Source organism: Rathayibacter sp. Leaf296 (assembly GCF_001423045.1).
GTDB lineage: Bacteria > Actinomycetota > Actinomycetes > Actinomycetales > Microbacteriaceae > Rathayibacter > Rathayibacter caricis.
Genome location: NZ_LMNR01000001.1, coordinates 3,390 through 44,777, shown reverse-complemented (window position 1 = coordinate 44,777; position 41,388 = coordinate 3,390). Strand labels below are relative to the sequence as shown.

Sequence of the window (41,388 nt, the reverse complement as noted above, 5' to 3'; positions counted from 1 at the left end):
CCCCCCCCCTCGTGCGGGCCGGCCCGTTTCGGGTCGGCCCGCGCACGCGCTCAGAGTGCGAGCGTGTGAAGGATCAGGGTCGTGGAGCCGATGGGCTTTCCGAAGTCGGTGTAGTCGAGGGTCGCGCGGCGGTTGCTGATGAGGTCGAGGGCGATCAATTCCTCCTCGGACTCATCCGTCATGTCGCCGGGCTCTTCGTCCCATTCGCGGAGGACCTGGCGGTCGGCGTCGAGGACTTTCCACAGTCCCCAGACGTGGGCGATGGGGCCGGTCGTCTCGTATGTGAAGACGAGGGCGGTCGCGGTGGGCCAGCCGTAGGCGGCCGCGGCGACGATCAGCGCTCGCGCTGCGGCGGCGGTCGCGTCGGCGTCCCCGGTCGCGGCCGCGGCGTCGACGGCGACCTCGGCGGCGCGCAGCGTCGGGTCCTCCTGGTACGGGTCGAAGCGGTGGGCGGGGCGGGGTGCGGTGGTCGTGGTGGTCATGGTCGGGCCTTCCTGTGCAGCAGTGGGAGAAGAGGAGGGGGCGGGGACCGGCGCGAGCCGGTCCCCGCTGGGTGGGGCTAGCTGAGCCCTGCGGCGTCGGCGGGGGTGCTGTCGCCGGTGACGACCTGCTCGACCGGGGAGAGCGCGTATCCCCAGGCCGCGAGCTGACGGAAGTGCTCGGCCGTGCGCTCGTCGCCGCGGCGCCAGGACTCCTTGCTCGTGTGCGCCTCCTGGCCTCCGAGCACGACGGTTAGCGCGACCAGGCGGGCCTTCGCGGGGTTCGCCTCGACCAGCGCCGCGAGAGCGTCCGCGCGGTAGCCGGAGGGGCGCTCGATGCGCAGCAGCGCGTGCGCAAGGTCGCTGCCGCCCGTCATCCCGGAGGACACCGCGAACCGGTGAGCGGTGAGACCGAGAGCGATGACGCGATCCGCGTCCTTCGGGAGGGTCTTGCGGGCGAGGAACGTCGCGATCCACTCGCGGCGCACCTTCTCGGCCGCGTTCCACGCCTTGTTATTGGCGATGAGCACCTTCCGCTCCGCGGACTTCTCGGCCCGCTCCTCCTCAGCCTCCTCCTCGGTCTGCGGCTGCTCGGGGGCTCCGTAGGCGTAGGTGAATCCGGCGGCGGTCGGGTCCTGAACCAGGAGCGTGACCTCGACCTCGCCGCGCCAGCTGGTGTCGATGAGCACTCCGCGGCCGGGAGCGGCGGCGACCTGCTCGGGGGTGACGCTCTTCCCGTCCTCGCCGCGCAGCTGCCGCACCGGCGTCCACGTCGCCTGGTCGCCGTAGGCGTCGGAGCGGGTGAGGGTCTGGAAGCCGTTGCCGGTGTACTCGGCGGCGGTCGCCGCGAGGAGCGCCTGGTGCGCGGCCTCGTCGCGGAAGGTCTGCGCGGTGTGCTCGAACTGGGCAGGGTCGTGAGTGGCGACCTCGATCAAGGTCGCGCGGGCGTCGGCGTCGTCCTCGAACTCCAACAGCACCGCCGCCTGGTCCAGGGTCAGCTCGTGCTCGTGCAGAACGGACGTGACGGTCGCGGACCCCGCGACCGCGAGCCCCTTCTTCACCGCGTCGGTCTTCGTGCCGGTGCGCTTGGCGATCGCTGCGGCGGAGACGCCCTCGAACGCGAGCTGCGCCCACGCGGCGGTGCGGTCCGCGACGCTCAGCTCGGCGCGCTGGTCGTTCTCGATGATCTGCTGAACGATCCGATCCGCGGTCGTCTCGTCGCCCTCCACGACGTAGACCGGGATCGTGGGCACTCCGGCCTCGCGGGCGGCGAGGGTGCGGCGCTGTCCGGCGCGGACGATGACGTTCCCGTGCTCGTCGCGGCGGGCGAGGACCGGGGTGATAACCCCGTTCTCGCGGATCGACGCGATGAAGTCCTTGGTGATCGGGGCGCTGGTGCGGACGTTCGCCTCGATCGCGAGGGTGGTCGGGTCGATGTGCTGAACGGTCCCGGTTCCGGTGGTGATAGTCACGATGGTTTCTCCTTGATCGGTGTGCGACCATGAAGGTGACGAGTCCCGTGGTTCTAGACCAACTACGGGGCTTTTGTCGTCTTCCTGATCGTTTTTCTTTGCCTCTCCGGCGAGTGAAAACCAATTGAGTGGAGTCGGCGGAGTGACGGCTCTCTCGGACGAAATAAGGGAGCGTGCGACCGCGTCCGAGAGAGACGGCACGTAGCCGACGGAGCGAGATAGGTTGAAACCGCGGAGAGGTGAAGAAAACCTGGAAACGCGCCGCGTAGCGGCTCCCGCCGGCGGTGCTCCGTCACCGCTGCGCGTGCGGAGCTCGCGCCCCACCGGAGAAACGACGCCGGTAGGCTTCAGCTAGGTGACGCTTGATCACCCCGGACGGGAGAACGACATGAACGCCGTGACCTACCGCATTCGATCCATCGCCGCGTCGCTCCGCGCGAAGTTCACCACGCCGCCAGCGGCGCTGCCGAAGGATCCGTTCGGGGAGCCGCCCCGCGAGGCTCACGACCCGCACTCGTATCAGGAAGAGTCCTGGAAGGCACCTGCGCCCTCCACGATCAACTTCCACTGAAGCCATGCTCCCCGGGGGAGTGTGAGGGGGTCGCCCCTCACGGGCCGGCCCAGAAGGCCGGCCCCTCCCCCGCACTACTCGGCGGGCGTCAGGAACGCGATCAACGCGGCGGCCTCGGCGCTGCCGTCGTCGTAGACAGGCATCCCGCCGGGTCCGCACTCCCCCGGCAGTCCGAGCGTGTTGCGGGTGTGCGCGAGGATCTCCGCGTCGGTCGCGGTGGCGTTCTCCGGGTCCTCGTCGCGGCTGATCGCGAGGATGAGCGCGAGCTGTTCGGCCGTGGCGCGGCCTGTGTCGGTGCGGGTCATGGTGTGGTCCTCTCAGCGGTTCAGGAACGGGGCGACGCGGCGGATCGCTGCGCGGCGGGCGTGGGCGACGCAGTGGCGGAATGAGCCGCTGGTGATGCCGTGCAGCTGGTCGGAGTGCCACGCCTCCCAGACCCCGGACTTGCGGCGGGTGACGTGTACCGAGGGCGTCGTCGTGGGGTCGGTGCCCACGACGCGAACGTCGACCGCGCGGGTGCCTCCGAGCGTGAGGTAGGTCTTCGTGGTGGTCTGCAAGTCGGTGGTGGTCTGCATGGTGTGGGTGCTCCCTCTGGCTGATCGTTTTTCTTTGCCTCTCCGGCGGGGAAAACCGTTTGAGTGGAGGCGGCGCAGTGACACCGGTAGCGGGCGAAATAAGCCCGCAGGGCGCGTCCGGGAGCGGTGGCACGGAGCCGGTGGAGCGAAATAGGTTGAAATCGCGGAGAGGTGAAGAAAACTGGTGGAACGGGCCACATCGCGGCCTCCCATTGGCGGTGCTCCGTCGCCGCTGCGCGAGTGCAGCTCGCGCCCCGGAACGGGACACCGGGGAGCGTGAGGGGGTCGCCCCTCACGGGCCGGCGCCGCCGGCCCCCACGCTCGAGCGGGTCGTGTCAGCGTCGGATGCGACGATGGAGGCATGTGGGAACTGGCACACCGGACGCGCGCGGAATCGGCGTCAATGGTGGTGCGCAGCAGCGCGGCGACGAGCGCCGCGGAGATCGCGGAAGTGCGAGCAGCGATCCCGGAGGATCACGTCATCCTCTACGTGCTCCGGATCGCGGACGGCTCGGAGTAGAGCACCCAGGCGGTTCCAAGCCACTAGCGTTGACATCCAGTCCTGAAGGTGATGGTTCCGTGATGGCAACAGCGTTGAAGCTCGTCGGGAAGTCGATAGCGCTCGTCGTCCGCGTCGTGGGCGCGGCACTGTCCGCCGGACTGGCCTCCCTCGGTGTGGGCAGTTTTCAGCAGCCGAATCCGGGGCCGCCGCCCTCGACCACGGACAATCGCGAGTATCGCCCGTAGAAGAAGATCACCGCGGTGGCGTCGGCCTCGGCGTTCGCGGAAGTAGGCGCGGCGCACCCGGAGGATCACGTCATCTTCTACGTGCTCCGGATCGCGGACGGCTCGGAGTAGGGGCTCAGGCCGTCCCGGCGAGGAGTGCGACTGCCGCTGCGGAGAAGAGAACAACTGCCGCCACGAGAGCGCCGCGGGCCCGGGTGCGCTTGTCGACCGCGACCTCGGACACCTGCGCGGCGTGGGGCTCGGAGTCGCGGTACAGCGGCACGACACCGGCGACGACGAGCGCAGCAGCCGTCACGGCCAGCAGCAGAGCGATCCCGTCCCACATGCCGACCAACTTACTCAACCGCGAGGGCGGCGCTGCGGCGGGGTGCGCGTTGGGTGGTTGTGGTGACGACGGCGGTCGCGCGGGTGAGGTTGGGGCCGATGGCGTCGGCTTCGAGGACGCGGCCGGTGCGGCGGTTCTCGCCTTCGCCCCAGGCGACGGTGCGCTCGTAGCCGACGACGATCACGGCGTCTCCCTTGTGGAGGGAGGCGAGCACGTGCTCGCCGAGTTCGAACTTCGCTTCGACGTAGTGCGTGGTCGGGGCGTCGTGCGGGGTCCACTCCCCCGCGCGGTATTCGCCGGTGTTCTCGATGACGCGCAGCTTCACGATCTGCACGCGGCCCGCCTGCACGGCCTCGGGGTCGGCGGCGAGGTTGCCGGTGATGGTCCTGGTGCTCATCTGTCGTCTCCTGCTCGTGCGGTTGGTGGGTCCCGTCGACGTCGACGGGTTCGCGGCCGCGGCCGCCGGGGTGTCGGTGGCGGGTGTCTCGATGCCCCAGGACGCCAGAGCGTCGCGGCGGGTGACTTCGACGGGCGGCTCGGACAGCGCTCTGCGCTGTTCGAGCTCGGCGCGCGTGACGGTGAGGTCCGGGACGCGGCGCTCGTCGCCGTAGGCGAGGCGGTAGAGCCGGTCGGCCTCGTTCTCCAGCCAGTCGACTTCGCCTTGCCGGTCGGCCTGTCCGGCGAGGTACCCGGCCCGGTAGTCGTCGCCGGTGACGTTCGGGCCGGTCATGCGGCGTGCTTCTCGATGAGGTCGGGGCGAAAGCCCGACCAGTGGTCCTGGTCGCTTGCGACGACCACGGGGGCGGCGGAGTAGCCCAGCTCCTCCGTGACGTACGCGAGCGCTGCGGGGTTGGTGGTGATGTCGACGGTGGTGTACTCGATGCCCTTCTTCTCGAGCACCCGGTAGGTCATGGTGCACTGCACGCACGACGGCTTCGAGTAGACGGTGAGCATCAGTCGTCCCACCGGTCGCCGCGATGCGGGTCGTGCTCGTCGTTGACCGGGGACCAGGCGTGCAGCTCGGCCCACTTCTCGGCTGCGTCGGTGTATCCGGCCTGGGTGAGGAGGTCGATGATGCCCGTCGCGCGCCAGCACGGCAGCGTCGGGGCGATCGCTTCCGTGACTGCCGGGTCGGAGAGCGTGGCCGCGAAGGCCGCGACGGCCGCCTGGTAGGTCGCCGCCGGGTCGGGCGTGGTCTGCTGCTGCTCGCTCATCGGTGGGTTCCTTCCGGGGTGTGGGCGTCGCCCTCGTCGTCGTCGCTCGCGTGCTCCGCGATCCACAGGTCCGCGGCCTCATCTCGTCCGAATGCTCGCAGGAGTCCGGCCAGTGCGTCGACCTCGGCGCAGCTGAGTCGCACGGCCAGCTCGTCGGCGGTGTCTCCGTGGGAGAACACGGACGCGAACTCGGCCACCGCGTCAAGGAGGGTCGGCTCCTCGGCCGCGGGGCTGGTGGTGATGGTGTCGGACATGGCGTTTGCTCCTCGGTGGTGGTGCGGGTCAGGATTCGGTGCGGGTGGGGTGTCCACGAACATGACGCCCTCGGGGCCGGGGATCGTGGCGGTGTGTGCCAGCGCCCACCCGTTGCGTGCCATGCCCGAGAGGTCGACGTCGCGCTCGGCGATCCGGCGCAACTGGCTCTGCATCCCCTCCTCGGTGGCGGCCGGGACGAAGGTGCTGACGGTCGTGATCTGCTGCATTTCTCTTCCTCTTCCTCATCGTTTTTTTGCCGTGATTCTCAATCAGGTTTGTCAAGCCAGCGGGGGTGGTCTGGCTCGCCTGTTCTTCCTTCTCTCCCAGCGTTTTTTTGCCTGGAAGGCACGTAGTGCCGAGCAGAGGCGGAGGCGGGAGCGCAACCCGGAGGGCGGCGGAGGAGAGGTTGTCGGCGCGATGTGAGGGAGCGCAGCGACCGCGTGGCGGGAACCTCGGAGGAGCCGGCCGCGCAGCGGCTTGCGTGGACGCCGCAGGCCCGTACGCTGCCGAAGGCTTCCAGGCAAAAATGCGCGCAGCGCACACCACAGCGCCGACCGAGGTCGGCGTCCGCTTGCTCGCGGAGACTTCCGCCGAGGGGGTTCGATCGGCCAGAGGACGAGCCTCTACTGGGAGGCTGTCTGCTCTTGAGCAGGAGCGCGCCGAGTGGCGTCCGCCTCGTGGCGATACAGCGAAGCCCGATCCCACCTGACGAGGTGGCCCGGATCCTCAGCAGTACGGCCGCGGGTACCGTTCCCTGGCGGTCTGCGTGCTCGTTCGCCTCGGTCTGCGCGGGGATGGAGAGCAGAGCGCTGCCTCGGGCCTTCACGCGAAGGAGCGCGCAACGGATCATCGCTCTCGCTGAAGCCGCCCGCCGCGCGGATGCTCTCCCAGCGATCTTCTCGCCTCGTTGAACGTCCGCGACTGCTGTGTCGTGTCCTCGGTGGGACCACCTCGGCCCCCGCACTACAGGAGGCATCATGCTCAAGCGAATCGCGACCACTGTGACGACTGCGGCGTTCGCCGCCGTCCTTCTCGCCGGATGCTCGACGGCCGCCGGCTCGGCCGCCTCGTCGGAAGCGCCGGCCGACAGCCCCTCCGCCACCGCGACGGCCTCCTCCACCGCGACCGCCTCCGCTGAGACGGCGGCTCTCACGACGGCGTCCTCGCCGCTGGGCGAGGTCATCACGGACGAGGCCGGCTACACCGTCTACACGTTCACGAAGGACACGCAGAACTCGGGCAGCAGCAGCTGCTACGACGAGTGCGCCACGACCTGGCCTGCCGTGTCGGCGTCCAGCACGACCGCAGCGGATGGGATCACCGGAGAGGTCGGCTCGATCACGCGCACCGACGGGACGACCCAGCTGACCGTCGACGGATGGCCGGTCTACCGGTTCGCGAAGGACACCGCGCCGGGCCAGGTCAACGGGCAGGGTGTGAAGGACGCCTGGTACGTCCTCCTCCCTGACGGCACGATGAACAAGGAAGCTGCGGCCATGAGCACCGCCACCCCGGCGTCCTGATGCGACGGCGACCCGTCCCCGCGGGCAGCGAAGCGCATCGCCCGGGCGGGTCGCCGGTTCTCGACAGGCAAGGACGGAAAGGGATGACCCGCAGTGATCGGAGCAACCGAGATGAGGGAGTGCGCTGTGGCGCTTCGAGGCGGTGAGCACTGTGCCCCGCCCCGTCGATGAGCTCCTGGCGGCGCTGTACGAGAGTCACGGCCCGGCGTTGCGGCGCTTCGTGCAGAACCTCACTCGGAACGCGGCGCTGACGGAGGACGTCGTGCAGGAGACGATGGTCCGGGCCTGGCAGCGCCCGCAGGTCCTCGAACGTGACGCCGACGCCGCTCGCGCGTGGCTGTTCACCGTCGCCCGCAACCTCGTCATCGACGACGCCCGATCCGCTCGGAGCCGACGCGAGGTGCCGGCGAAGGACGAGGACGGCGGCGGCGCCGTCCCCGATCGCACCGACGCGGTCCTGGACAGCATCCTCGTCGCCGACGCTCTCGCATCGCTGTCGGTGGAGCATCGTCAGATCGTGGTGGACGCGTATTTCCTCGGACACACCGTCCCCGAGATCGCCCGCCGGCACTCCATCCCCGAGGGAACAGCGAAATCTCGATTGCACTACGGACTGCGCGGTCTGCGACTGGCTCTGCAGGAAAGGGGCGTCACCCGATGAACGACCACCACGGAAGCTCTGCGATGGAGGACGAGTACCGCGACTGGGACGCGTCCTACGTCCTCGGCGCTCTCCCCGCGGATCAGCGACTCGAGTACGAGCAGCACCTCAGCGGCTGCGCGGCCTGCCGCGCGGCCGTGGCAGAGCTGGCAGGACTGCCCGGCATCGTCGGTCGGCTCTCCGTCGAGGATGCTCTCGCCATCAGCGCATCGGACGACGGCGAGGACGCGCCGCCCTCCCCGGTGACGCTGCCCGCCATCGCTCACCGTGTCCGGACGCGCCGACGTCGGCGCCGGCTGGTGACGTCCCTCGCCGTCGCGGCCGCCGTCACCGCCTCCGTCTTCGGAGGCGTCGCTCTCGGCACGGGCATCGCGGGTGCTCCCGTGGCGAGCGAGGCGACCCTCGAACCGATGGACCCGATCGCGGACGATCCCGCTCTCGCTGCGGACATCCAGGTCGAGGGGAAGCCGTGGGGCACCCGGCTGGAGTGGAGCTGCACCTACAGTGGTGATGCGCCCGCCGACGCGGAGTACGAACTCGTGATCACCCGCACAGACGGCAGCACGATCACCGTCGCCACCTGGACGGCGGCCGGGCAGCGCGCCGTCGACCTGGCGGCGTCCACGGGCATCGCCCGGTCGGAGATCACCGGCGTCGACATCAGGGTCCGCGGCACGAACTCCCCCCTCGTCCGCACCGACACCTGAGACACCGCCCACCCGCAGGAGACACCGGCACTGCCCGCGGTGCCGCGGACACAGGACAGGAGCAGACCATGAGCACCGAGACCACACCGCTGCACATCACCCGCGAGGGCCCGAGAAGCTTCATCGGCCGCAACGCGCGAGGAGCCGAGGTCCGCATCGGCGGGTCGGACGCCGACGGCGTGTTCTCGCCCGGCGAGCTGCTGCACCTCGCCCTCGCCGCCTGCGGCATGCTCTCCTCGGACCACCTCCTCGCCAGCCGACTCGGAGCCGACTTCGAAGCGACCACCGACATCACCGCGACCAAGCCCGAGGGTGAGGACCGCTACGACTCCATCACCGCCGTGATCCGCGCCGACCTGTCGGCGCTCGATCCCGAGCGGATCGCCTCACTGTCCGAACGCACCCACCGGGCCGTGGATCGCCAGTGCACCGTCGGCCACACGCTCGAGCACGGCGCGGCGTACACCGTCGACGTCGTGGACGACCCGGCCGCTCCCGTCAGCGGTCCGAGGACGGGGACCGTCTGAGATCAGCGCCTCATCGGTCACGACGACCGGTGCCGACCGAGCCGCGGACGTCTCCCTTCAGTGCCGTCAGTCTGCGATTCGCCGACCGGATCCGAGACGATTCGCGAGGCGGAGCGCGTTCACGGAGCGGAGGTGCTGGTCGGCGCGGTGACGTCCGTTGGCCGGTGAGGGGTGCGGTGCCGCGAGTACGGGGACGACACGGGGATCATCGTGCAGGGTCAGATAGCGCATGACCCCGTCGAGCGCCACGGTCCCGTAGGTGACGACGGCGCCGAGCGCGGGCAGCAGCTCCAGCAGCTCACCGAGCGCGAGCCGACCCTCCTCGATGTCCGCGGGGCGGACGCGGCCAGGGATCTCCCACGGGATGAGGTTCCATCGGAGGTAGTGGTCGCGGGAGAGTCCGGACTCGATTCGGGCCGCCCGGAACGCGGCGGCGGTGGGCCCGAGGTTGTCCTCGCTGCAGACGGCAGCGGATCCCGCGGCGATCGTCCGAGGGCCGGGTGACTGCATCAGCACCAGGACGCGACTGGCGGTGCCGCCGGAGCAGGGATCGAAGCCCGGAACGAAGCGTCCGGTCGCGTCCGCGGTACTCCGCCAGGTCTCGGCGAGGGCGTTCAGGCTTCGGACATCCACGATGGTCCTCGATCCCGGTCAGGCCGGCCGCGGTGGTGCGAGCAGGGTTCCGCGGATCACGGAACCGTGGAACGTGCGGGCGGCGACGATGATCCACGCGGCGACCAGGCCGACGTAGTAGAGCACCGCGAGGCCGGCGACAACCGTGAGACCGGAGTGCAGGGCGAGGCCGTTCAGTCCGGTGACGCAGGTGCCGACGGGGAACGTGAACGACCACCACGTCAGGCTGAACGGCAGGTGCTCCTTCGCGGTGCGGAGGGTGATCGCGAGGGCGATGACGGTCCAGAGCAGTGCGAAGCCGAGCATCGCGAAGCCGTACACCAGAGCCACGACCAGCAGCGCACGCGCCATGCCGGCGTCCACGACGGTGGGCGCGTTCGAGGCGAGCAGATTCACGGCGGTGATCGACTGTCCGACCGGACCGAGGACGATCCACAGCGTCGGCACCATCCCCGCCGCTCCGACCTTGTGCTGCGCGAGCCGGTTCCAGATCAGGGTGATCACCACCAGCGACGCGACCAGGCTGAGGCCGAAGAAGCCGTAGCAGGACCACAGGAGCGTCTCCCGCGCTTGCCCGGCGGGCGCGTACGGCAGCAGCAGTGCGCCGGTGGAAGCGGACACCATCGGCGGAACGATCGGCATCAGCCAGCCGCCGAACGCCGAATCGGGCTTGTTCTCATGCCGGGTGAACGCGAGGTAGGGCACCAGGACCGCCGTCACCAGCCCGCCGAGAGTCCCCGCACCCCAGAGCACCCAGTCGATGGTGACAGCGGCCGGCAGGCCGATCCAGTCCTTGCCGAGGAGGAGGGTTCCCGCGCCGACAGTGAGGAACGCCATGGGCGGCGCGCCGTAGAAGTGCGAGAGCACGGGATTCAGGTGGTGCCTCACCGCTGTACCGCGGTAGCGGACCCAGTGCAGCCCGGTCGCGACCGTCAGCGCGACGAGCAGCAGCGCGGCGATCGCCCAGACGACGGTGGCCCCGGTGCGGAGTCCGGGGAACTGGAGTGGCAGGGACGCGGCGGCGACCGCGACGATGCCGGTGCCCATGATCGACGCGAACCAGTTCGGCGTCAGGTTCGACACGATCAGTCCCGGATGCTCCAACTCCCGGAACAAGCGCCTCGACCGCGGAGGATGCCCGATCGAGGAAGATGCGCGGGCGGGGGAGAAAGTTGTCATGCCTCCAGCCTGAGCATCGCCGGCACCAGCCGATACAGCGATCGTCTTGGCGGGGCACAATGAGTGCTTGTGGCGACGCGGCGATTGACGGACCGGATCCTGGATCTCGACACGCTGGAGGTGCTCGAGCGCATCGCCGAGGCGGGCTCGCTCTCCCGCGCTGCCGAAGACCTCGGCGTCACCCAGCAGGCCGTCTCGGCGCGTCTGCGGGTCGCGGAGCGCGCCATCGGGCAGCCGCTCGTGCGCCGCTCTCCGACCGGGTCCCTGATGACCGACGCGGGCCGGCTCGTGCTCGAGCTGGCCGGCCCGGTCCTCGAGGCGTCCCGCCGCCTCGAGGCGGGCGCGGCAGCACTGCGACAGCCGACCGGCTCACTGGTTCTCGCGGCGTCGCAGACCATCGCCGAACTGCTGCTCCCACGCTGGCTCCTCGAATTCCGACAGCGCACACCCGAGGTGAGTGTGCAGCTGATCGCCGGCAATTCAGCCACGGTCACAGAGCTCGTGAGATCCGGTGCCGCGCAACTCGGATTCGTCGAGACACCAGCGTCCACGGCCACGCTCTCCTCTGACGTGGTCACGGAGGACGAACTCGCTGTCGTCGTGGCACCCGACCACCCCTGGGCACGCGCGGCGAGTATCAGCGCCGAGGACTTGGCCGGCACCGCACTGCTGACACGAGAGGAAGGCTCCGGCACCCGGACGACCCTCGAAGCATGGCTCCACGACGCCGGGCTCGCACTCACGACTCCCGCCGCGATCCTTGAAACGACGGCGATCATCCGAGCGAACGCCCGCGCCGGCATCGCGCCCGCAGTCATGAGCATCCTCACCGTCGAAACAGATCTCGCCGCGCGCTCACTGATACGAGTGCCCCTCCGCGGACCAGCACTCGTGCGACCCCTCCGCGCCATCTGGTCCGATCGCATCGGGTCGTCCGCGGCGGCGTTCCTGGAGATCGCGCACGAGATGCGCTGACCGGTGCACGGCTCGTCGCAACGCCGATCACGCCAGCGGCCGTGTCTGCTCGAGCTGGAAGGCGGTTTTCCGCCTTAGCAACCGGAGGGCGCAGTGCAACCCGCAGGGCGAGGGGGGAGAGAGTTTCGGCGCGAAGTAAGGGAGCGCAGCGACCGCGTGCTGAAAGTCTCGGAGGAGTCGGTGGCGCAGCCACTTGAACGGAGCCCGTAGGTAGCTACGACCGCAGCGAAGCGGAGGGAGCCGCCGAAGGCTTCACGGCAAAAAAGGGTGTGAGCCCGTAGGGCGACCAACGGCGGCCGGCGCAGCCGGGCGACCTCCTGGCGGTGCTCCGTCGCCGCTGCACGAGCGCAGCTCGCGCCCGCCCTGTCATAGTCGGACCGCTCGCGGTCGCCGATGTCACGATGTGTCCATGAGGGAACGCACGGTGATAGCGGTCGTCACCTCGAGCGTGACGGGAGAACCGGACATCACCCTCGACGGACGTCCCATCGGGGATTTCGTGACCGACGACGATCCGGAGGGTACGGGTGACGTCTTCACGGCACCCTGGGGCGAGTGGCGTCCGTTCCTCCTCTCGCTTCTCGGAGAAGGACCATCGGTCGTCACGGCCATGCTTCCTGGCCGGATCGCGCTGGCCAGCTGCGCGTCCTGCGGCGACTCCAGCTGCGGCATCCTCTTCAGCGCAGAACTCGTGCGCAGCGACGAGATCGTCCAGTGGAAGGACTCCCGGTGGGAGTCAGAGACTCTTCGACCGCTTCCACCTCCATCAACGCTTCTCGGCCGGCTCAGCCGGCGGCTTGGCTTCGGCGTGACCGATGAGTTCGCCGGATGGTGTCCGAACGGAGAGCTTGTTCGTACCCTCACCTTCGAGAGGGAGCAGTACGACGGCGCAATTCGCGAGGCACTGCGTCTGACGTGACTCGCAGTGACACGAGCGCAGCTCGTGCCTCCCGGAACGGGAATCCCGGGGTGTGTGAGGGGCCCGCCCCTCACGAGCTACCTACCTAGGTATCTAGGTAGGTAGCTCGCAACCGTTCAGCTCGCGGCGGCCGTCTCGGTGGCGGCCTTCTCGGTGGCGGCGGCTCGGGCTGCCTCGACTTCGGCGGCGGTGTGGTGTCCCTGCACGTCGGCGTAGACAACCTTGTAGGGGCGGGTGCCGTCGTTCCAGTCGAGCGCGACGGTCACGCTCTTGGGGTTCACGCGGGTAACGACGTGCCAGCCGAAGCGGTGCTTGATCATGTCGCCCTTGTTGATCGTGTCGCGGCTGTGGATCGTGACCTGTCCGGCGGCGGCCTGCGCCTCGCGGACGGCGCTCCAGTAGGCGCGCTGGTCTTCGAGCTGCGCGCGCTGGGTGAGCAGCCGCTCGCGGTAGGCGCCGGTGGCGGGGGCCGTCGTCTCGATGTAGCCGCCGCCGAAGTTGTGCGAGCTACCCTCGATCCTCCGTGTGCAGCCGCGAATGTCGGTATCGAGGCGGTCGATGCGGCGGGCGACCATTCCCGGCGCGTAGCGGGATTCGGTGGTCCCGGCTGCGACGTCGGCGCGGGCGCGGGCGCGGGTGGCCTCGCGGTCGGCCTCGACGCTGCGGCCCATCGCGTTGTGGGCCTTCTCGATCGCGTTGCGGTGCCGCGTCTCGGAGTGGTGGCCGATCTTGATCGGCTCGCCACCCTCGGGGAGCCGGTCGAGCGCACGGCGCGCGGCCGCGTCGGCGGTGTCGGCGTCCGCGGCGCGCCGGTCGGCCTTCGCGTCGAGCGCGTCGACGCGGGCGGCCTGGCGCTCGATCTTGTCCGCCTCGGCCTCGGCGGTTGAGCGGAACGTCTCTTCGGCTTCGATGGTGACCTCGTGCCCGGCGTCGCGCAGGGCGGTCGCGGCGCGGTTGATGGTCCACCACTTCGGCAGGCGATCGCGGGACTGCGGGACGTACCAGGCGCCGATGGAGCGGCCCCAGCGCCAGCCGGACGCCTTCAGGATCTCGGCGGTGCCGTCGCCGCGGCTGGTGCCCTCGATGATCGTTCCGGCCTCGGGGGTGTGGGTGATGGTGAGCATGTCGGTTCTCCTTCTCGGTTCGGGGGGGTCAGTCGTTGTCGCGGTAGTCGGCGGGCGTCTCGCTGCGGTCGTGCAGCGCATAGGCGGCCGGGAACAGGTCGAGCGCCCGCGCGACATCGACCGGAACGACGACGTAGGCCCCGGAGGCCATGTAGCCGATGCGATCCGCGGGCAGCGGCGCGACGGGCTCGAAGTGCTGCAACGTCACCCCGGCCACCGCGCGACCACCGCTGCGGGTGACCAGGCGCACGGCGGGCGTCTGCTCGGTCACCGGGTCGTTGCCGCCGGCGCCGACGATGACCACCTGACGAGCGGTCCGGCTGATGCCCTCCGCTCCGGGGCCGTGGTACTCGCTCGTGATGACCTCGGTACGGGTGCCGCGCTGCTGGCTCATGGTGTGTCTCCCTCTGGCTGATCGTTTTTCTTTGCCTCTCCGGCGGGGAAGACCGTTTGAGTGGAGGCGGCGCAGTGACACCGATCACGGGCGAAATAAGCCCGCAGGGCGCGTCCGGGAGCGGTGGCACGCAGCCGCTGGAGCGAAATAGGTTGAGACCGCGGAGAGGTGAAGAAAACCCGAAGGATGGGCCGCTCTGCGGCCTCCCCACGGCGTCGCGCAGCGACGCTGCGCGAGGACCCTCGCGCCCCCGGAACGGGTGTTTAAGACGCGCTCAGCGGGGTACAGGGCATGACACAGCGTCCAGCGTGCGAAGTACCCCGGGCGTGATCGTCTGGGCCGACTAGCGGCCGAGGCCTCCGAATTCGGGGCCGCGGGCCGGCTTCCTGCTCGTGGGGAAGCTCTGAGCGGCTGTTGCGCGTGTCCGCACGAGGGCGGTATCGACTAGCGGGCGTCCAAACGCCGTGCGGGACTTGTCGACGTCGACAGTGCGCGGCTGTCCTTCGCCGGCGGTGTTGAACCGGCGAAATCGCATCACGGTCGGGCCGGTTTCTGCGAGCTGTTCAGCGGAGAACTCGGGGAACGAACGACCCTCGGGGCCGGCGTAGACGTTGCGGGCGTACTCGCTGGGAACCCATCGGCCGCCGAGCTCATCGGCGCCGGCGAGGGCGCGTTCGTAGGACTGCTGCCACCGACCGGCGATCCGCGCTTCCGACAGCTCGAACGGCACCTCGACGTCGATCACTTCGACGCTGTAGCCGGCGGCCGCGAACCGTTGCCCCAGCTCGACTGCCTTCTCGGGTGAGGAGAGCACGGTGTCGATGACGACGTTCTGGCCGTCTCGCATCGCCGCAGCGCGGAGCTGGGTGGCGAGGAGGGAGGATTCTTCGTGCACAAGGGAGGCCAGCTCGAGCGGGAAGAACTTCTCCCCCGCCGCCTCGGCGGAGCGCACCTCTGGCGGCAGAATGGCGCGGTCGTAGCTGCCGTCCTTGATCGCCTCGGTGAGCAGCGCTCGCTTGAACTCGTCGGCATCGACTGTGAGCCACGCGCTGCGGTCGGCGCCGAGCACGTCTGCGAGAACTGTCGACTTTCCCGCTCCTGGTGGGCCGGCGAGGATGATCGCCTTCTTCTCCGAGCGGACGTCGGGAAAGTGAGCGCGGTACTCGTTCACGAGGCGGGCGTGCATGAGTCGGCGGGCAGCGCGAGGCTGGACCGATCCATCCGACTCCCGGGTGAACCAGTCCCGGTTGTTGACCGTCGCGCGCTCACTCGCAGGGCTCAGTGGGCCTCCCGCCCGAGCCCACGCGCGCACCGTCTCACGGTGCGCGGCGATCGCTGACGAGTCCTCCGCCGTCACCGACCTTGCTCGCTGTAGCGGTCAAGGATCTCGTCGTACGCGTCCGCGTCGATCAGGTGCTCAGTGAGAGCGCGACCTACTTCCTCGAACTCCCCCGGGTCCAAGGTGGTCCAGTCGTAGCCGTCGCTAGGCGAGCCTGGAAGATACGGCCAGCGGCCGAGCTCATCGATGACTTGCTCCCGCGTCAGCTCTCCCGCGTCGTAGCGCTGGGCGATTTCGTAGGGCGTCGCGCCGGAGAACCCGGGACGCACGTCGGGCACTGCGGCCGCAGACTTCAACGCACTGTTGACCGACGGCTGCGAGATGCCGATGTCGCGGGCGAGCTGCGACTGAGTGGTGCCTTCGGCCGCCGTCCGCAACGCGCGGAGGTATGACACGCGGGTTACGACCTGCAAGCTGCGTAGCCGGCGAACAGTGTCCCCATCGGGCCTCTCAGCGATCGACACGGCAACCACCTCCTATAGAACATTCTATCCCAGCGCGAGAGCAGCCGACAGAGGTCACCGTGCGTGCGCGGTTGCCAGTTCTCCCCAGTGCGTTGTCGCGCGCAGCGACAGCGCATCGCGTTTCATCGTCCACACTGGTCCTTTGCGGATGCCGGCGAGGCCAAGGCCGACCGCGGAGCGGCCGTGGCGCTTCGTCACGGCGTCGATCGTGGCGCCGAGGCTCTTGGTGTCGAAGTCGTTGTCGAACACGTCCAGCAGGGCGTGGGAGCCCTTCGCAGACAAGTTGGTGAGGATGACGCCGGCGCGCACGTAGCGCGCACCCTCGCGCAGCCTGGGCACGAGGGTGCCTGTGGCTCCCGCTCGCGCCCGCCGTCGCAGCGTCTCCCCTCCCCCTCTCGCGCGCAGCGCGGCACATCCGGAAGCAGCCCCGTGACCCGCAGAAGAACCCTCCTGAGCTGGAGCGCGATCGTCACGACGCTCGCGCTGATCGCCGTCGGCGCCCCGGCGGCGTCCGCGACGCAGACCACGGCCGAGTCCGTCTCGCTCAGTCGCTACATCGTGCGCACGACGGGCTTCGCGGCCGCCGGCAGCGCCGCCGCCGCCCTGCCGCTCGACCGGATCCTGCACCGCTACAGCCGGGCGCTGAACGGCTTCGCCGCCGAGCTCACGGGCGCCGAGGTCGCGGTCCTCCGCCGCCTGCCGTCGGTCGTCGACGTGACGGCCGACGGCGAGACCCGCGCGAGCGCCGAGCAGTCCGATCCGGCCTGGGGCCTCGACCGCATCGACCAGCGCGCGACGACCGGCGACGGCGTGTACCGGTACTCGACGACGGGCGCCGGAGTGACCGCCTACGTCCTCGACAGCGGCGTGCAGGCGAGCCACGACGAGTTCGGCGGGCGGGTGAGCGGCGGCTACGACGTCATCGACGACGACGCCGACGCGCTGTCGGACTGCAACGGTCACGGCACCCACGTCGCCGGCACCATCGGCGGAGCGACGTACGGCGTCGCCAAGGACGTCGCGATCGTCCCGGTCCGCATCTGGGACTGCTCCGGCAGGGGCTGGATGAGCGACATGATCGCCGGGATCGACTGGGTCGTCAGCACGCGGACCGGGCCGTCCCTGATCAACATCAGCGGAGGCGGCGGCGCGTACGCTCCCGCTGACGAAGCCGTGGAACGGGCCGTCAGCAGCGGGATCCCGGTGATCGTCTCGGCGGGGAACAGCACCGCGGACGCCTGCACCGCGAGCCCCGCCCGCGCACCGGGCGCCCTCACCGTCGGTGCCACGGACCCGGACGACAGCCCCGCCTACTACTCCAACCACGGCCCGTGCCTCGACGTCTGGGCGCCGGGATCGTCCGTGCTCTCGGCCGCCCCGTGGTCGGACTCGGCCACCGCCGTCCTGAGCGGGACGTCCATGGCTGCTCCCCACGTCGCGGGCGTCGTCGGCCGCCTCCTCCAGACCGAGCCGTCCGCGACCCCGGCGCGTCTGGCTGCGCTCGTGACCTCGACCGCCACGTCGACGATCCAGGACACGCACGGATCGACGACCCGGCTCCTCTACGCCGAGGGCACCACGACTCCCCCGATCCCGACCGCCGTCCGCGCGACCGCCGGGGCGGCCGACCGCACGGCGACGCTGACCTGGGCGCCACCGACGTCCGACGGCGGCTCGGCGATCACCGGGTACCGCGTCTCGCGGACCGGGACGGATGCGACGGGCAACGGCCCCTGGTCGACCGTCGTGCCCGCGACGGCGCGCTCGCAGCGCTTCACCGATCTGGTGGCCGGGTCGTCCTACGAGCTGAGCGTCCGGGCGATCAACGCCCTCGGGGCCGGCGCGATCGGATCGACGGCCGTCACCGTTCCGCGCGTCACCGTGCCGGGGGCGCCGACCGGCGTCTCCGCGAGCCCGGACGACACCGCGCGGTCCGCCGTGCTCAGCTGGTCACCGCCTCTCGCTGACGGCGGCTCGCCCGTCACCGGCTACCGGGTCGCGCGGGACGGCACCGACGCCTCGGGCGCCGGAGCGTGGTCCACCGTCCTGCCGGCCACGGCGCGCTCGCAGACGTTCACGAACCTCCGCACGGAGACGGGCTACACCCTCACCGTTCAGGCCGTCACCGCGATCGGGACAGGGTCCGCCGCCGGCTCGACCGTCCGCCTCGCGCCGACCGCCCGCCTGACGTCCGTCACTCCCACGATCACGGGAACCGCGCGAGTGGGCTCGACCCTCACCGCGACCCCGGGTGCCTGGGGACCGGCTCCGGTGACCTACGCCTACCAGTGGCGGGCCGACGGCTCCCCGCTGAGCGGAGCGACCGCCGCCACGTACCGGCCCTCGAGCGCGACGCTCGGCACGGTGATCACCGTCACGGTCACCGGAACCAAGACCGGGTACGCGGCGGCGAGCCGCACCTCCGCGGCGACCGCGGCCGTCGCCTCCGGCACGCTCACCACCGCCACGCCGACCGTCGCCGGCACCGCGAGGGTCGGCTCCGCCCTCACCGCCGTCCCCGGTGCGTGGGGACCCGCCCCGGTCTCGTTCACCTACCAGTGGAAGGCCGGCGGAACGGCCCTGTCCGGCGCGACGGGCAGCACCTACACGCCGTCCAGCGCGACCGTCGGGAAGACGATCTCGGTCACCGTGACCGGAGCGAAGCCGGGCTTCACCACCGCCGTCCGCAGCTCGAGCGCCACCGCGGCCGTGGTCGCCGGCACCCTCGTCGCACCCACGCCGACCGTCTCGGGCACCGCGAAGGTCGGCTCGCTCCTCACCGCGAATCCCGGCGCGTGGGGCCCGGCGCCGGTGACCGTCTCGTACCAGTGGCGCACCAACGGGACCGCGATCAGCGGCGCCGTCTCGTCGACCTACCGCCCGACCAGCGCCACCGCGGGCACGAGGATCACCGTCACGGTGACCGGGAGGAAGACCGGCTACGCGACGGCGGCGCGCACCTCGGCGGCGACGGTCGCCGTCATCCGGTAGCGGCCGGCGACCACATCTCGCGTGCTCGGTGCGGGATCGAGAGGGAGGGAACGCCTGGGCGGGAGGCGAGCACGCATCTCGACACCCACCACCGGCTCGGGTACAGTCAGCAGTGCAGACCCCCCCACACACGTGGACAAGGGGGTCTCGCTGTTTAAGCGTCAGATCGCGAGGGGTGCACGAGCTGGGTCGCGTTCGCTGAGATGGTCCGAATACCACTCCCACGCGAACTCGTTGCGAGCATGACGGTCGATGTGAGCGTTCGCGCACCATGCGACGAGGTCCGCCATCTGAACCAGCTGCGAGCCGCGCGAATCGAGATGGACGGCGTCCTCGACGACTCGACGTTCCGCGAGCTTGAGAGCGCGGTGCGTCCTCCGGTAGCTCGTGTCGCTCCCGTCGCCATCCATGAAGACGAGCGCGAGCGACTCGTCCTGAGCGAGCTCCTGCTCGAACCGCGTGACGAGTGCCGCATACGTCTCTTGCCTGATGCGCGCGAGATGCTGCGGATCACCCTTCCTCCACACGGCTCCGACTCGCAGACCCTCGGTGGAGCGGAGCGCTTGCAGGCACTCGAGCGCGACTTCGCGACCGAAGTCCTTCCAGTACTCGACGCCGGCGTGCACGTGCCGGTCCGGGATCCGCTTCGAGATCCTGCCTCGCCCGTTCACGTAGGCGGTCGTGTGCAGCTCCTCCACGACCGGGATGCCGAATTCGCGCCAGAGTCGCTTGCGGGTGTCGAGCCGGCTTCGCAGGACGTCGGCCCAACGGTCGGGCGGGAACTCGATCCAGCCGTAGACGACGAGTCCGGACGGCGGATGACCGGAGTCGTCGACGTAGATCATCCGGTTCAGACGAGCGCTCACCCCGGCACTGTAGGCGGTGGGACGCCGGCCCGGCGGAAGGCTGTGGAGAAGCCACGACCGACCCGTCTCGCCTCGCAGTGCTTGTGCTATTGTAAGGACATAAGCAGTCCCCCTCGAGGAAGTCGTACACCGTCGTATGAGAAGAGCACGCCCGCGCGCCACCGCCCCTCGCCGAGGCACCCGATGAAGGCGTCCGTCGCCGGAGCCCCCGTCAGCTTCGGGGTGTTCGAGCTGACGCCCGAGGGCGCGGAGGTCGTCGGTCCCGACGAGCTGGTCGACGTGCTCGCCGAGACCGGCTACACCGGCGTCGACCTCGGCCCCGTCGGCTACCTCGGCCGCGGCGCGGAGCTCCGCCACCGCCTCGAGCGCGGCGGGCTCGACCTCGCGGGCGGCTGGATCCAGCTCCCCTTCTCGGACGACGAGGCCTTCACCGCCGCGCTCCCCCAGCTGCACGAGACACTCCGCATCTTCTCGGAGGCCTCCGAGGGCGGGCCCGCGCGACTCCCCCTGCCGACCTTCGCCGACGACGGGTCGGACGCGCGGCGCGCCTCCCCCGGTCGCGGCGCCGAGACCGATCCGCTCGGCGAGGAGCGCTGGTCGACCCTCGTCGCCAACGTCGAGCGCGCCGTCGAGCTGACCCGCGCGGCGGGCTTCGAGCCGACCTTCCACCACCACGCCGGCACGTTCATCGAATCGCCGGAGGAGATCGACCGCTTCCTCGGCGCGGTCGACATCGGCCTCACCCTCGACACCGGCCACCTCTTCATCGCCGGCGGCGACCCCCTGCTCGCCGTCGAGCGCTGGGGCTCGCGGATCAACCACCTGCACCTCAAGGACGTCGACCTGGCCGAGCTGCAGCGCGTCCTCGCCGCGGGCGGAGGGATGCGCGAGGTCTGGTCCTCCGGCTCCTTCGTCGCGTTCGGCCGCGGCGACATCGACCTCTCCGCCGTGATGACCGCGGTCGACCTCCTGGGCTACGACGGCTGGATCGTCGTCGAGCAGGACGTCCTGAACGCGCCGGACGCCGTGATCTCCGAGTTCCGCGACGAGCGCGGCGCCGACCAGCGCGTCAACCGCGACGCTCTGCGCGACTGGGCCTGACCCCTCCTCCCGCCCTCTCCGGGCACCCGACGCCCCTCGGGGCAGCAAGGACAAGTGACGTGACCACGACCCCGCTCCGCTTCGGACTCATCGGCACCGGCCGCATCGGCCAGGTGCACGCCGCGAACATCGCCGCGGATCCCGACGCCTCCCTCTCCTGGGTCTGCGACCCGTTCGTCGACGGCGCGAACGCCGTGTCGGCCCGCTACGGCGGCACCGTGACGACCGACGCGGCCGAGATGTTCGCCTCCGGCGGCATCGACGCCGTGCTGATCGCCTCGCCCACCGCGACCCACGTCGACCTCCTCGAGGCCGCGATCGAGGCCGGCATCCCGGCGCTGTGCGAGAAGCCGATCGACCTCGACATCGCGCGCGTGGACGCCCTGCTGCCCCGCGTCGAGTCCTCCGGCGTGCCCATCGCGCTCGGCTTCAACCGCCGCTTCGACCCCGCTTTCGCCGAGGCGCGGGCGCGCGTGGCGGCCGGCGAGATCGGCGAGCTCGAGCAGCTCTCGATCATCAGCCGCGACCCGGCGGCGCCGCCCGCCGCGTACATCGGAGTGTCGGGCGGCATCTTCCGCGACATGACGATCCACGACTTCGACATGGCCCGCTTCTTCCTCCCCGACATCGTCGAGGTCACCGCCACGGGCACCACGACCTTCGACCCGGGCGCCCGCGAGCACGGCGACTTCGACACCGCGATGGTGACCCTCCGCTCCTCCTCCGGAGCCCTGGTCTCGATCACCAACTCGCGCCACAGCGCCGTCGGCTACGACCAGCGGATCGAGGCGTTCGGCGCGAACGGCTCGCTGCAGGTGTCGAACTCGCTCACGAGCCTCGTCAGCCTCTCGACCGCGTCGAGCGTCGAGGCGAAGCCGCCGTACCAGGACTTCTTCCTGGAGCGGTACTCCGCGGCGTACATCGCCGAGCTGCGCGCGTTCATCCGCCTGGCCCGGGGCGAGGAGTCGACCAGCCCGACGTTCGCCGACGGCCGCGCCGCGCTGATCCTCGCCGACGCGGCGGCCCGCTCGGCCGTCGAGCGCGTCTCCGTCGCCGTCGAGCTCTGAGACCGCGATGACCGTGCGCCTGGCCGCCTCGGCCGAGATGCTCTTCCGCGAGCTGCCCGTCGTCGACCGCGTCCGCCGGCTCCACGAGCTCGGCTTCGAGGTCGAGATCTGGGACTGGTCGACGAAGGACCTGCCCGCCCTCGCCGCCACGGGTGCGACGTTCTCGTCGATGACCGGCTACCTCACCGGCGACCTGATCACGACCGACGGCATCGCGGAGCTGCTGCGCACAGCGGAGCAGTCGCTCGCCGCCGCTGAGACGATCGACTCCCCGCGGCTCAACCTGCACGGCACGGGGCTCGACCCCGACGGCCTGCCGGTGCGCCCCGGGACCGACGTGACGGCCCAGGAGCGGGAGCGGGCGATCGACACCCTGGCCCGGCTCGCCGCGCTGGGCGAGCGCCACGGGCGGGTCTTCACGCTCGAGAACCTCAACCTCGCCGTCGACCACCCGGGCGTGCCGTTCGCCCGCGCCGAGGACACCCTCGCACTCGTCAGTGCCGTCGACAGCCCGGGGCTGCGCTTGAACCTCGACCTGTACCACGCGCAGATCGGCGAGGGGAACCTGATCGAGCTCGTGCGCCGCGCCCTGCCGTGGATCGGCGAGATCCAGGTCGCGGACGTCCCCGGGCGCTGCGAGCCCGGCACGGGCGAGATCCGGTACCCCGCGATCGCGCAGGAGTTGCGCGCGCTGGACTACGACGGCGTCGTGGGCCTGGAGGCGTGGCCGTCGGGCGACTCCGACACGGCGCTGGAGCGCTTCCGCGCGGCGTTCGCCTGACGACGTCTCGGGGTGCGCCTCCCGGGTGCGGGGGGTCTCGATACGCCCCTGCGGGGCTACTCGACCAGCAAGCTCTGCTGATCGAGCAGCCCGCGCAGCGGGCGTCTCGAGATCCACCGGCACGGACAGGCCGGGCGAAGCCTGCTGATCGAGTAGCCCGCGCAGCGGGCGTATCGAGATCCACCGACGACGAGAGGGGGGCGGGGCGCCGAGCGCTCCCGCCCCCCTCTCGTCGTCTCAGAGGTCGTACGTCGTGTCGCCCTCCACGCGCCCGACGCTCTCCCACGCCCGCGCCCGGTCGCTCCGCACCGCCGCCTCGACGATCTCGGCGGCCGACCAGGCGTCGGCCGCCGACGGCGCGAGCTGGCGCCCCTCCAGCACCGAGCGCAGGAAGAGCTGCGCCTCGATCGTCTTGAGGTCGTCGAAGCCCATGCTCGTCCCGGCTCCCGGCTGGAAGCGGGCGAAGTCGCCGAAGCCCGGCTGGGCCATGATCGTGCGGTAGCCGCTCGTGTCGTCGGCGAACTGCAGCTCGTTCAGGCGCTGGAAGTCCCAGCGCAGCGAGCCCTTCGTGCCGTACACCTCGAGCGCGTACTCGGCCCGCGGCCCGATCGCGACGCGGCTCGACTCGAGCACCACCACGGCGCCCGACTCGAAGCGGCCGAGCAGCGCGGCGTAGTCCTCGTTCTCGACGGGACCGGTCGCCCCGCCCTCCTCGCCCTTGCTGAAGTGCCCGGCCGCGCCGGAGCCGGGCAGCGGCCGCTCGCGGATGAACGTCTCGGTCAGCCCCGTGACGGAGTCGATGCGCCCGGCGACGAACTGCGCGAGGTCGGCTCCGTGCGACAGCAGATCGCCCAGCACGCCGGAGCCCGCCCGCTCGCGGACGAACCGCCAGGTCAGAGCGCCGAGCGGATCGGCGGAGTAGTCGGCGAGCAGGCTCACCCGGACGTTGGTCACGGTCCCGATCGCGCCGGAGCGCACGAGCTCGCGGGCGCGCGCGACGGCGGGCGCGTGGCGGTAGTTGAAGCCCACCGAGGTGACGACGCCGGCCGCGGAGGCGGCGCGCGCGATGTCGGACGACTCCGCGGCGGAGCGCCCCATCGGCTTCTCGATCCAGAACGGCTTGCCCGCCGCGGCGGCGGCGAGCGCCACCTCGCGGTGCAGGAAATTGGGGGCGCAGATCGACACCACGTCGACCTCGGGATCGGCCAGCACCTCGCGGTAGTCCGCGGTGGTGCGGTGGTAGCCGAGGACCTCCTCGGCGCTGCGGCGGACTCCTGCGTCGGTGTCGGCGGCCGAGACCAGCTCCACGGTGGCGGACAGTTCGGGATAGTGGTCTCGGACGGCGCGGTACGCCCGCGAATGCAGGCGCCCCATCCATCCCAACGAGACCAGGCCTACTCCGATGCGGGGCGATGAGGACACGATGCTCCTGACGTATTCGACTCTGAACACCCCCATCGTAGCTCAATGACAGAATGTATTGACATGAATGATCCCCTCGCTCATACTCGACCCGACACCGACGTCACCCCGGACCGTCCCGCGCGACGCGATCCGAACCGAAGGGACTTTTCAATGAAGAAGCGATTCCTCGCCGGCCTCGGCCTGGCGGCGGCCACCGGAGTGCTCCTCGCCGGCTGCACCGGTACGGGCCAGGAGACCGCGGCCACCACGACGGAGGGCGGCGACCTCACCTACGCCGTCGTCACCCACTCCGGACCCGGCGATGCCTTCTGGGACCGCGTGAAGTCCGGCGCCGAGGCGGCCGGAGCCGACTACTCCGCCACCGTCACCTACAACTCCGACCCCGACCCCGCGAAGCAGTCGCAGCTCATCGACAACGCGGTCGCGCAGGACGTCGACGGGATCGTCGTCTCGATGGCCAACCCCGACGGTGTCCGCGACAGCGTCGAGAAGGCCGTCGCGGCGGGCATCCCCGTCGTCACGATCAACTCCGGCATCGAGCGCTCGGCCGAGTTCGGCGCCCTCACCCACATAGGCCAGAGCGAGACCGTGGCCGGAGAGGCCGTCGGCACGCGACTCGCCGACGCCGGCCTCACCAACGCGCTCTGCGTCATCCAGGAGGCGGGCAACGTCGGCCTCGAGGAGCGGTGCAAGGCCGCCGCGAGCACCTTCGGCGGCACGATGACGAACCTGCAGGTCGACGGCACGAACGACGCCGAGGTCAAGGCGACGATCAAGTCGAAGCTGCAGGCCGACCCGTCCATCGACGGAGTGCTGACCCTCGGCGGCCAGTACGCCATCGACGCGGTCGGTGCGGTCGAGGAGTCGGGCAGCACCGCGCAGATCGGCACCTTCGACCTCTCGGAGGACGTCGTCTCGGCGGTCGAGGCCGGCAGCGTCCTCTTCGCGGTCGACCAGCAGCCCTACGTCCAGGGCTTCCTGGGCGTGACCGCGCTCGAGCTCTACGCGACCAACGGCAACATCATCGGCGGTGGCCAGCCCGTCTACTCCGGACCGGCCTTCGTCACCGAGGACAACGCGGCCGAGGTCGCGGAGTTCGCCGCGAACGGCACCCGCTAGAGCCCGACCCGCTCCAGACCCCCACGGGGGCCGGTGCGCCCCGCGCCCGGCCCCCCGCTCGTCCCACGAATCAGGAGTCCCCGTTGACGACGACAGACATCGTGACGATCGCGACGAGGCCCCGCCTCGAGCGGCGTCCCATCCGCAAGATCCTCGCCAGGCCCGAGACCGGCGCCTTCGTCGCGGCCCTCGCCGTGCTGGTGTTCTTCTCCCTCTACACCCCGCAGTTCCTGAGCCTCGCCGGAGCCGGCGTCTGGCTCGAGTCGGCCTCCACCTTCGGCATCATGGCCGTCGCCGTGGCCGTGCTCATGATCGGCGGCGAGTTCGACCTCTCGGCCGGTGTCATGACCGGGTTCTCGGCGCTGATCGTCGGCATCCTGACCACCCACTACGGGCTGAGCATCTGGGTCGCCGTCCTCGTCTCGCTCGTCGTCTGCCTCGGCGTCGGCGCGCTCAACGGCGTCCTCGTGATGAAGACCGGGCTCCCCAGCTTCATCGTGACCCTCGGCACCTTCTTCGCCCTCGCGGGCATCGACCTCGCGGTCACCAAGCTCATCACCGGGCAGGTCGCGATCCAGGGCATGACCCAGGTCCCCGCGTACGACTCGATCCAGCCGCTCTTCGGCGCCTCCCTCCAGATCGGCAACGGCACGTTCTACATCTCGGTGCTCTGGTGGTTCGTCGTGACCGCGGTGGCCACCTGGCTCCTGCTGCGCACCCGCGCCGGCAACTGGGTGTTCGCCGTCGGCGGCGCCCTCAACTCCTCGCGCCAGGTCGGCGTGCCCGTGTTCAAGACCAAGATCGGCCTGTTCATGGGAACGGCCGGAGCCGCGTGGCTGGTCGGCATGATCTCGCTCTTCCGCACCTCGACGGTGCAGGCGAACACCGGCGTCGGCCAGGAGTTCATCTACATCATCTGCGCGGTCGTCGGCGGCTGCCTCATGACCGGCGGCTACGGCTCCGCGATCGGCGCCGCCCTCGGCGCGCTGATCTACGGCATGGTCTTCCAGGGCATCACCTTCGCCCAGTGGGACACCAACTGGCTCCGGACGGTCCTCGGCGGCATGCTGCTCGCCGCGGTCCTCCTGAACAACTTCGTCCGCACACGAGCAGGAGGCGGGCGATGAGCACCGACACCGCAGGACCCTCGACCGGGCGACCGGCCACCCCGAAGACCCCGGTCGGCACGACCATCGTCGAGGTCAGGGACATCGGCAAGAGCTACGGAGCCGTCAACGCGCTCGCGGGGGTGTCGACCACCGTGAACGCGGGGCAGGTCACCTGCGTGCTCGGCGACAACGGCGCGGGCAAGTCGACCTTCATCAAGATGCTGGCCGGCGCCCACACGCCCAGCGAGGGCACGCTGCTGCTCGACGGCGAGCCGATCACCTTCACCTCTCCGCGCGCGGCCCTCTCGGCCGGCATCGCGACGGTCTACCAGGACCTCGCGGTCGTGCCGCTCATGCCGGTCTGGCGGAACTTCTTCCTCGGCTCCGAGCTGACGACGGGCGTCGGTCCGTTCCGCCGCCTCGATGTGAAGGCGATGAAGCAGATCACCTTCGACGAGCTCGCCCGCATGGGCATCGACCTCCGCGACGTCGACCAGCCCATCGGGACCCTCTCGGGCGGCGAGCGCCAGTGCGTCGCGATCGCCCGCGCCGTCCACTTCGGCGCCCGCGTGCTGATCCTCGACGAGCCGACCGCCGCGCTCGGCGTGAAGCAGTCCGGCGTCGTGCTGAAGTACATCGCCCGCTCGCGCGACGAGGGCCTCGGAGTGGTGTTCATCACCCACAACCCGCACCACGCGTACCCGGTCGGCGACCGCTTCCTCCTCCTGAACCGCGGCACGAGCCTCGGCAACTTCGAGAAGAGCGAGATCTCGCTGGCGGAGCTCACCGGCCTGATGGCCGGCGGCGCCGAGCTCGACTCGCTGGCGCACGAGCTGCAGCGCGAGATGCCGGACTCCCCGGTGGCTCGCGAGGTCGCCGCCGAGGCCGGGGTGGCCACGACGCCCGCGGGTCCGCCCCGGGCCTGACGAACCACCCCTCCGCGATCCGTCGCGATCCGCTCCCCTCCCTGCCCGGGAGGAGCGGATCGCGGCGGATCGTTCTCGTGCGGGCGGCGGGCGCTGTTGGCGGAAGGACGTCGGCGCGCGGCTGCGGGGTGCGGGCTGCGGGGTGCGGGGTGCGGGGTGCGGGGTGCAGAACATCTTCTGAGGAGGGGGTCTGATGGCTGACAGCCGAGAGACCCCCTCCTCAGCTGATGGTGCGCAGCGGAGATGCGCGGCAGAGCCGTGCTCCAGGGCCCGCGCCCGCCATGACAGCCCCGACCGCCGTGGGCCGGGCGCGACGGATCGGCGACACCGACCCGCCCATCCGTCACCAACGACCGGTCGAACCGCTCCGCAACGACCGATCCCGCCGGATCAGCGGGCACACTCACGGAGACGACCCTTAGCGACGAATCGACGGCACCGGCGCACCCATCCGTCGCGAACGGCCCGCCGCACCGCCCGGTAGCGGCCACCCGCGCCGGATCAGCGGGCCGCTCGAGGGGCGTCCGGGATCGCGAGGAACAGAGCGAGGGCGCGGAGCAGGTCACCGACCTCGCCCGCGTGGCCTGCAGGAGACCCGACGCGCGAACCGCAGCAGCGGTCTCCGCGGGCCGGCCGGAGCACGGGCGACGAGGCGGCCTGTGATATCCCTGGGGCATGATCCTCGTTGCCAACGCCCTCCACGTCGTCCAGGACCTCTCCGACGCTCAGCGGTCGGAAGGGCCGGCCGATCTCGTGCTCGACGGAGGCTCGGTGCATGCCGTCCTGCCCGCGGGCACTGTCGACCCGACCGGGCACGAGGTGATCGACGCGACCGGCTGCGTCGTGACCCCCGGCCTCGTCAACGCTCACCACCACCTGTTCCAGAGCGCGTTCCGCACGCTGCCCGGGACGCGCGGGGTGCTCATGCGCGACTGGCTCCCGACGATGGCCTCGTCGTACGCCGCGATCGGCGTCGATCCCGAGACCGCGTCCGCCGCCGCTCGGGTCGGACTCGCCGAGAGCCTGCTCGACGGAGTCACCACGGTGGCCGACCACCATCTGACCTGGCCCCGCGGTGTCGACGACGTCGGACTCGCTCGCGCCGTCGCCCTCGCGGCGACCGAGCTGGGGGCCCGCCTCGTCTTCGTCCGCGGGAGCGCGGGAGACGATCCCGAGACGGCCGCGGAGTCGGCCGAGCACCTCCTCGACGCGCTGCTGCCCGAGCACGTCGGCGGGGTGTCGCTCGACGGCATGCTGCAGCTCTGCGTCGGCCCGGCCGGGGTGCACAGCGACTCCCCCGAGACCTTCGCGATGCTGCGCGCGGTGGCTCAGCGGCACGGGCTGCGCCGGAGGACCCAGGCGAACGAGCAGGTCGACGTCGCGATCGCCCTGGAGCGCTTCGGGCGACGCCCCCTCGAGCTGCTGGCGGAGTGGGGCTGGCTCGAGCCCGACGTGACGCTGGCGCACCTGTGCTCCGTCACGGAGGACGAGGTCGCCCTGCTCGCCGAGCGCGGGGTCACCGCCACCCACGCTCCCGGATGCGACCTGCCGATGGGCTGGGGCGTCGCTCCCGTGGCCGCGCTGCGGGATGCGGGCGTGCGGGTCGGTCTGGGGACGAGCGGCGGAGGGAGCAACGATGCCGGTCACCTGCTCGCCGACGCTCGCCTCGCGATGCAGGTCTCGCCGATGGCGGGTCGCCCTCTGGCCGCTCGGGAGCTGCTCGACGCGGCCACCGCGGGGTCGGCGGACGGGCTCGGACGCTCCGAACTCGGCCGGCTGACCCGCGGCAGCGCCGCCGATCTGGCGATCTGGGACGTCGCCGGTGTCGCGGACGCGGGTATCGACGACACCGTCGCCGGTCTGCTCTGGGCGTCACCCGGTCGCCGTCCGCGGGACGTCGTCGTGCAGGGGCGGCGCGTCGTCGCCGACGGCCGCCTCGTCACGGCCGACGAGCGAACCGTCGCGGCCGACCTGAGCCGCCACCTCCGGCTCCGCCGGAGCCGGTGACCGCGGCGGGCCGTCTCCTCAGAGCTCGAGGGTGAGCGACGGGCCGCAGGCGCGGGAGACGCAGATCATCATGCTGAAGGAGTCCTCCTGCTCCTCCGGCGAGAGCACGGAGTCGCGGTGGTCGACCTCGCCCTCGACGACCGGCACCTCGCAGGTGCCGCAGGTGCCGACGCGACAGCTGGCCACCGCCACGACTCCGCTGTCCTCGACGACCTCGAGGATGCTCCGCTCAGGCGGGACCTCGAGCGTCAGCCCCGACAGCATCAGCTCGACGTGGAAGGGTTCGGATCTCACCGGGGGGCCGAGGGTGCGCGCCTCGAAGCGCTCGACGTGCAGCGCGCCGCGGGGCCACGCCTGCACGGCGTCCTCGAGCGCCTCGAGCAGTCGCGCCGGTCCGCACGCGTAGATCACCGTCGACGAATCGGGCTCGGCGAGGAGCGACTCGAGGTCGAGACGCGTCCCCTCGTCGCCCACGTGCAGCGAGACGTGAGAGCCGAACTCGTCGACCAGCTCCTCGGCGAACGCCATCCTCGCCCGCGTGCGGCCGGCGTAGGCGAGGTGGAAGTCGTTGCCGGCGGTGCGGGCCGAGACGAGCATCGAGCGGATCGGCGTGATGCCGATGCCGCCCGCGACGAAGAGGTACCGCTTGCCCGGGTACGGCGCGAACGAGAAGTGGTTGCGCGGACCGCGCACGCGCAGCGCGGTGCCCTCGAGCGCCGCATCGTGCAGGTGCGCCGACACTCCGCTCTCACGGAGCACCCCGATGCGCCAGGTGGAGCGGTCGGCGGGGTCCGAGCACAGCGAGTACTGGCGCTCGCGGCCGTCGGGGAGCACGACATCGATGTGGGCGCCGGGCGACCAGTTCGGCAGCGGGCGGCCGTCGGGCCGGGCCAGCTCGAACAGGACGACGGCGGAGGCGACATCGATCCGGGTCCGGACGACGACGTCGATCGTCGCGCCTGCGCCGCTCACGAGGTCGTCCCGCCGTGGAGCACGCGCCCCGGATTCTCCTTGACGAGGAGGAGCCGGTACGGCGCACCGTCCTCGGACCTCCAGCGGTGCCGGGCTCCGCTCCGGGTGTAGGCCGAGTCGCCGACCGCGAGGATCGTCGGGGGCTCCCCGTCGATCTCGTAGCGGACACTTCCGCTCAGCACCGTGATGAACTCGTCCTCGGCGTGGGCGTGGAAGCGACCGTCCGTCGTGGTGTCGCCCTCGAGCTCCAGGACCTGGAAGCGGTGCGGGCCCTCCACCAGCATCCGTGCAGTGCCCTCGCCGAATCGTCCGCTCACTCCGGCGCGGGCTCGGACGATCGAGGAGGCGGGAGCGTGCGTCCCGGCGCCCGCCTCCTCCGGATCGTCGACGAGCAGCTCGACAGCGCTGGATCCGAGGGCGAGCGCGATCCGCTCGAGACTCGACATGCTCGGGCGGGCGAGTCCCCGTTCGACCTGGCTGAGGAACGGATGCGACAGGTCGGCGCGCTCGGCGAGCTGCACGAGGGTGAGTCCGCGCGCGCGCCGGAGGGCACGGATCCGGCTTCCGGGCCGGCTGACGGGGGGCGTCTCGGCGTCGGGGGCCTCGGCGACGCGCGCGTCGGGAGCCGAGACCTCCTCGACGACGTCGGTGATGGGCGCCATGACGGTCCTCCAGAGCGAGTTAGGACGGGCGAGCAGAGGCTACACGGTCGGATCCAAGGGGACCGCCGAGTCGTTACACGACCGAAACACGGTGATACGCGTTCGAAACGACGGGCCCCTACCGTCGTCATTGTTGATGTGATCAACATTTCACCACACTCGGACGGAGACCGCATGAGCAGCACGCCCCCTTCGGCGCCGACCGCGCTGCGCAACGCCCTCCTCACCGACGGGCGGCACGTCGACGTGCACCTCGACGGCGCTCTCGTGAGTCGGACCGTCGCCTCCTCCGGCCGCCCCCTCGCCGTCGGCGAGCTCGACCTCGACGGCCGGCTCCTGATCCCTGCACCGGCGGAGCCGCACGCGCATCTCGACAAGGCGCTGACGTTCGACACGATCCGCCCCCCGCAGGGCGACCTCCGCCTCGCGATCGGCAGCTGGCGGGAGTACGCCTCCACGGCCACCGTCGACGACATCGCCCACCGGGCCCGGGCGGCGGCACTGCGAATGCTCGCGAACGGCACGACCGCGATCCGCAGCCACGTCGACGTCCTGCCGGGCCCCGAGCCGATGCGCGGGATCGAGGCCCTGGTCCGGGTTCGCGCCGAGCTGGCAGGGCTCGTCGACCTCGAGCTCGTGGTCCTGGCCGGCCCCGAGGTGCCGGACGACGCGGTCGACGCGGCCCTGGATGCGGGCGTCGATCTCGTCGGCGGCGCCCCGCACCTGGCCGCCGACCCGATCGCCGACCTCCGCCGCCTCCTGCTCGTCGCCCGGAGGCGAGGCGTGGGCACCGATCTGCACACCGACGAGGGACTGGGCGGTGCGCTGACCCTCGCCGAGTACGCCCGCCTCGTCCACGACTGGACGGTCGTCACCAGCGCAGGCCACTGCGTCCGGCTGGGCACCCTCGAGCCCTCGCACCTCGCCGAGGTCGTCGACGACGTCGTCGCGAGCGGCATCGGCGTCATCAGCCTTCCGATCACGAACCTCTACCTTCAGGGCTGGGACCACCCCGTCTCGACGCCGCGCGGCCTCACCGCCCTGCGCGCCCTCCTGGACGCCGGGGCCCTGGTGGCCGCCGGCGCCGACAACGTGCGCGATCCCTTCAACCCCGTCGGGCGCTGCGACGCCCTCGAGACCGCGTCGCTCCTGGTCACCGCCGGCCACCTGACGCTGGAGGAGTCGCTGGCCGCCGTGACCAGCGGAGCGCGGGAGGTCCTCGGCCTGCCGCCCGCAGGGCCCGTCGCCGGACTCCGGGCCGACCTCCTCGCCATCCGAGCCGACAGTCTCGGCGAGGCGATCGCGTTCGCCCCCGCCGATCGGATCGTCGTCCGCGCAGGCCGGGTCGTCGCCACGACCGCGACGACCACCACTCTCGCCGCACCGTCCCCCCTCGAGTACGGAGTCCCCGCATGACCATCACCACCCCGCCCGCCCCGACGACACGGACCGACGAGCTGCTGAACTTCTCGGACGTCGCGATGCAGTTCGCGAACGGCACCGTCGCGTTGTCGGGTGTCGACCTCACCGTGTCGCGTGGCGAGTTCGTCACCGTCGTCGGCCCCTCGGGCTGCGGCAAGAGCACCCTGCTCCGGATCGCCTCCGGCCTCGAGACCGTGTCGCACGGAACCGCCGAGGTGTCCACCGACCGGATCGGCTACGTGTTCCAGGACGCGACCCTCCTGCCCTGGCGCGACGTGCGGAGCAACGTCGAGCTCCTCGCGGAACTGAACAAGCAGCCGCGGGACGTCCGGCGGGCGAAGGCGCAGGAGACGATCGACCTCGTCGGACTCGGCGGCTTCGAGCAGCACCTGCCCAAGCAGCTCTCCGGCGGCATGAAGATGCGCGCCTCCCTGGCGCGCTCGCTCACCCTCGACCCCGAGCTCTTCCTCTTCGACGAGCCGTTCGGCGCCCTCGACGAGATCACTCGCGAACGCCTGAACGACGAGCTCCTCCGCCTCTTCGCCGAGAGGCAGTTCGCCGGCCTCTTCATCACGCACTCGGTGGCCGAGGCGGTCTACCTGTCCACGAAGGTCGTGGTCATGTCCGGTCGGCCCGGCAGCATCGTCGACACCTTCGAGGTGCCCTTCGACATGCCGCGCGACCCCGACATCCGCTACATCCCGGAGTTCGGCGAACTCGTCGGCCGGGTCAGCCACGCACTTCGAGAGGGACACTCATGAGCACCGGAACGCTCCGCCCGTCGACCGCGGTCGACACCGCCACCGGCCTCCTGGCGACCTCCCCCCGCCGCCGGCGACCCGGCCGCAGCCTCGCCCTCGCGCTCCCTCCGCTCGCCGTCTTCGCGGCGATCCTCGTCGCCTGGTATCTCGCGAGCAGCGCCCTCGGGAGCCGCGGCTTCCTGCTGCCCGCACCGCACCGCATCTTCACCGAGGGGTTCTTCGACCCGCAGGCGTCGGGCGACATCCTCACCGCCCTCGGCAACACCACGCTCGTCGCGCTGACCGGGCTCTCGATCGCGATCGTGCTCGGCGTCGCCTGGGCGGTCGCGATGTCGCAGGCGAAGTGGATCGAGCGCTCCCTCTTCCCCTACGCGGTGATCCTGCAGTGCATCCCGATCCTCGCGCTCGTGCCGCTGATCGGATTCTGGTTCGGCTTCGACTTCCCCGCGCGCACGATCGTCTGCGTCCTCATCTCCCTGTTCCCCATGGTCTCGAACACGCTCTTCGGCCTCCAGTCGGTCGACCGCAGCCAGCGCGAGCTGTTCGCCCTCCAGCGGGCCGGACGATGGACGCTCCTCACCAAGCTGCTCCTGCCCGCCTCCCTCCCGGCGATCTTCGCGGGGATGCGCATCTCGGCGGGGCTCGCCGTCGTCGGCGCGATCGTGGGCGACTTCTTCTTCCGGCGCGGCACCCCCGGCCTCGGCGCCCTGATGAACGTCTACACCTCGCGACTGCAGTCGCCGCAGCTGTTCGCCGCCGTGCTGACCGCCGCACTGCTGGGCATCGCGATCTTCCTCCTCTTCGGCTGGCTCACCCGTGCCGTCGTCGGCCGCTGGTACGAGACCTCCTCCTGACCCCTCCCGCTCTTCCACTCCCGACCACTCAGCGAAAGTCCGAGAACACCCATGACCCGCAGAAGCCTCCGCGCCATCGCCCTCACCGGCGCCGTCGCCTCGCTCGCCGCCCTCACCGCGTGCAGCGGCAGCGGCGCCGCCGACCCCTCGGCGACGCGCGACCTCGAGATCGGAGCGGTCGACCTCGCCGCGGCCGGCTGCCCCGCCACCGTCGTCGTGCAGACCGACTGGAACCCCGAGGCCGAGCACGGCCACCTCTACGAGATGATCGGCGAGGGCCACACCGTCGACACCGGCCTCAAGTCGGTCACCGGTCCGTTGATGGCCTCGGGCGAGTACACCGGCGTCGATCTGGAAGTGCGCGCCGGCGGACCCGCCATCGGATTCAGCTCCGTCAATTCCCAGATGTACTCCGACGAGTCCATCACGATGGGCTACGTTTCGACGGACTTCGCCGTGCAGAACGCGGACACCACTCCGGTGACCGCCGTCTTCGCACCGCTGGACAAGTGGCCGGTGATGGTCATGTGGGACCCGGAGACCTACCCGGAAGTCGCCGACATCGAGGACCTGTCCCGACAGGTCGCCGACAACGGCGGCGCCTGGCGCTACTTCGCCGGGAACGCCTACATGGCCTACCTGCAGGCGTCGGGGCAGATCGCCGATGAGTCGATCCTCGACGACAGCTACGACGGCACTCCCGCCAACTTCGTGGCCGACGGAGGCAAGTCGGTCCAGCAGGGCTTCGCCTCGGCCGAGCCCTACATCTACGAGAACGAGGTCGCGGACTGGTCGAAGCCCGTCGACTACATGCTGATCGACGACGCCGGATGGAAGAGCTACGCGGCTGCCATGTCGGTGCGCAGCGACGACCTCGAGGAGCTCAGCGGCTGCCTCACCGAGCTGGTGCCCGTGCTCCAGCAGGCCGAGGTCGACTACTTCGCCGACCCGACCGCGGCGAACGACCTGATCCTCGATCTCGTCGAGCAGTACGACACCGGCTGGACCTACTCCGAGGGCGTCGCCGACTACGCCACGCAGACGCTGCTCGGCGACTCCCTCGTCAGCAACGGCACCAACGACACCCTCGGCGACTTCGACGACGAGCGGATGAGCACCTTCTTCGACTTGGCGAAGGACGTCTACACGGGCGTCGGAACCGATGTCCCGTCCGATCTGACGGTCGACTCGATCTACACGAACGAGTTCATCGACCCCGCCATCGGCCTGCAGTAGCAGCCCCGACCCTCCCCGAACGAAGGAACCCTGAGATGACTCAGATGATCGATGCCCCCGTGGTCGCTCTCGAGGCCGAGCTCCGCGAACTCCTCGGCCCCCGCGGTGTGAGCACAGAGCCGCGGGTGCGAGAACGCGCCAGTGTCGATGGTGCGTGGATGTCGCCCATCCTGGCCGCCCAGCTTCCGCTCGGACTCGCCGACCTCGTCGCCTTCCCGACGACGGCGGAGGACATCGCCGCGGTGGTCGGCGCCGCGACCCGCCACGGCGTCGTCGTCACCCCTCGCGGCAAGGGCACCGGCAACTACGGCCAGGCGATCCCGCTGCAGGGCGGCCTCGTCCTGGACACGAGCCGCGCACGGGCGATCGTCGAAGTCGGTGAGGGCGTGGTGACAGCCGAGGCGGGCGCGACGATGGTCTCCCTCGAGCAGGCCGCCTGGGCGACCGGACAGGCGCTGTGGATGTACCCCTCCACCGCGCAGTCCAGCATCGGCGGCTTCCTCGCCGGAGGATCCGGAGGCACTGGGACCATCGAGCACGGGGCGAACCACGCGGGATTCGTCGTCGCTCTCGACGTCGTGCACGCGGACGGATCGGGTGAGCTCCTCCACGTCGAGGGCGAGGCCGCTCAGGCGTACGTCCACAACTACGGCACCGTCGGCATCATCGCGCGAGCCACCGTCCGCCTGGAGCCGTTGCGCGACTGGCGCGCGCTCTACGCCAGCTTCCCGGACTTCTCCGGGGCGTTGGAGATCCTCCGCCGACTCGGATCACTGACTCCGCCCCCGCGGCTCGTCTCGGCCGACAACCCCGTGATCTCGTCCGCCCTGCCGGCCGACCCGGCCATCCCGGTCGGCCGGACGAGTCTGCGCGCCCTGGTGTCCGCCGACCAGCTCGACACCGTCCGCGAGATCGTGGAGGGGGCGGGCGGAGTCGTCGAGGACGTCCGTGAGGGCCAGCCCGCGAGCATCAAGGTCAGCATGCTCAGCTACAACCACCCGATCGAGTGGCTGCAGAGATCGATGCCGGAGCCGTGGTTCCACGTCGAGGTCGGCGGCCACGCGCTCGTCGAGCGGATCGACGAGGTGGAGGCGGTCTTCTCCGGCGGCCTCCTGCACATCGAGGCCGGGCACGTCGTCCCGATCGGCATGCTCGCGGCCCGCTACTCCTCGGAGGAGGAGGTGATGGCCGGAATCGAGCGACTCGGCGAGCTCGGCGTCGGCGTGCACAACCCGCACCAGTGGAACGTCGACTTCGAGCTCGAACGGACCATCGAGCTGGCCCGCACGACGGACCCCCTGGGGCTCCTCAACCCGGGCAAGCTCAACCCGGACTACACGGGTCCGCGGAAGGGAGCGATCCGATGAGCCGTCGATTCCACGAGCTCCCCGGGAGCGACATCGCCACGACGCTGACGGCCGAGTCGGTCCTCGTCGTGCCGATCGGAGCGATCGAGCACCACGGCCCGCATCTGCCCCTGCACACGGACACCCTGATCGCCGAGTCGGTCGCCACGCAGGCCGTCGACCGCGCAGCGGCGTCCGGCGTGGACACCTGGATCCTCCCGACCCTCTCGATCGCGAAGTCGGACGAGCACCACTGGGCGCCGGGCACCCTCTGGTTGCGAGCCGAGACCGTGCTGGACACGATCGTCGACCTCGGGAACTCGCTGACCACCACTCCCGCCACCACGCTGGTGTTCGTCAACGGCCACGGAGGGAACGGCGCCCTGCTGCAGATGGCGAACAGGGAGCTGCGCCGGCGCTTCGGGCTGAGGACCTTCTCGATGGCCGCGGGCCGGACCGAGGCCGGAGACGGTCGCGAGGGTCGCCCGGACGAGAAGGGTCTCGGGATCCACGCGGGCTACGGGGAGACCTCGGTCGTGATGCACCTGCGACCGGATCTCGTCCACCCCGAGCGCTTCGCGAGGAACGTGCCCGAGCACATCGCCGACTACCAGCACATCGGCTTCAACGGGACCCCCGTGAGCTTCGGCTGGCTGAGCGACGACTTCGGACCGACAGGGGTCGTCGGAGACCCGACGGGAGCGACCGGCGAGGTCGGCGCCCTGCTGTTCGAGGAGAAGGTGGCCTTCGTCGCCTCGGCGCTCGAGGAGATCAGCCGGTTCCGCTACCGCTGACCAGGGCCGGCGTCAGACGCGGCCGAGGGTGACGATGTCCTCCAGGAACTCCGCGGCGACCTGCGGAGACACCGTCGCCCGCGTCGAGGCGATCGCCGCCGCGTAGTCGTCGGTCGACGGGCCGGAGTCGTCGGCGCCCGAGTAGACCGCCGACTCCAGGGCCGTCTGCGACGCCTTGCGCGCCGCGTACTCGATGTCGGCCGGCGAGAAGCCCTCGGTGCGCTCGACGAGCACGTCGACGTCGACGACCGCGGCGGCCGGGATGTAGCGCGCCCAGATGGCGCGGCGGGCCTCGGCGTCGGGCAGGCCGATCGGGATCACGTAGTCGAAGCGGCCGTGGCGCAGGAACGCGGAGTCGATCGCGCGGATGAAGTTCGTGGCGCAGATCAGCAGCCGGTCGGGCTGCTCGCGGAAGGACGGGATCAGCTTCAGCAGCTCGTTCGTCACGCCCTGCGTCGGCGAGGGCGGCTCGCCCTGCCGGTGCGAGGCGATCTCCTCGACCTCGTCGAGGAACACGACCGCGCGCTCGAGTCCGGCGATCGCCTCGAAGGTCTGGCGGAGGCCGCCCGCGAGACCGGCCGGATCGGCGGCGAGACGCGAGGGGAACACCTCCACGAACGACCACTCCAGGCGCGACGCGATGGCCTTCGCGAAGGTGGTCTTGCCGGTGCCGGGCGGGCCGAAGAGGACCACGGAGCGCGGCGGAGCGACTCCGTAGCGCTCGGCGAGACCCGGGCGCGCGAGGGGCATCACCAGTCGTCGCTCCAGCAACTCCTTCTCGGCGGTCATGCCGCCGACCGCGTCCCACAGGCCGCGCGGCAGCACGCGGCCGCCGAGCTCGGCGAGCAGCCGCAGCTCCTCCCCCTGCACCGGCACGCGCCGCTCGAAGTAGTGCAGGTTCTGCCCCACCTCGAAGCCCTGGCGGAGGAACGCGCCGACGCGGGTCTCGGCCGCGGGCATCAGCGCCGACAGCTTCGAGATGCCGGCGGGCGCCATCCGCGATTCGAGCGCCGCGAGCAGAGCGGAGCCGATCCCGCGGCCGCGGTGCTCGGGCGCGGTCGCGAGGAACACGACCCAGCCCTGGGCATGTGCAGCGCGGCCGACCGCGGCCCCCACCACCCGGTCGTCGACCAGGGCGACGACGGCGTGGTCCTTCGCGCACGACGCCAGCACCTCGGCGAGGTTGTAGACGGGCCGGGCCTCGGAGGCGTTCACCTGCTCCCAGAGGCGCAGCACGCCGTCGACGTCGTCGGAGTGGTGGTCGCGGATCCGCCAGCCGGTCACGCGGCACTCACCGGCAGTCGGTCGCGGTCGTAGGTGATCGTGGTGTAGCCGTGCGGAGCGGGCCGCCCGTCATCGCCGAGGCTCACGAACACGAGGCGCTCGATCACCAGGATGCTGCGCCGGGTGATCATGTTGCGCACCTCCGCTCGCATCGTCAGCGAGGTCCGGCCGAAGGACGTGGCGCGCAGGCCCATCTCGATCAGGTCGCCCAGCACGGCGGAGGAGACGAAGTCGATCTCGGAGATGTACTTCGTCACGGCGCGCGGGTTGCCGAGCTGGAGGATCGCGTAGATCGCGGCCTCCTCGTCGATCCAGCGCAGCAGGCTGCCGCCGAAGAGGCTGCCGTGCGCGTTCAAGTCCTCCGGACGCACCCAGCGGCGCGAGCGGAAGGTGACTCCCTCGTCCTCCTGACCGGGCACGACGGCTCAGATCACCGGGAGCAGGATGTCCCGCACGAGCGCGTCGAGCTGCGCGTCCGCGTCCAGGAACTGGCGGAGGGTCCGACGGGTCGCTCCGAACGAGTCGAACTCGTCGATGGTCATGCCGTCCTCGAGGTAGGCGCGGCGGAACTCGGGGAGGCGCTCGAGCAGCGTCGCGAGGATCTGCGGCGGCACCGGGACGTCGATGCGGTCGGGCTCGGCCTCGATCCCGTTCTCGTTGATGAGCAGCTGCCACTCGAAGGGCGGCGAGACCACGAGGTCGCCGCCGACCAGCTCCGACCACTGCAGGTGGTTGCGGAACGCGGCCGACAGGATGCGGGAGCGGTAGCCGCGCTCCTGGAAGATCCGGTACGCCTCCTTCAGCGCGGCGACGCCGCCCCACTCGAGGTAGCCGGGGTCGAGCAGCAGGCGGTCGGCGGCGGCCGAGGCCTTCAGCCAGTCGTCCAGGCGCCCGCCCATGATCGTGACGACGCTGCCGAACTCGCGCTCGGGCTCGCCGTCGGCGGCGCGGGCGTCGAGACCCCGCTCGATCGCCTCGGCGACGGCGACCGCCTGCGGGACGGTGAACGAGACGGTCGCGTTGATGCTCACTCCGCGGCGGGTCGCCTTCTCGATGGCCTCGATGCCGACCTTCGTCGCGGGGATCTTCACGATGATGTTCTCGGCGAGGTGCGAGAAGTGCACGGCCTGCTCGACGAGGGCGTCGGCGTCGCGGTGCAGGCGCGGGTCGGTCTGCACCGAGAGCCGGCCGTTGCGGCCGCCGCTCTCGCGGAAGGCGGGGAGGAGCAGCTCGGCCGCCTGGACCGACATCTCCTCGATCGCGAGCCAGCCCAGGGCGCTCTCGCCCAGGGTGGGGTGCTCGGCGGCCAGCTCGGCCAGGCGCGGGCCCCAGACGTCGAGGTTCTTCCGGATGGTCGTGTAGGCGATGACCGGATTGCAGGTCGCGCCGACGGCGCCGAAGCCGATCGACCGGGAGAGCTCCGAGAGGTCCGCCGAGTCGTTCCAGAGACTCGTCGGACTCGCCTGCGCCGCCCGGGCGAGCGGGGTGCTGGTGTCGCTGGTGGTCCGGACGGTGCTCATGGAGTCTCTCTCTCGACGGGGCAGGAGGACCAGAGCGGGGCGTCTTCGTCCTTATGTCCTAACATACTGTCTTTCTGATGCTGAGGCCACCCGACAAAGGGCCGATATGTCAGTATGGGGAGCCGACGAGCGAGAGCGGAGACCATGCCTCAGGACGAGCAGATGCTGCCCCCCGACTTCTTCCTCGGGCTCGACCGCTCCGGTCCGGTCCCGCTCTACTACCAGGTGTCGAACCTCCTCGAGAAGGCGATCCTCGACGAGACGCTGCCGGCCGGCGCCCGCCTCGAGAACGAGGTGGCGCTCAGCGCCCGCCTCGGCCTCTCGCGCCCGACCATCCGCCGCGCGATCCAGGAGCTGGTCGACAAGGGCCTGCTCGTGCGCCGCCGCGGCATCGGCACGCAGGTCGTCCACGGCCGGGTCACCCGCAACGTCGAGCTGACCAGCCTCTACGAGGACCTCGAGCGCACGGGGCAGAAGCCCGAGACGACGCTCCTCTCCTTGTCCGTCGAGGGCGCCGACGAGAAGGCGGCCGAGGCGCTCGGCGTCGCGCCCGGCAGCCCGACCCTGCACCTCAAGCGCGTGCGCTCGGCCGATGGAGTGCCGCTCGCGATCCTCGACAACGTGCTGCCCGAGGCCTTCGTCGACCTCGACGAGGAGTCGCTCGCGCGCCACGGGCTCTACCAGCTGCTGCGCGGCCGCGGAGTCACGATGCGCGTCGCGAAGCAGCGGATCGGCGCGCGCTCGGCCACCGCCTCCGAGAGCCGCCTGCTCGACCTGCCCAAGGGCGCGGCCGTGCTGACCATGGGGCGCACGGCGTTCGACAGCTCGGGCCGCGCCGTCGAGTACGGCCAGCACTGCTACCGCCCGGACCTGTACTCGTTCGAGATCACGCTCGTCGAGCGCTGACCCGGGGTCTGCCCGTCGCGATCGACCGTCTGCAGAAAGCGGCTCCGAGCAGGACGCTTCTCGTGGCAGCAGCCCCCCGCTTGGTGATCGAGTAGCCCGCGCAGCGGGCGTATCGAGATCCACCAGCTCCAGAAGACCTGACCGAGAGACCGATCT

General features: G+C 70.9%; 46 protein-coding genes and 1 pseudogene. 24 read left to right on the top strand and 23 right to left on the bottom strand.

Annotation, left to right across the window (positions count from 1 at the left end; all coding sequences use genetic code 11):
• Positions 1 to 50: 50 nt before the first annotated feature.
• The gene (locus ASF46_RS00235) at positions 51 to 482 is read right to left on the bottom strand and encodes a hypothetical protein (RefSeq protein ID WP_056865933.1); all 432 of its coding nucleotides are present in this window, start codon (positions 480 to 482) and stop codon (positions 51 to 53) included.
• A 77-nt stretch (positions 483 to 559) separates the two neighbouring features.
• Positions 560 to 1,951: a ParB/RepB/Spo0J family partition protein gene (locus tag ASF46_RS00230; protein WP_056865932.1), complete on the bottom strand. Its 1,392-nt coding sequence runs from the start codon at positions 1,949 to 1,951 to the stop codon at positions 560 to 562.
• Between the two features lie 355 nt (positions 1,952 to 2,306).
• On the opposite strand from ASF46_RS00230, the gene ASF46_RS00225 reads away from it, so the two are divergent.
• On the top strand, positions 2,307 to 2,522 hold the full coding sequence (locus ASF46_RS00225; RefSeq protein ID WP_157602096.1) for a hypothetical protein: 216 nt from the start codon (positions 2,307 to 2,309) through the stop codon (positions 2,520 to 2,522).
• Positions 2,523 to 2,596: 74 nt separating this feature from the next.
• On the opposite strand, the gene ASF46_RS00220 is transcribed toward ASF46_RS00225, so the two are convergent.
• Both ASF46_RS00220 and ASF46_RS00215 read right to left on the bottom strand, forming a co-directional pair.
• Positions 2,597 to 2,827 (bottom strand): hypothetical protein, encoded by a 231-nt coding sequence (locus ASF46_RS00220; protein WP_056865930.1) that lies wholly within the window; start codon positions 2,825 to 2,827, stop codon positions 2,597 to 2,599.
• 12 nt (positions 2,828 to 2,839) lie between these two features.
• Positions 2,840 to 3,097 (bottom strand): hypothetical protein, encoded by a 258-nt coding sequence (locus tag ASF46_RS00215; protein WP_056865929.1) that lies wholly within the window; start codon positions 3,095 to 3,097, stop codon positions 2,840 to 2,842.
• A gap of 361 nt (positions 3,098 to 3,458) precedes the next feature.
• Here ASF46_RS00215 and ASF46_RS18980 point away from each other — a divergent pair, with 361 nt between their 5' ends.
• Complete coding sequence (locus tag ASF46_RS18980; protein ID WP_157602094.1) at positions 3,459 to 3,617, top strand: hypothetical protein; 159 nt, start codon at positions 3,459 to 3,461, stop codon at positions 3,615 to 3,617.
• A gap of 342 nt (positions 3,618 to 3,959) precedes the next feature.
• Here ASF46_RS18980 and ASF46_RS00210 read toward each other — a convergent pair whose 3' ends face one another.
• The 5 genes from ASF46_RS00210 to ASF46_RS19505 are packed head-to-tail and all read right to left on the bottom strand — an operon-like array spanning position 3,960 to position 5,865.
• Positions 3,960 to 4,169 carry a hypothetical protein gene (locus ASF46_RS00210; protein ID WP_157602092.1) on the bottom strand — a complete coding sequence of 70 codons (210 nt, stop codon included), beginning with the start codon at positions 4,167 to 4,169 and terminating at the stop codon, positions 3,960 to 3,962.
• Between the two features lie 10 nt (positions 4,170 to 4,179).
• On the bottom strand, positions 4,180 to 4,899 hold the full coding sequence (locus tag ASF46_RS00205; RefSeq protein ID WP_056865927.1) for a single-stranded DNA-binding protein: 720 nt from the start codon (positions 4,897 to 4,899) through the stop codon (positions 4,180 to 4,182).
• Entirely contained in the window at positions 4,896 to 5,126 is a 231-nt protein-coding gene (gene nrdH / locus ASF46_RS00200; RefSeq protein WP_056045893.1) for a glutaredoxin-like protein NrdH, read from the bottom strand. Before nrdH ends, ASF46_RS00205 begins: the two co-directional genes overlap by 4 nt.
• Positions 5,123 to 5,383 carry a hypothetical protein gene (locus ASF46_RS00195; protein WP_056865926.1) on the bottom strand — a complete coding sequence of 87 codons (261 nt, stop codon included), beginning with the start codon at positions 5,381 to 5,383 and terminating at the stop codon, positions 5,123 to 5,125. Before ASF46_RS00195 ends, nrdH begins: the two co-directional genes overlap by 4 nt.
• Positions 5,380 to 5,865, bottom strand: a complete 486-nt coding sequence (locus ASF46_RS19505) for a hypothetical protein (RefSeq protein ID WP_056865925.1) — start codon at positions 5,863 to 5,865, stop codon at positions 5,380 to 5,382. Before ASF46_RS19505 ends, ASF46_RS00195 begins: the two co-directional genes overlap by 4 nt.
• A 750-nt stretch (positions 5,866 to 6,615) precedes the next feature.
• On the opposite strand from ASF46_RS19505, the gene ASF46_RS00185 reads away from it, so the two are divergent.
• The 4 genes from ASF46_RS00185 (at position 6,616) to ASF46_RS00170 (ending at position 9,056) form a co-directional block, all read left to right on the top strand.
• A complete protein-coding gene (locus ASF46_RS00185) occupies positions 6,616 to 7,161 on the top strand; it encodes a hypothetical protein (RefSeq protein WP_056865924.1) in 546 nt (181 codons plus the stop codon).
• Positions 7,162 to 7,312: 151 nt separating this feature from the next.
• Entirely contained in the window at positions 7,313 to 7,822 is a 510-nt protein-coding gene (locus ASF46_RS00180; protein ID WP_056865923.1) for a sigma-70 family RNA polymerase sigma factor, read from the top strand.
• Positions 7,819 to 8,529 carry an anti-sigma factor family protein gene (locus ASF46_RS00175; RefSeq protein ID WP_082485064.1) on the top strand — a complete coding sequence of 237 codons (711 nt, stop codon included), beginning with the start codon at positions 7,819 to 7,821 and terminating at the stop codon, positions 8,527 to 8,529. Before ASF46_RS00180 ends, ASF46_RS00175 begins: the two co-directional genes overlap by 4 nt.
• 68 nt (positions 8,530 to 8,597) lie before the next feature.
• Positions 8,598 to 9,056 carry an OsmC family protein gene (locus ASF46_RS00170; protein ID WP_055794432.1) on the top strand — a complete coding sequence of 153 codons (459 nt, stop codon included), beginning with the start codon at positions 8,598 to 8,600 and terminating at the stop codon, positions 9,054 to 9,056.
• A 66-nt stretch (positions 9,057 to 9,122) separates the two neighbouring features.
• Here the strand turns inward: ASF46_RS00170 and ASF46_RS00165 are convergent, their stop codons facing one another.
• Positions 9,123 to 9,689, bottom strand: a complete 567-nt coding sequence (locus ASF46_RS00165) for a uracil-DNA glycosylase family protein (protein ID WP_235576811.1) — start codon at positions 9,687 to 9,689, stop codon at positions 9,123 to 9,125.
• Between the two features lie 18 nt (positions 9,690 to 9,707).
• Entirely contained in the window at positions 9,708 to 10,772 is a 1,065-nt protein-coding gene (locus ASF46_RS00160) for a TDT family transporter (RefSeq protein WP_020624523.1), read from the bottom strand.
• 159 nt (positions 10,773 to 10,931) lie between these two features.
• Between ASF46_RS00160 and ASF46_RS19835 the strand changes: the two are divergent.
• The 3 genes and pseudogenes from ASF46_RS19835 to ASF46_RS00150 form a co-directional block, all read left to right on the top strand.
• A pseudogene (locus ASF46_RS19835) lies at positions 10,932 to 11,093 on the top strand (helix-turn-helix domain-containing protein); the annotation flags it as partial.
• A gap of 63 nt (positions 11,094 to 11,156) precedes the next feature.
• Entirely contained in the window at positions 11,157 to 11,843 is a 687-nt protein-coding gene (locus ASF46_RS00155) for a LysR substrate-binding domain-containing protein (RefSeq protein ID WP_235576897.1), read from the top strand.
• Between the two features lie 409 nt (positions 11,844 to 12,252).
• Entirely contained in the window at positions 12,253 to 12,762 is a 510-nt protein-coding gene (locus ASF46_RS00150; protein WP_056865921.1) for a hypothetical protein, read from the top strand.
• Positions 12,763 to 12,878: 116 nt separating this feature from the next.
• Here the strand turns inward: ASF46_RS00150 and ASF46_RS00145 are convergent, their stop codons facing one another.
• The 5 genes from ASF46_RS00145 to ASF46_RS19290 form a co-directional block, all read right to left on the bottom strand.
• Positions 12,879 to 13,886, bottom strand: a complete 1,008-nt coding sequence (locus tag ASF46_RS00145; protein ID WP_056865920.1) for a DUF3560 domain-containing protein — start codon at positions 13,884 to 13,886, stop codon at positions 12,879 to 12,881.
• Between the two features lie 28 nt (positions 13,887 to 13,914).
• On the bottom strand, positions 13,915 to 14,280 hold the full coding sequence (locus ASF46_RS00140; protein WP_056865919.1) for a hypothetical protein: 366 nt from the start codon (positions 14,278 to 14,280) through the stop codon (positions 13,915 to 13,917).
• 343 nt (positions 14,281 to 14,623) lie between these two features.
• A complete protein-coding gene (locus tag ASF46_RS00135; protein WP_235576810.1) occupies positions 14,624 to 15,451 on the bottom strand; it encodes a zeta toxin family protein in 828 nt (275 codons plus the stop codon).
• 182 nt (positions 15,452 to 15,633) lie between these two features.
• A complete protein-coding gene (locus ASF46_RS00130) occupies positions 15,634 to 16,083 on the bottom strand; it encodes a MarR family transcriptional regulator (protein WP_056865917.1) in 450 nt (149 codons plus the stop codon).
• 54 nt (positions 16,084 to 16,137) lie between these two features.
• Positions 16,138 to 16,422 (bottom strand): DUF4113 domain-containing protein, encoded by a 285-nt coding sequence (locus ASF46_RS19290; protein ID WP_056865916.1) that lies wholly within the window; start codon positions 16,420 to 16,422, stop codon positions 16,138 to 16,140.
• Positions 16,423 to 16,512: 90 nt separating this feature from the next.
• On the opposite strand from ASF46_RS19290, the gene ASF46_RS00120 reads away from it, so the two are divergent.
• Positions 16,513 to 19,074 carry a S8 family serine peptidase gene (locus ASF46_RS00120; protein ID WP_056865915.1) on the top strand — a complete coding sequence of 854 codons (2,562 nt, stop codon included), beginning with the start codon at positions 16,513 to 16,515 and terminating at the stop codon, positions 19,072 to 19,074.
• Positions 19,075 to 19,235: 161 nt separating this feature from the next.
• Here ASF46_RS00120 and ASF46_RS19285 read toward each other — a convergent pair whose 3' ends face one another.
• Positions 19,236 to 19,940, bottom strand: coding sequence for a DUF3800 domain-containing protein (locus ASF46_RS19285; RefSeq protein WP_162240136.1), 705 nt, complete (start codon positions 19,938 to 19,940; stop codon positions 19,236 to 19,238).
• Between the two features lie 183 nt (positions 19,941 to 20,123).
• On the opposite strand from ASF46_RS19285, the gene ASF46_RS00110 reads away from it, so the two are divergent.
• Genes ASF46_RS00110 through ASF46_RS00100 form a run of 3 tightly spaced genes read left to right on the top strand, consistent with a single transcriptional unit; the run spans position 20,124 to position 22,889 of the window.
• Positions 20,124 to 21,041, top strand: coding sequence for a sugar phosphate isomerase/epimerase family protein (locus ASF46_RS00110; RefSeq protein ID WP_056865914.1), 918 nt, complete (start codon positions 20,124 to 20,126; stop codon positions 21,039 to 21,041).
• A 59-nt stretch (positions 21,042 to 21,100) separates the two neighbouring features.
• The gene (gene iolG, locus ASF46_RS00105; RefSeq protein ID WP_056865913.1) at positions 21,101 to 22,108 is read left to right on the top strand and encodes an inositol 2-dehydrogenase; all 1,008 of its coding nucleotides are present in this window, start codon (positions 21,101 to 21,103) and stop codon (positions 22,106 to 22,108) included.
• Positions 22,109 to 22,115: 7 nt separating this feature from the next.
• Positions 22,116 to 22,889 carry a TIM barrel protein gene (locus tag ASF46_RS00100; protein WP_056865912.1) on the top strand — a complete coding sequence of 258 codons (774 nt, stop codon included), beginning with the start codon at positions 22,116 to 22,118 and terminating at the stop codon, positions 22,887 to 22,889.
• 237 nt (positions 22,890 to 23,126) lie between these two features.
• On the opposite strand, the gene ASF46_RS00095 is transcribed toward ASF46_RS00100, so the two are convergent.
• Positions 23,127 to 24,311 (bottom strand): Gfo/Idh/MocA family protein, encoded by a 1,185-nt coding sequence (locus ASF46_RS00095; RefSeq protein WP_235576809.1) that lies wholly within the window; start codon positions 24,309 to 24,311, stop codon positions 23,127 to 23,129.
• Between the two features lie 153 nt (positions 24,312 to 24,464).
• Here ASF46_RS00095 and ASF46_RS00090 point away from each other — a divergent pair, with 153 nt between their 5' ends.
• The 4 genes from ASF46_RS00090 to ASF46_RS00075 all read left to right on the top strand — a co-directional run bounded on the left by ASF46_RS00090 (position 24,465) and on the right by ASF46_RS00075 (position 29,475).
• Complete coding sequence (locus ASF46_RS00090; RefSeq protein ID WP_056865910.1) at positions 24,465 to 25,433, top strand: sugar ABC transporter substrate-binding protein; 969 nt, start codon at positions 24,465 to 24,467, stop codon at positions 25,431 to 25,433.
• 83 nt (positions 25,434 to 25,516) lie between these two features.
• On the top strand, positions 25,517 to 26,560 hold the full coding sequence (locus tag ASF46_RS00085; protein WP_056865909.1) for an ABC transporter permease: 1,044 nt from the start codon (positions 25,517 to 25,519) through the stop codon (positions 26,558 to 26,560).
• Positions 26,557 to 27,468 carry an ATP-binding cassette domain-containing protein gene (locus tag ASF46_RS00080; RefSeq protein ID WP_056865908.1) on the top strand — a complete coding sequence of 304 codons (912 nt, stop codon included), beginning with the start codon at positions 26,557 to 26,559 and terminating at the stop codon, positions 27,466 to 27,468. Before ASF46_RS00085 ends, ASF46_RS00080 begins: the two co-directional genes overlap by 4 nt.
• A gap of 675 nt (positions 27,469 to 28,143) precedes the next feature.
• Positions 28,144 to 29,475, top strand: a complete 1,332-nt coding sequence (locus ASF46_RS00075) for an amidohydrolase family protein (RefSeq protein WP_056865907.1) — start codon at positions 28,144 to 28,146, stop codon at positions 29,473 to 29,475.
• An 18-nt stretch (positions 29,476 to 29,493) separates the two neighbouring features.
• On the opposite strand, the gene ASF46_RS00070 is transcribed toward ASF46_RS00075, so the two are convergent.
• Positions 29,494 to 30,447 carry a PDR/VanB family oxidoreductase gene (locus tag ASF46_RS00070; protein WP_056865906.1) on the bottom strand — a complete coding sequence of 318 codons (954 nt, stop codon included), beginning with the start codon at positions 30,445 to 30,447 and terminating at the stop codon, positions 29,494 to 29,496.
• A complete protein-coding gene (locus tag ASF46_RS00065; protein WP_082485060.1) occupies positions 30,444 to 31,109 on the bottom strand; it encodes a helix-turn-helix domain-containing protein in 666 nt (221 codons plus the stop codon). Before ASF46_RS00065 ends, ASF46_RS00070 begins: the two co-directional genes overlap by 4 nt.
• Before the next feature lie 174 nt (positions 31,110 to 31,283).
• Here ASF46_RS00065 and ASF46_RS00060 point away from each other — a divergent pair, with 174 nt between their 5' ends.
• The 6 genes from ASF46_RS00060 (at position 31,284) to ASF46_RS00035 (ending at position 37,522) form a co-directional block, all read left to right on the top strand.
• Complete coding sequence (locus ASF46_RS00060; RefSeq protein ID WP_056865905.1) at positions 31,284 to 32,525, top strand: amidohydrolase family protein; 1,242 nt, start codon at positions 31,284 to 31,286, stop codon at positions 32,523 to 32,525.
• The gene (locus ASF46_RS00055; RefSeq protein ID WP_056865904.1) at positions 32,522 to 33,292 is read left to right on the top strand and encodes an ABC transporter ATP-binding protein; all 771 of its coding nucleotides are present in this window, start codon (positions 32,522 to 32,524) and stop codon (positions 33,290 to 33,292) included. Before ASF46_RS00060 ends, ASF46_RS00055 begins: the two co-directional genes overlap by 4 nt.
• Positions 33,289 to 34,146 (top strand): ABC transporter permease, encoded by an 858-nt coding sequence (locus ASF46_RS00050; protein WP_056865903.1) that lies wholly within the window; start codon positions 33,289 to 33,291, stop codon positions 34,144 to 34,146. Before ASF46_RS00055 ends, ASF46_RS00050 begins: the two co-directional genes overlap by 4 nt.
• A gap of 51 nt (positions 34,147 to 34,197) precedes the next feature.
• Entirely contained in the window at positions 34,198 to 35,382 is a 1,185-nt protein-coding gene (locus ASF46_RS00045) for a hypothetical protein (RefSeq protein WP_056865902.1), read from the top strand.
• Between the two features lie 158 nt (positions 35,383 to 35,540).
• Complete coding sequence (locus ASF46_RS00040) at positions 35,541 to 36,749, top strand: FAD-binding oxidoreductase (RefSeq protein WP_235576808.1); 1,209 nt, start codon at positions 35,541 to 35,543, stop codon at positions 36,747 to 36,749.
• Positions 36,746 to 37,522: a creatininase family protein gene (locus ASF46_RS00035; RefSeq protein WP_056865900.1), complete on the top strand. Its 777-nt coding sequence runs from the start codon at positions 36,746 to 36,748 to the stop codon at positions 37,520 to 37,522. The genes ASF46_RS00040 and ASF46_RS00035 overlap by 4 nt, the downstream gene beginning before the upstream one ends.
• 12 nt (positions 37,523 to 37,534) lie before the next feature.
• On the opposite strand, the gene ASF46_RS00030 is transcribed toward ASF46_RS00035, so the two are convergent.
• From ASF46_RS00030 to ASF46_RS00020, 3 genes are read right to left on the bottom strand one after another with little or no spacing between them, the layout of a single operon-like run.
• Positions 37,535 to 38,806: an ATP-binding protein gene (locus tag ASF46_RS00030; protein WP_056865899.1), complete on the bottom strand. Its 1,272-nt coding sequence runs from the start codon at positions 38,804 to 38,806 to the stop codon at positions 37,535 to 37,537.
• Entirely contained in the window at positions 38,803 to 39,225 is a 423-nt protein-coding gene (locus ASF46_RS00025) for an acyl-CoA thioesterase (protein ID WP_056865898.1), read from the bottom strand. The genes ASF46_RS00030 and ASF46_RS00025 overlap by 4 nt, the downstream gene beginning before the upstream one ends.
• A 6-nt stretch (positions 39,226 to 39,231) precedes the next feature.
• Entirely contained in the window at positions 39,232 to 40,326 is a 1,095-nt protein-coding gene (locus tag ASF46_RS00020; RefSeq protein WP_056865897.1) for a transaldolase family protein, read from the bottom strand.
• A gap of 144 nt (positions 40,327 to 40,470) precedes the next feature.
• Between ASF46_RS00020 and ASF46_RS00015 the strand changes: the two genes are divergently transcribed.
• Complete coding sequence (locus ASF46_RS00015) at positions 40,471 to 41,232, top strand: GntR family transcriptional regulator (RefSeq protein ID WP_056865896.1); 762 nt, start codon at positions 40,471 to 40,473, stop codon at positions 41,230 to 41,232.
• Positions 41,233 to 41,388 lie beyond the last annotated feature (156 nt).

Coding starts and splice junctions, on each gene's coding strand:
- ASF46_RS00080 (WP_056865908.1), top strand. CDS start 26,557: ATGAGCACCGACACCGCAGGACCCTCGACCGGGCGACCGGCCACCCCG.
- ASF46_RS00140 (WP_056865919.1), bottom strand. CDS start 14,280: ATGAGCCAGCAGCGCGGCACCCGTACCGAGGTCATCACGAGCGAGTAC.
- ASF46_RS00210 (WP_157602092.1), bottom strand. CDS start 4,169: ATGTGGGACGGGATCGCTCTGCTGCTGGCCGTGACGGCTGCTGCGCTC.
- ASF46_RS00090 (WP_056865910.1), top strand. CDS start 24,465: ATGAAGAAGCGATTCCTCGCCGGCCTCGGCCTGGCGGCGGCCACCGGA.
- ASF46_RS00065 (WP_082485060.1), bottom strand. CDS start 31,109: ATGGCGCCCATCACCGACGTCGTCGAGGAGGTCTCGGCTCCCGACGCG.
- ASF46_RS00050 (WP_056865903.1), top strand. CDS start 33,289: ATGAGCACCGGAACGCTCCGCCCGTCGACCGCGGTCGACACCGCCACC.
- ASF46_RS00185 (WP_056865924.1), top strand. CDS start 6,616: ATGCTCAAGCGAATCGCGACCACTGTGACGACTGCGGCGTTCGCCGCC.
- ASF46_RS19505 (WP_056865925.1), bottom strand. CDS start 5,865: ATGCAGCAGATCACGACCGTCAGCACCTTCGTCCCGGCCGCCACCGAG.
- ASF46_RS00100 (WP_056865912.1), top strand. CDS start 22,116: ATGACCGTGCGCCTGGCCGCCTCGGCCGAGATGCTCTTCCGCGAGCTG.
- ASF46_RS00020 (WP_056865897.1), bottom strand. CDS start 40,326: ATGAGCACCGTCCGGACCACCAGCGACACCAGCACCCCGCTCGCCCGG.
- ASF46_RS00175 (WP_082485064.1), top strand. CDS start 7,819: ATGAACGACCACCACGGAAGCTCTGCGATGGAGGACGAGTACCGCGAC.
- ASF46_RS00055 (WP_056865904.1), top strand. CDS start 32,522: ATGACCATCACCACCCCGCCCGCCCCGACGACACGGACCGACGAGCTG.
- ASF46_RS00035 (WP_056865900.1), top strand. CDS start 36,746: ATGAGCCGTCGATTCCACGAGCTCCCCGGGAGCGACATCGCCACGACG.
- ASF46_RS00220 (WP_056865930.1), bottom strand. CDS start 2,827: ATGACCCGCACCGACACAGGCCGCGCCACGGCCGAACAGCTCGCGCTC.
- ASF46_RS00075 (WP_056865907.1), top strand. CDS start 28,144: ATGATCCTCGTTGCCAACGCCCTCCACGTCGTCCAGGACCTCTCCGAC.
- ASF46_RS00145 (WP_056865920.1), bottom strand. CDS start 13,886: ATGCTCACCATCACCCACACCCCCGAGGCCGGAACGATCATCGAGGGC.
- ASF46_RS00215 (WP_056865929.1), bottom strand. CDS start 3,097: ATGCAGACCACCACCGACTTGCAGACCACCACGAAGACCTACCTCACG.
- ASF46_RS00040 (WP_235576808.1), top strand. CDS start 35,541: ATGTCGCCCATCCTGGCCGCCCAGCTTCCGCTCGGACTCGCCGACCTC.
- ASF46_RS00205 (WP_056865927.1), bottom strand. CDS start 4,899: ATGACCGGCCCGAACGTCACCGGCGACGACTACCGGGCCGGGTACCTC.
- ASF46_RS00235 (WP_056865933.1), bottom strand. CDS start 482: ATGACCACCACGACCACCGCACCCCGCCCCGCCCACCGCTTCGACCCG.
- ASF46_RS00045 (WP_056865902.1), top strand. CDS start 34,198: ATGACCCGCAGAAGCCTCCGCGCCATCGCCCTCACCGGCGCCGTCGCC.
- ASF46_RS00170 (WP_055794432.1), top strand. CDS start 8,598: ATGAGCACCGAGACCACACCGCTGCACATCACCCGCGAGGGCCCGAGA.
- ASF46_RS00195 (WP_056865926.1), bottom strand. CDS start 5,383: ATGAGCGAGCAGCAGCAGACCACGCCCGACCCGGCGGCGACCTACCAG.
- ASF46_RS00060 (WP_056865905.1), top strand. CDS start 31,284: ATGAGCAGCACGCCCCCTTCGGCGCCGACCGCGCTGCGCAACGCCCTC.
- ASF46_RS00150 (WP_056865921.1), top strand. CDS start 12,253: ATGAGGGAACGCACGGTGATAGCGGTCGTCACCTCGAGCGTGACGGGA.
- ASF46_RS18980 (WP_157602094.1), top strand. CDS start 3,459: ATGTGGGAACTGGCACACCGGACGCGCGCGGAATCGGCGTCAATGGTG.
- ASF46_RS00015 (WP_056865896.1), top strand. CDS start 40,471: ATGCCTCAGGACGAGCAGATGCTGCCCCCCGACTTCTTCCTCGGGCTC.
- ASF46_RS00110 (WP_056865914.1), top strand. CDS start 20,124: ATGAAGGCGTCCGTCGCCGGAGCCCCCGTCAGCTTCGGGGTGTTCGAG.